The 57,671-nt window shown below is 55.6% G+C and carries 52 protein-coding genes, 1 pseudogene and 1 riboswitch (1 of these 54 cut by a window edge); of the genes and pseudogenes, 32 read left to right on the top strand and 21 right to left on the bottom strand.

The window, feature by feature from the left end:
* Nucleotides 1-72 precede the first annotated feature (72 nt).
* A complete protein-coding gene (locus tag HB779_RS20175; RefSeq protein ID WP_188344000.1) occupies nt 73-753 on the top strand; it encodes a GNAT family N-acetyltransferase in 681 nt (226 codons plus the stop codon).
* 72 nt (nt 754-825) lie between these two features.
* A complete protein-coding gene (locus tag HB779_RS20170; RefSeq protein ID WP_188343999.1) occupies nt 826-1,032 on the top strand; it encodes a hypothetical protein in 207 nt (68 codons plus the stop codon).
* A gap of 186 nt (nt 1,033-1,218) precedes the next feature.
* On the opposite strand, the gene HB779_RS20165 is transcribed toward HB779_RS20170, so the two are convergent.
* The 4 genes and pseudogenes from HB779_RS20165 to HB779_RS20150 all read right to left on the bottom strand — a co-directional run bounded on the left by HB779_RS20165 (nt 1,219) and on the right by HB779_RS20150 (nt 5,181).
* Entirely contained in the window at nt 1,219-2,358 is a 1,140-nt protein-coding gene (locus HB779_RS20165) for a nickel/cobalt transporter (protein ID WP_188343998.1), read from the bottom strand.
* A gap of 4 nt (nt 2,359-2,362) precedes the next feature.
* Nucleotides 2,363-3,022: a DUF1007 family protein gene (locus HB779_RS20160; RefSeq protein WP_188343997.1), complete on the bottom strand. Its 660-nt coding sequence runs from the start codon at nt 3,020-3,022 to the stop codon at nt 2,363-2,365.
* A gap of 68 nt (nt 3,023-3,090) precedes the next feature.
* Nucleotides 3,091-3,989: pseudogene (locus HB779_RS20155) on the bottom strand (LysR family transcriptional regulator).
* A 1-nt stretch (nt 3,990) separates the two neighbouring features.
* Complete coding sequence (locus HB779_RS20150) at nt 3,991-5,181, bottom strand: amidase (RefSeq protein WP_188343996.1); 1,191 nt, start codon at nt 5,179-5,181, stop codon at nt 3,991-3,993.
* A 542-nt stretch (nt 5,182-5,723) separates the two neighbouring features.
* Here HB779_RS20150 and odc2 point away from each other — a divergent pair.
* Both odc2 and HB779_RS20140 read left to right on the top strand, forming a co-directional pair.
* Nucleotides 5,724-6,857: an ornithine/lysine decarboxylase gene (gene odc2 / locus HB779_RS20145; RefSeq protein ID WP_188343995.1), complete on the top strand. Its 1,134-nt coding sequence runs from the start codon at nt 5,724-5,726 to the stop codon at nt 6,855-6,857.
* 86 nt (nt 6,858-6,943) lie between these two features.
* Nucleotides 6,944-7,573, top strand: coding sequence for a GNAT family N-acetyltransferase (locus HB779_RS20140; RefSeq protein ID WP_188343994.1), 630 nt, complete (start codon nt 6,944-6,946; stop codon nt 7,571-7,573).
* A 52-nt stretch (nt 7,574-7,625) separates the two neighbouring features.
* On the opposite strand, the gene HB779_RS20135 is transcribed toward HB779_RS20140, so the two are convergent.
* Nucleotides 7,626-8,234 carry an alpha/beta hydrolase gene (locus tag HB779_RS20135; RefSeq protein WP_188343993.1) on the bottom strand — a complete coding sequence of 203 codons (609 nt, stop codon included), beginning with the start codon at nt 8,232-8,234 and terminating at the stop codon, nt 7,626-7,628.
* A gap of 406 nt (nt 8,235-8,640) precedes the next feature.
* Between HB779_RS20135 and HB779_RS20130 the strand changes: the two genes are divergently transcribed.
* Both HB779_RS20130 and HB779_RS20125 read left to right on the top strand, forming a co-directional pair.
* Nucleotides 8,641-9,204, top strand: coding sequence for an isochorismatase family protein (locus tag HB779_RS20130; RefSeq protein WP_188343992.1), 564 nt, complete (start codon nt 8,641-8,643; stop codon nt 9,202-9,204).
* Nucleotides 9,201-10,196 carry a GlxA family transcriptional regulator gene (locus HB779_RS20125; protein ID WP_188343991.1) on the top strand — a complete coding sequence of 332 codons (996 nt, stop codon included), beginning with the start codon at nt 9,201-9,203 and terminating at the stop codon, nt 10,194-10,196. The genes HB779_RS20130 and HB779_RS20125 overlap by 4 nt, the downstream gene beginning before the upstream one ends.
* A gap of 209 nt (nt 10,197-10,405) precedes the next feature.
* On the opposite strand, the gene gndA is transcribed toward HB779_RS20125, so the two are convergent.
* Nucleotides 10,406-11,824, bottom strand: coding sequence for an NADP-dependent phosphogluconate dehydrogenase (gene gndA / locus HB779_RS20120; RefSeq protein WP_188343990.1), 1,419 nt, complete (start codon nt 11,822-11,824; stop codon nt 10,406-10,408).
* Between the two features lie 106 nt (nt 11,825-11,930).
* Nucleotides 11,931-12,764, bottom strand: coding sequence for a MurR/RpiR family transcriptional regulator (locus tag HB779_RS20115; protein WP_188343989.1), 834 nt, complete (start codon nt 12,762-12,764; stop codon nt 11,931-11,933).
* A 135-nt stretch (nt 12,765-12,899) separates the two neighbouring features.
* Between HB779_RS20115 and HB779_RS20110 the strand changes: the two genes are divergently transcribed.
* The 5 genes from HB779_RS20110 (at nt 12,900) to HB779_RS20090 (ending at nt 19,442) form a co-directional block, all read left to right on the top strand.
* Nucleotides 12,900-13,700: an N-formylglutamate amidohydrolase gene (locus HB779_RS20110; RefSeq protein WP_188343988.1), complete on the top strand. Its 801-nt coding sequence runs from the start codon at nt 12,900-12,902 to the stop codon at nt 13,698-13,700.
* A 56-nt stretch (nt 13,701-13,756) separates the two neighbouring features.
* The gene (locus HB779_RS20105) at nt 13,757-15,337 is read left to right on the top strand and encodes an amino acid permease (protein ID WP_188343987.1); all 1,581 of its coding nucleotides are present in this window, start codon (nt 13,757-13,759) and stop codon (nt 15,335-15,337) included.
* Nucleotides 15,338-15,417: 80 nt separating this feature from the next.
* A complete protein-coding gene (locus tag HB779_RS20100) occupies nt 15,418-16,788 on the top strand; it encodes a glutamine synthetase family protein (protein ID WP_188343986.1) in 1,371 nt (456 codons plus the stop codon).
* An 81-nt stretch (nt 16,789-16,869) separates the two neighbouring features.
* Nucleotides 16,870-18,255, top strand: coding sequence for an aldehyde dehydrogenase family protein (locus HB779_RS20095; protein WP_188343985.1), 1,386 nt, complete (start codon nt 16,870-16,872; stop codon nt 18,253-18,255).
* A 20-nt stretch (nt 18,256-18,275) separates the two neighbouring features.
* Nucleotides 18,276-19,442, top strand: coding sequence for an iron-containing alcohol dehydrogenase (locus tag HB779_RS20090; RefSeq protein ID WP_188343984.1), 1,167 nt, complete (start codon nt 18,276-18,278; stop codon nt 19,440-19,442).
* Between the two features lie 81 nt (nt 19,443-19,523).
* On the opposite strand, the gene HB779_RS20085 is transcribed toward HB779_RS20090, so the two are convergent.
* The 4 genes from HB779_RS20085 to HB779_RS20070 form a co-directional block, all read right to left on the bottom strand.
* The gene (locus HB779_RS20085) at nt 19,524-20,591 is read right to left on the bottom strand and encodes an ABC transporter ATP-binding protein (protein ID WP_188343983.1); all 1,068 of its coding nucleotides are present in this window, start codon (nt 20,589-20,591) and stop codon (nt 19,524-19,526) included.
* A gap of 14 nt (nt 20,592-20,605) precedes the next feature.
* The gene (locus HB779_RS20080; RefSeq protein WP_210302599.1) at nt 20,606-21,397 is read right to left on the bottom strand and encodes an ABC transporter permease; all 792 of its coding nucleotides are present in this window, start codon (nt 21,395-21,397) and stop codon (nt 20,606-20,608) included.
* Nucleotides 21,394-22,209, bottom strand: coding sequence for an ABC transporter permease (locus HB779_RS20075; RefSeq protein ID WP_371823942.1), 816 nt, complete (start codon nt 22,207-22,209; stop codon nt 21,394-21,396). The genes HB779_RS20080 and HB779_RS20075 overlap by 4 nt, the downstream gene beginning before the upstream one ends.
* 243 nt (nt 22,210-22,452) lie before the next feature.
* Complete coding sequence (locus HB779_RS20070) at nt 22,453-23,556, bottom strand: ABC transporter substrate-binding protein (protein ID WP_188343981.1); 1,104 nt, start codon at nt 23,554-23,556, stop codon at nt 22,453-22,455.
* Between the two features lie 590 nt (nt 23,557-24,146).
* Between HB779_RS20070 and HB779_RS20065 the strand changes: the two genes are divergently transcribed.
* The gene (locus HB779_RS20065; protein WP_210302635.1) at nt 24,147-24,839 is read left to right on the top strand and encodes an MOSC domain-containing protein; all 693 of its coding nucleotides are present in this window, start codon (nt 24,147-24,149) and stop codon (nt 24,837-24,839) included.
* Between the two features lie 12 nt (nt 24,840-24,851).
* Here the strand turns inward: HB779_RS20065 and HB779_RS20060 are convergent, their stop codons facing one another.
* Nucleotides 24,852-26,441: a DHA2 family efflux MFS transporter permease subunit gene (locus HB779_RS20060; RefSeq protein ID WP_188343979.1), complete on the bottom strand. Its 1,590-nt coding sequence runs from the start codon at nt 26,439-26,441 to the stop codon at nt 24,852-24,854.
* A gap of 27 nt (nt 26,442-26,468) precedes the next feature.
* Entirely contained in the window at nt 26,469-27,647 is a 1,179-nt protein-coding gene (locus HB779_RS20055) for an HlyD family secretion protein (RefSeq protein WP_188343978.1), read from the bottom strand.
* A gap of 145 nt (nt 27,648-27,792) precedes the next feature.
* On the opposite strand from HB779_RS20055, the gene HB779_RS20050 reads away from it, so the two are divergent.
* On the top strand, nt 27,793-28,464 hold the full coding sequence (locus tag HB779_RS20050; RefSeq protein WP_188343977.1) for a TetR/AcrR family transcriptional regulator: 672 nt from the start codon (nt 27,793-27,795) through the stop codon (nt 28,462-28,464).
* 6 nt (nt 28,465-28,470) lie between these two features.
* On the opposite strand, the gene HB779_RS20045 is transcribed toward HB779_RS20050, so the two are convergent.
* On the bottom strand, nt 28,471-28,875 hold the full coding sequence (locus HB779_RS20045; protein ID WP_188343976.1) for a Fur family transcriptional regulator: 405 nt from the start codon (nt 28,873-28,875) through the stop codon (nt 28,471-28,473).
* Nucleotides 28,876-29,133: 258 nt separating this feature from the next.
* Here HB779_RS20045 and aztA point away from each other — a divergent pair, with 258 nt between their 5' ends.
* The 5 genes from aztA (at nt 29,134) to zigA (ending at nt 34,377) form a co-directional block, all read left to right on the top strand.
* Complete coding sequence (aztA, locus tag HB779_RS20040; protein ID WP_188343975.1) at nt 29,134-29,958, top strand: zinc ABC transporter ATP-binding protein AztA; 825 nt, start codon at nt 29,134-29,136, stop codon at nt 29,956-29,958.
* Nucleotides 29,959-29,966: 8 nt separating this feature from the next.
* Nucleotides 29,967-30,833: a zinc ABC transporter permease AztB gene (aztB, locus tag HB779_RS20035; RefSeq protein ID WP_188343974.1), complete on the top strand. Its 867-nt coding sequence runs from the start codon at nt 29,967-29,969 to the stop codon at nt 30,831-30,833.
* 20 nt (nt 30,834-30,853) lie between these two features.
* Nucleotides 30,854-31,789, top strand: a complete 936-nt coding sequence (gene aztC / locus HB779_RS20030; RefSeq protein WP_188343973.1) for a zinc ABC transporter substrate-binding protein AztC — start codon at nt 30,854-30,856, stop codon at nt 31,787-31,789.
* 107 nt (nt 31,790-31,896) lie between these two features.
* Nucleotides 31,897-33,102 (top strand): zinc metallochaperone AztD, encoded by a 1,206-nt coding sequence (aztD, locus tag HB779_RS20025; protein WP_188343972.1) that lies wholly within the window; start codon nt 31,897-31,899, stop codon nt 33,100-33,102.
* A gap of 54 nt (nt 33,103-33,156) precedes the next feature.
* The gene (gene zigA / locus HB779_RS20020; RefSeq protein WP_244642435.1) at nt 33,157-34,377 is read left to right on the top strand and encodes a zinc metallochaperone GTPase ZigA; all 1,221 of its coding nucleotides are present in this window, start codon (nt 33,157-33,159) and stop codon (nt 34,375-34,377) included.
* A 57-nt stretch (nt 34,378-34,434) separates the two neighbouring features.
* Here the strand turns inward: zigA and HB779_RS20015 are convergent, their stop codons facing one another.
* The 5 genes from HB779_RS20015 to HB779_RS19995 form a co-directional block, all read right to left on the bottom strand.
* Nucleotides 34,435-35,997 (bottom strand): TerC family protein, encoded by a 1,563-nt coding sequence (locus HB779_RS20015; RefSeq protein ID WP_188343971.1) that lies wholly within the window; start codon nt 35,995-35,997, stop codon nt 34,435-34,437.
* Nucleotides 35,998-36,329: 332 nt separating this feature from the next.
* On the bottom strand, nt 36,330-36,881 hold the full coding sequence (locus HB779_RS20010; protein WP_188343970.1) for a DUF924 family protein: 552 nt from the start codon (nt 36,879-36,881) through the stop codon (nt 36,330-36,332).
* 26 nt (nt 36,882-36,907) lie between these two features.
* Nucleotides 36,908-38,752, bottom strand: a complete 1,845-nt coding sequence (locus HB779_RS20005; RefSeq protein ID WP_188343969.1) for a monovalent cation:proton antiporter-2 (CPA2) family protein — start codon at nt 38,750-38,752, stop codon at nt 36,908-36,910.
* A gap of 811 nt (nt 38,753-39,563) precedes the next feature.
* Nucleotides 39,564-40,397 carry an amidohydrolase gene (locus HB779_RS20000; RefSeq protein ID WP_188343968.1) on the bottom strand — a complete coding sequence of 278 codons (834 nt, stop codon included), beginning with the start codon at nt 40,395-40,397 and terminating at the stop codon, nt 39,564-39,566.
* A 13-nt stretch (nt 40,398-40,410) separates the two neighbouring features.
* Complete coding sequence (locus tag HB779_RS19995) at nt 40,411-41,214, bottom strand: IclR family transcriptional regulator (protein ID WP_188343967.1); 804 nt, start codon at nt 41,212-41,214, stop codon at nt 40,411-40,413.
* A 434-nt stretch (nt 41,215-41,648) separates the two neighbouring features.
* On the opposite strand from HB779_RS19995, the gene HB779_RS19990 reads away from it, so the two are divergent.
* The 14 genes from HB779_RS19990 (at nt 41,649) to HB779_RS19925 (ending at nt 56,052) form a co-directional block, all read left to right on the top strand.
* Nucleotides 41,649-42,965, top strand: a complete 1,317-nt coding sequence (locus HB779_RS19990; RefSeq protein WP_188343966.1) for a sugar ABC transporter substrate-binding protein — start codon at nt 41,649-41,651, stop codon at nt 42,963-42,965.
* A 261-nt stretch (nt 42,966-43,226) separates the two neighbouring features.
* Complete coding sequence (locus tag HB779_RS19985) at nt 43,227-44,123, top strand: carbohydrate ABC transporter permease (protein ID WP_188343965.1); 897 nt, start codon at nt 43,227-43,229, stop codon at nt 44,121-44,123.
* 1 nt (nt 44,124) lies between these two features.
* Entirely contained in the window at nt 44,125-44,988 is an 864-nt protein-coding gene (locus HB779_RS19980; protein WP_188343964.1) for a carbohydrate ABC transporter permease, read from the top strand.
* 1 nt (nt 44,989) lies between these two features.
* A complete protein-coding gene (locus tag HB779_RS19975) occupies nt 44,990-46,087 on the top strand; it encodes an ABC transporter ATP-binding protein (RefSeq protein ID WP_188343963.1) in 1,098 nt (365 codons plus the stop codon).
* Nucleotides 46,088-46,089: 2 nt separating this feature from the next.
* Nucleotides 46,090-47,202, top strand: coding sequence for a mandelate racemase/muconate lactonizing enzyme family protein (locus HB779_RS19970; RefSeq protein WP_188343962.1), 1,113 nt, complete (start codon nt 46,090-46,092; stop codon nt 47,200-47,202).
* Between the two features lie 2 nt (nt 47,203-47,204).
* Nucleotides 47,205-47,546, top strand: coding sequence for an L-rhamnose mutarotase (locus tag HB779_RS19965; RefSeq protein ID WP_188343961.1), 342 nt, complete (start codon nt 47,205-47,207; stop codon nt 47,544-47,546).
* Nucleotides 47,547-47,775: 229 nt separating this feature from the next.
* Complete coding sequence (locus HB779_RS19960) at nt 47,776-48,864, top strand: Gfo/Idh/MocA family protein (RefSeq protein ID WP_188343960.1); 1,089 nt, start codon at nt 47,776-47,778, stop codon at nt 48,862-48,864.
* On the top strand, nt 48,865-49,320 hold the full coding sequence (locus HB779_RS19955) for a MaoC/PaaZ C-terminal domain-containing protein (RefSeq protein WP_188343959.1): 456 nt from the start codon (nt 48,865-48,867) through the stop codon (nt 49,318-49,320).
* 28 nt (nt 49,321-49,348) lie between these two features.
* Nucleotides 49,349-50,083, top strand: coding sequence for an SDR family oxidoreductase (locus HB779_RS19950; protein WP_188343958.1), 735 nt, complete (start codon nt 49,349-49,351; stop codon nt 50,081-50,083).
* Between the two features lie 166 nt (nt 50,084-50,249).
* The gene (locus HB779_RS19945) at nt 50,250-51,095 is read left to right on the top strand and encodes a fumarylacetoacetate hydrolase family protein (protein ID WP_188343957.1); all 846 of its coding nucleotides are present in this window, start codon (nt 50,250-50,252) and stop codon (nt 51,093-51,095) included.
* A gap of 37 nt (nt 51,096-51,132) precedes the next feature.
* The gene (locus tag HB779_RS19940; RefSeq protein ID WP_188343956.1) at nt 51,133-52,410 is read left to right on the top strand and encodes an L-fuconate dehydratase; all 1,278 of its coding nucleotides are present in this window, start codon (nt 51,133-51,135) and stop codon (nt 52,408-52,410) included.
* A gap of 116 nt (nt 52,411-52,526) precedes the next feature.
* Nucleotides 52,527-53,237 carry a DUF1868 domain-containing protein gene (locus tag HB779_RS19935; RefSeq protein WP_188343955.1) on the top strand — a complete coding sequence of 237 codons (711 nt, stop codon included), beginning with the start codon at nt 52,527-52,529 and terminating at the stop codon, nt 53,235-53,237.
* Nucleotides 53,238-53,348: 111 nt separating this feature from the next.
* Nucleotides 53,349-53,583, top strand: a riboswitch (cobalamin riboswitch).
* Nucleotides 53,584-53,707: 124 nt separating this feature from the next.
* Entirely contained in the window at nt 53,708-54,952 is a 1,245-nt protein-coding gene (locus HB779_RS19930; RefSeq protein WP_188343954.1) for an aromatic ring-hydroxylating dioxygenase subunit alpha, read from the top strand.
* 8 nt (nt 54,953-54,960) lie between these two features.
* The gene (locus HB779_RS19925; RefSeq protein WP_188343953.1) at nt 54,961-56,052 is read left to right on the top strand and encodes a hybrid-cluster NAD(P)-dependent oxidoreductase; all 1,092 of its coding nucleotides are present in this window, start codon (nt 54,961-54,963) and stop codon (nt 56,050-56,052) included.
* 278 nt (nt 56,053-56,330) lie between these two features.
* Here the strand turns inward: HB779_RS19925 and HB779_RS19920 are convergent, their stop codons facing one another.
* On the bottom strand, nt 56,331-56,915 hold the full coding sequence (locus HB779_RS19920; protein ID WP_244642714.1) for a formyltetrahydrofolate deformylase: 585 nt from the start codon (nt 56,913-56,915) through the stop codon (nt 56,331-56,333).
* Nucleotides 56,809-57,671, bottom strand: partial view of a 3-methyl-2-oxobutanoate hydroxymethyltransferase gene (locus HB779_RS25480; protein ID WP_244642434.1) — the 3' portion only. Its footprint extends 37 nt past the window's final position; 863 of the gene's 900 nt are visible here — the last part of the coding sequence; its start codon lies off the right edge, out of view; the stop codon is at nt 56,809-56,811. The genes HB779_RS19920 and HB779_RS25480 overlap by 107 nt, the downstream gene beginning before the upstream one ends.

The raw sequence follows: 57,671 nt of genomic DNA, 5'->3' as shown, positions 1-57,671 counted from the left end.
ATTTATATCTACTGCTTTGTGCTGCTCTGATTGTATGGAGTCAAATACTCATATGCAAAAAGGTCTGCTTTCATGACTGATCTCAAAAACTGGACGCCGCGCCCTTCGCCCGCCCATGAAAATATCGAGGGCCGCTATGTGACGCTCGAACCGCTTAATGCGGCCAAACATGGTGATGGCCTGTATGAGGCTTCAAGTGTGGCGGATGCGGACGACCGGTTTCGCTACCTGTTCGAAGCGCCTGCAACTGATCGTCCCGCCTTCAATGCCTGGCTGGAAAAGGTCGAGGCCAGCAAGGATCCCCTGTTTTTTGCCGTGACTGACAAGCGATCCGGCAAGGTGGCCGGCCGTCAGACCCTGATGCGGATTGATCCGAATTTTGGTGTCATTGAAATCGGCAATATCTATTGGGGGCCGCTGATTTCGCGCAAGCCAGCGGCTACCGAAGCGCAGTATCTGTTTGCATCATACATATTCGACACGCTGGGATATCGGCGCTACGAATGGAAATGCAATAACGCCAACGCCCCATCCAAGCGGGCGGCTGAGCGCTTTGGTTTCAAGTTCGAGGGTGTCTTCCGGCAGCATATGGTCCAGAAGGGCCAGAACCGTGATACGGCGTGGTTTTCGATCATCGACAGTGAATGGCCTGCCTTGAGAGCGGCCTATCATGCATGGCTTGCTCCGGATAATTTCGATGCGAACGGCCAGCAGATCAAACGGCTGGAGGATTTGCGCGCCGATTTGTCTTGAATGTAAAGCTTGCGTTCAGGCGCGACGGGGCTACAAAGGCTCCGACGAGTGCATGGAAGAAAGACAACGAGCGTGAGTGATCCCAAGACCCGGAATGCTGCCATTGCTGCAGCCTGTATCATGCTCGGTTTCGGCTTTGCAGCGTTTTACATGCCCAATATGATGCTGGCTCTCGGCGCGCATTCACCTGCTTTGGCCGGTATTTTTGCGGCGGTTTTTGTGTTCGGTTTCTTCTTTGTCTTTTGGCTGCGTGGCAGGAGCCAGCGCCGCAAGGATTAGGGAGTTTTTGCTTCCAGATTGTGTGGTGCGTGGTTCATGGTTCGTGGTTCGACAAGCTCACCATGAGGGAGATTGAGGATTGCAGTAGGCCTTATTCTGCGATCTTTCCGATTGGTCTTGCAGCTACACTCTCCCTCATGGTGAGCTTGTCGAACCACGCACCACGCGACTGCAAAAATATTCAGCTTAAAACTGAAGTGCGGCAGTCAGGAGCAGAACGCCAACCAGTACGATAAACAGCGCGCCACCGACTTCAATTGTATTTTGAACCCGGCTGGAAAGCGCGCCGCCACCGGAAATTTTCAGCGCAACATTTTTCGCCATCACTGCCAGCGTTGCCAATGTGGCGACGGTGATGAATGTTCCAAGCGCCATGGCGAAAACCGACAGAACACCGCCAAGCATCAAACCATTCAACAGCGAGAATGTCAGCACGATCAACGCGCCGGAGCACGGGCGCAATCCCACGGCGATAATCGCTGCCCAAGCGGTTTTCCAATTGAACTCACCGGCAATCATCGCCGGATCAGGGGCGTGGGAATGTCCGCATGTGGCGCAGACTTCACCCGCTGCATGGTCGTGATCATGGTGGGCATGGCTGTGCGTATGGGTGGCAGCTGCGGGCAGCGCATGGCTATGCGCGTGCCCATGGTCATGGCTGTCGTGGTCGTGATGATCATGTCCGCAGCCGCCATCGTCGTCATGGCTATGGGCATGGTGATGATCGTGATGATGATCCGTCAATATGGAACCATGCGCGGCCTTTTCCGGCATGAGGTGCACGACGTTTGGACGAAGCAGCAGCGGCAGCTTGCGCCAGAGCAGCGACAGGCCAAATGCGATAATCAGGACGAAGCTGGCGATTTCCATATAGCGCGCCGCATCATTCATGGAGACGGTTGTGCCGCGCAGCACCAGCCATGCCAAACCAACAATGAAAAGCGCGGTGATGGCCTGAAGCATCGATGATGCAAAAGACAGAAGAATGCCGCGCTTCAGCGTCGTTTCATTGGCCAGCATATAGGAAGAGATAACTGCCTTGCCGTGGCCCGGACCAACAGCATGCAGGATGCCGTAAAGGAACGACAGCCCAACCAGAATGGACGCCTGCCACGGGTCTTCACGCATGGCTTTCAGCGCGTGTGTCATGGCGAGGTAAAAATTGCGCTGCTGGATGTTGATCCACAGGATGATTTCCGCGAAGGGACCAGTCGGCTGCATCGCGACTTCGTTCGAGCCGATGCCGAGCGATGAGGTTTGCGCCCATGCATGGCCGCCAACGAGTGCTACAAGAGCAAAGGTGCAAAGGAGGGTGGTTTTCCGCATCATTCTATCCTTTTGCCGGACAATCGATTTCCAGCTTCGTGGCGAATATCTTCGACATATTAGTCCCTGTCGGGTCATTAAAGAAGGAATCCGTCAGCGTCGCCTGATTGGCGGCAATCGCCTCATCAGGATTGGGCCGCACGACTTTCGATTTGCAGTTGACCGGCATGCCGGTCACATGAATATCCGTGTCGTTGACGTAATCGATGGCCGTGTAAAAAGTCGGATCGTAAACGCCAAAGCTGGTGACTTTGCCCAGATGCAGCGGCTGCTTTGGCTTGCTTTCGAAGATGATCAGCAATTGATTGTTCTGGAAATCGGCGATCAGGTGATCAGGGGCAGCCATGACAACTTTCTTGTTATCGAGCGTGACCGTCTGAAAATAATCAAATTCGGAAATCGACTCGTTGATCGTTCTGCCAAGTTCGGCGAGTTCCTTTTCATCGAGCTTCAGATCACCGTTTTTATCGAACTCGACCAGAACCGTGCTCGAAAACAAGTCATCGAAGCGCCAAACGTGGCCCAGCTTTTGAACCGTTCCGTCCGGGTTGATGGTGACGTCGAGCCGTGCTTCGGCAAAGACATGCGGATGCACATACGCCGGAGTGGCGATCATTAATCCTGTGGCGAGTGTCGCGATGAAGATCGCAAATCGGTGGTGCATCATTCCGCCTGTTTAAGTTGACGCAAAGGACATTCTGAACTTGGCTAAATTGGGACGATATAACATTTTCATACGTTGCGGTTGTCCTTGAACCATTTTGCAAGGTAATCAACAAGAACGCGCACCTTTGCGGGCAGATACCGGCGATGCGGATAGACCGCATAAATACCGCCATCGCGCAGCGCGAATTCATCAAGAATACTGATCAGCCTGCCGGTCTCAATATCCTGTTTCACGACAAAGTCAGGCACCGATCCAAAACCCAGACCAGCAAGGACAGCGCGGCGCGTCGTCAGCGGGCTGTTGATCTCGACTTTCCCGGATACCTGCACGGATAGTGTCGGGCCATTTTCATTGTAAAACTGCCAGTTGTTGCGTGACCGGTTGTTGGTGTCGATGATGCAGGGCAGGGCCGTCAATTGTTCGGGACGTGTTGGACGGCCAACCCGTTCGATCAGTTCGGGCGAGCCGCACAGCACGGTGCGAAAGGGCGCAATGCGCTTGGCGATCAGTGAAGAATCTTGAAGGCGCGTGATGCGGATGGCAGGTCAAAGCCCTCTTCAACCAGATCGACAAACCGGTCATCAAGCCGAACATCAAGGATGATATCCGGCTGTTCGATGCAAAAATCGATGAGGCACTGGCCAATATCGGCATCGGCAAAGGAGCGGGGCGCTGAAATTTTGATACGCCCTTTGATATCGCTGCTCGATTCCCGCACGGCTTCCTGCAGGCTTTCAACTTCGCGTAAGATTTCCCCGGCGCGCTGGTAATAGGTGTGACCGGCTTCGGTAAGTGAAAATTGCCGGGTTGTACGGTTGAGCAGAAGTGCCCCAAGTTCGTCTTCGAGTTCCCGGACATATTTTGACAAGAGCGCTTTGGAACGGCCGATTTTGCGTGCGGCCGCCGAAAACCCTTCAGCCTCAACCACGTCGATATAGGCGCGCATCCGGGTGAGTGTGTCCATGTCAGTTCCTTTTTTCTGTGGCTGACAGAATGGTGGCGCTGAGGCGGATGAGGGCGCTATCGCTGCCCATGGGCCCCAACAGGGAAATACCGAATGGTGCTCCGTGGACTTCGCCGAGAGGCAGGGTAATTTGCGGAAAACCGGAAAGACCGGAAAGACATAGCAGCTTCAGCGCCCGTTCCCGGTAGGTTTGCAGCTCTTCAAAGGTGGAACTGACGAGAGGCGCTGCTCCCGGAACGGTGGGCAAAACCAAAACGCCGTCATCCCTTAGCACATCGGCAAGTTCATTGCGGAAAAGGTCCCGGCGTTTGCCCTGTGCCTTATACGTATCGAGATCAATCAGCGCTCCGTACTCAAAGCGGTCCTTAACGCCGGGTCCCAACTGCCGGTCGGCAGCAGATATCCATTCTCCATGCACGCCCCAGGCTTCGAAACCTTGTATCTGACGGAAGCAGAGATAGAGATCATCCATTGAGGCAGTCGATTGGCGGGCAGATTTGGCATGGCCAAGCTGCGCGGCGACCTGTGCGTACATTTTGCGGAATGCCGCATCTTCTGCTTCATCCAGAAGATAATGTTCGAGGAGCGGAATGAAGAGGGGCCGGTTGAGCTTGAATTCCTGCTCATCGGGGCCGAGCAGGACCGCCCCGACCTTCTGATAGAGCGAAATATCCTTGGCAAACCAGCCGAATGTATCGAGCGAGGGGGCGAGCGGCATGGTGCCCTCAAGCGATATGCGGCCATGGGTGGTGCGCAAGCCGATCAAGCCGCAGAAGCTGGCAGGTGCCCGTATCGAGCCGCCAGTATCCGATCCGGTTGCAATATCAGCCAACCCGCCGGCAACGGCGGATGCGGAGCCTGAGGACGATCCGCCCGTCACACGGTCCGGAGCCTTGGGATTGATGGGGAAAGGATAATGGCTGTTCTGACCCATCAATGAGAAAGCCAGCTCGTCCGTCTGGGTCTTGCCGATGAATCGGGCACCCGAATCCAGCAATTTTTGTACGGTTGAGGCGGTAATACTTGCGGCTGATTCGTGATTTTTCCCAGGATTGCCACATTGTGTCGGCAACCCCGCCACATCGAAGATGTCCTTGACGGCAAGTGTGTGGCCGCTCAACGGTCCATCGACAGGAGAAAATGCCTGAAAAGGCAGATCCAGCAGGGCATTCAAGGGTGAAATCGTGCTCATCGTTCATCGATTCTATGTGATTTGCGTTGCTTTGTTCAATAAATAAAAAAATTTCGCAGATGCGAGATTTGTCATTGATTGGACACAAGTTTAGACTTATATCGCGCTTGCCCAAAGTCGCACGTGCCCCATGGGTGTCCGCCGATCTTCATTATGGTGAAGAAACGGTATGGTACCTGGAACTAACCCCTCCAGTCAGTTTGACGGCCTACTGCCGAACTGAGGACATCTTGAAGCAACGACGGTGCGGGCCTTTCTGGTGTCTTTCGGCTGTCCATAAGCCGGAATTACTGAAGAGGCACACCTTCATTGCCGGTAGTGCGGATGGGATCATCCAAACCAAGGCAGACAAAGCGGATCAACGCTGGCTTTAGCGTAGATCCATCGCCGCATGAACTTGTCCGTGTTTCCAGCATCTCCAAAGGCTGGCTTCGCGTGAGATGGATTCATGCACTTTGTCCTGGCGATTATACGGGGGAGAAACCCCTGCGATCGCGACTTGTTAAGATGGCCGGAAGTGCCGTCACGATTGGAGACCCAAGATGGCTACACAGCGCATTCTCGACTTCATTAATACCCGCCGCCCAAATGGTCCTTGCATGGTGCTTGACCTTGAGGTCGTGCGTGAAAATTTCCACAATTTCGAGATGGCGTTGCCGGAGTCGAAGATTTTCTATGCCGTGAAGGCCAACCCTGCGCCTGAGATTTTGCGCTTGCTGGCTTCACTGGGCTCGAACTTCGACACAGCTTCCGTTGCAGAAGTCGAAATGGCTCTCGATGCCGGTGCATCGGCTGACCGTATTTCCTTCGGCAACACGATCAAGAAGGAACGCGATATTGCGCGCGCCTTTGAGCTCGGCATTCGGCTGTTCGCGGTTGACTGCGTTGAAGAAGTGGAAAAGGTTGCACGCGCTGCTCCCGGCGCGCGTGTATTCTGCCGCGTTTTGACTGACGGTGCCGGCGCCGAATGGCCGCTGTCGCGCAAGTTTGGTTGCGTGCCTGCAATGGCTGTTGATGTCCTGCGTGTTGCGCAGCAGCTCGGCCTCGATTCTTACGGCGTATCGTTCCACGTCGGTTCCCAGCAGACCGATCTGGCTGCCTGGGACCGTGCGCTTGGCGATGCAAAGCAGGTTTTCGACGCGCTTGCCAAGGAAGGCATCACGCTGAAGATGGTCAATATGGGCGGTGGTTTTCCGACCCGTTACCTCAAGGATGTGCCAACTGCACAGGCCTATGGTCAGGCTATTTTCCAGGCGCTGAGCAAGCATTTTGGCAATCGTCTGCCAGAGACCATCATTGAGCCAGGCCGCGGCATGGTTGGCAATGCAGGTGTCATCAAGGCTGAAGTTGTTCTGGTGTCGAAGAAGGCCGCCAACGACAATGTGCGTTGGGTCTATCTCGATATCGGTAAATTCGGCGGCTTGGCCGAAACGATGGACGAAGCCATTCGCTATCAGATCACCACATTGCGTGATGGTGATCGCAGCGAACCTTGTGTTCTGGCCGGTCCAACCTGCGATTCTGCCGACGTGATGTATGAAAAGAACCCCTATCCGCTGCCCGTATCGCTGACCATTGGCGATGAGGTTCTGATCGAGGGAACAGGTGCCTACACCACGACTTATTCTGCAGTAGCCTTCAACGGCTTCGAACCACTCCGATCATACGTCATCTAAGCCGGTCTGATGCCCGGTTAAGACGTTCTGCCCGGTAACCACTCCGGGCAGCGATGACACGACACATGACAAGATTGGTCAAGACAATGAGTGCAGCAGAAAATATCGAACAGAATCTGGTTCCTGACGGCCTGTATTTCGCCGGTGCGGGTGCCTATGCCATCGTCAATGAATCGGCGCAGGACGAAAAGGCGCGTGAAGACGTGCTGGACCGCGCCATGGGCGAAGGCCGCCGCCGCAAGTCGTCGGAAAAGCTTCGCCGTGGCCGGTTGCCGTCGGAAGGCCTTGCCTTTGTTGCGCGCGGTGCCGGTGGCGCTTTGCTCGGAACAGTTCGGCTTTGGGACATTCAGGCAGGTCATGATGCATCCGGTAGGGGTGTGCGTGCGCTGTTGCTTGGACCTCTCGCGGTTGATCCTGGTACAAAGGACCTTGGTATTGGCTCGGCATTGATGCGCCATGCCATCAAGGAAGCCGGGCGGCTTGGACACGGCGCCATCATTTTGGTTGGCGATCCCGAATATTACGAACGTTTTGGTTTCAACGGAGCGAAGACTGCCGGACTTTCCATGCCGGGTCCCGTGGAACGCCGCCGGTTTCTGGCGCTTGAGTTGAAGCAGGGATATCTCGACGGTGCCAAAGGCCTGTTGACGCCGAAAGGCCGCCGTTCGTCCCGCGCAATGCGGATTATTCCGGTATCGATGCGGTTCTCCGCCTGAGCTGCGATGGACAAACTGAATGAAAAGCCGGCCTTGGGGCCGGCTTTTTTATTTAACGCGCCAGAAATTCCTGTATTGCCCCAATCTCGCTTTGCTGGATTTCATGGCCGCCCGGATGCCAGGCAATTTTAACGTCCGTTCCCTGCGCGGTCAGATAATCCGCCAAGGCCTGCGTGCGATCCGGTGGACAAATCGGATCACGTTGCCCAGCCGTGATAAGAACACGCTTCCCGGCAAGTTTCGGTTGTGCCGCCGGTGTCCATGGAATGAGCGGATGCATCAGGATAGCGGTGTCGAACAGCTCCGGTTGTTCAAGCATGACTGACGCCAGAATATTGGCACCGTTGGAATAGCCCAGTCCGATGACCTCAGATGGATTGGTGGAATCTTTATGTCCTTTGACAAAATCCCCCATCGTCCGCGTCCGCGTTGCCAGATCAGCCATATCGTAGACGCCTTCGGCGGTCCGCCTGAAAAAGCGCAGAGCACCATGTTCTGAAACATCACCACGTGGCGAAACCACGCTTGCTGTTGGCAGTAAGCGGCGGGCAAAATCAAAGAATTGGTTTTCATCTCCGCCTGTGCCGTGAAACACGAAGAACAGCGGACTGTTCGGCTGGCCGGCTGAATGGATGCGGTGTTGGTAGGAAGTGGCAGACATGGCGGGCCTTTCCGTCCGGTGGTCTTGTCCCGGACCTTACGATTGCATTGTGTTGACTGACATATGGAATGCGAGGCGCCTTCCTGAAAGCCGCATGCCGCTTGATAGATCGTCTCCGTGGTGGAGACAGTGTGGGCGATTTGGTTTGTATAAGCTGGCAGGATTATTGTGCGTGGTTCGACAAGCTCACCATGAGGGAGAGTGGTGCTGCAAAGTCGATTGGAGAGATTGCAGAATCTTGCTCCCTGCAATTAATCCCTCTCCCTCATGGTGAGCTTGTCGAACCACGCACCGAATAGTACTGCAGCTGATGTCCTTTTTTGTCCGCTTCTCGTCCAATCCATGCGTATCGGCCCATATTATCTGATAGTATCTTGAGGGTCTCAACAGGCAGGAGATACCAAAAATGTCCACAGATACAGCTCTTATCGTCATCGATGTGCAGGAATCGTTTCGTCAGCGCGGCTACTGGAACGAAGCAGAAGCGCAGCCATTCATAGCCAACGTTCAGCGATTGGTCGATGGTGCCAAAGCCCAAGGCTTGCCAATCGTCCAGATTTTTCACGTTGATGGCGACGGTCCATTTGCGTTGGAATCGGGGTTTATCAAGCCATTAGCGCCCGTTTCGTTGGACGCTGACATTGTGTTTCAAAAGTCCCGTCACAGCGCCCTCGTCGGCAGCGGCCTTGACGTTTGGCTGACCGAGAACCGAATCCGTAAATTGATTGTGTCGGGTATCCGTACCGAACAATGCTGCGAGACCACGACACGCCATGCGTCAGATCTTGGCTATGAAGTCGATTATGTCTCCGAAGCAACCCTGACCTTTGCCATGACCAATGCAGCGGGCCGCACATTCAGTGCAGATGAAATTAAGGCGCGCACCGAGCTTGTTTTGGCTGGACGCTTTGCCCGCATTGCGACGGTTGACGAGGCGCTGGCCAGTGCGGAACACGCGTTGGCCGCATGACCTCAGGCGAACCACAAAATATCGATGTTCTGGTGGTGGTGCCCGCAAGGGCACTGCTGCTTGACATTGCCGGACCGCTGGAAGTCCTGCGCAAAGCCAATTTCGAGCAGAATATGGTGCATTTCAACGTGCGCTATGTCGGCCCGCTTGCCCATGTAACCACCTCTATCGGGCTGACGATCAGCGGAATAGCGCCATTACCCGAGAGCGTGCCAGCCGATGCCATGATCGTGCTTGCAGGAGATGCGACGGAGTTGCTGGACACCCCGGCAAGCGCTGCGGCTGAAGTATATGGTTATCGCGATACAGAGATTGTTGACTGGCTGAAAACCCATATTGTCGACACGCAGAAACTGGTGTCGATATGTTCCGGCGCTCTGCTCGCCGCGCGCGCGGGCTTGTTTGATGGCCGCGCCTGCACGACCCACTTCGGTTCGGTGGATGAGTTGCGCGAGCTCGTTCCGACTGCGCGCGTATTTGATAACCGGCTCTATGTGGAAGACGGCAACCGCTATTCGAGTGCCGGTATCACGGCAGGCATCGACCTGATGTTGTATCTTGTTGGGCAGATCACCAGTCCGGCTTGCGCCGTGACAGTGGCGCGCTATCTCGTGGTCTACCTGAGACGCAGCGGCACCGATCCGCAATGGTCACCCTGGCTTGACGGCCGCAATCATATCCATCCGGCCATCCACCGGGTACAGGATAAGCTGGCCGCCGATCCGGCGCAGCCTTGGACGCTGCAGGGTTTGGCCGATATCGCGGCAACCAGCCCGAGACATTTGTCACGCTTGTTCAATGAATATACCGGGATGAGCATTCCGGATTATCTCAATCGTTTGCGCGTCGCGTTGGCACAGGAAATACTGAACCACACCCGGCTGGATATGGAAGGGGTGGCGGAACGCGCCGGTTTTGCCTCTGCCCGCCAATTGCGCCGGGCCTGGGGGCGGGTTCACAAAGTGCCGCCAAGCAGCGCGAGGGGATTGTGATACAATGACTGCAGAGATCACGGTGCGTGGTTCGACAAGCTCACCATGAGGGAAATGAGTGGGCTGCAAAGCCGGTTGGAGAGGTTGCAGAATCTTGCTCCCTGCAATCCTCACTCTCCCTCATGGTGAGCTTGTCGAACCACCCGCCCACGAAAAAAACCGCCCCGTTTACGGGGCGGTTTTCAAATCTATCTCGACAATTATCGTGGTCAGCCAATATCGGACCAAGGACCGTGGAAATCGCCTTCCTTATCAATGCGGTTGAAGCCATGCGCGCCGAAGAAGTCCCGCTGAGCCTGAATGAGGTTGGCCGTGCCGCGTGCCTGACGATAGCCGTCGAAATAGCTGAGTGCTGCGGCGAGGGCCGGTGTTGGCAAGCCGGCAAGCGCCGCCTTTGCAACCACATCGCGTAGGGCTGTCGAGGCCTTCTTCATGCGTTCGACAAAGGATGGTGCTAGCAGAAGGTTGTCCTGTCCGCCGTCAGCGAAAGCTGAAGCGATTTCATCAAGAAACTGCGAACGGATGATGCAACCGGCCCGCCAGATTTTTGCTGTCGTGTCGAGTGGAATATCCCAGCCATGTTCCTTGGAAGCACCCGCCATCACGGCGAAGCCCTGTGCATAGGCAGCAATTTTACCTGCCAGAAGACCCTGCTCAAGTGCGTCGATAAATGCCTTGTCCGTATCCGCCAGTTTGGGGGTGCCGAGCGATGCATAGGCCTTGGCAGCTTTGGCGCGTTCACTGGCGAGAGCTGAGATCGAACGGGCCGCAACGGCCGCTTCGATGCCGGTTGCGGGAATGCCCAGCATCTGTGCTTCGATGGCAGCCCAGCGGCCAGTGCCTTTCTGGCCCGCGCTGTCGACGATGATTTCGACAGCTGGCTTGCCGGTCTCTTTGTCAGTCGCGGCAAGCACCTTGGCAGTGATTTCGATGAGGTAGGAATTCAGCGGACCTGTATTCCATTTATCGAAAATCTTGCCGATTTCGACAGGTGACAGGCCAAGCCCATCGCGCAGGACGCCGTAGATTTCGGCGATCATCTGCATGTCGGCATATTCAATACCGTTATGGATTGTCTTGACGAAGTGGCCCGCGCCGTCAGGCCCCAGCAATGCGGAGCACGACTCGCCTTCATATTTTGCAGAAATAGCAGTCAGGACAGGTTCAATGCGCGCATAGGATTCCGGGGTGCCGCCAACCATGATCGACGGGCCGTGACGCGCACCTTCTTCGCCACCAGAAACGCCCATGCCGACAAAGGTCGGATCGTTGGCACCAAGTTCCTTCAGGCGGCGAACCGTATCGTGGAAGTTTGCGTTGCCTGCATCGATGATGATGTCTTCTTTGGCGAGGAACGGCTTCAGCGCTGCGATCTGTTCATCAACGGCGTCACCAGCCTTGACCATCAGGATGATCGGGCGCGGTGCACGGATGTTCTTGGCCAGTTCTTCCAGCGTTTCACACGGAATGATCTGACCTTTAAGGGATCCTGCTTCCTCATAGAAGGCGTGGGTCTTTTCGACTGTTCTGTTGAAAACTGCGACGCGATAACCGTTTTCGGCAATATTGAGGGCCAGATTGGCGCCCATGACGCCAAGGCCGATCAATCCGATGTCAGCTTGCTGCATGATTATGTCCTTGCTTTATTCGATTCGAACGCAGGCCCTTAGGGGTGTGTGATCCCAGCCTGGGACAGCATTTGTATATCAATGTGCTTTCCGGGCAATGACAATCTCAGCCATCACGCAGTTGTTCCATCTCCCGGATGCGCTCGGCACTGCTGCTCTGAAGCTTTTGTGTAACCCCCGCGATCAGCGTTTCCGCCATCAGGAAAAGCGTGGTGGATGAGTCCCAGGGTGAGGGGACTGCAGTGCGTCCGGCAATGACATGCCGGGCAAAGCGGGCGATGGGGGACAACCACTGATCGGTGATCAAGACGATCTCAACACCGCGTGCCTGCGCCTTTTCAGCAAAGCGTATCAGGCTGTCCTGATAGCGGCGGATATCGAAGATGATGAGCACATCCTTCTTGCCCATGTCGATCAGCTGATCGCGCCAGTTGCTTTCCTGTCCTGTCAGGTGGGTTACCCCAGAGCGGATAATCTTCAGATGCGCTGCCATGTAGATGGCGATGGGATCGGTAAAGCGGCCGCCGAGCAGATAAACGTGCGACCGGGTGCGGCTGAGCGCGTCGGTCACGTCGTCCAATTGTTGGGTGGAAAGATGGTGGAAGGTTTCACGGATATTCTCGATTGCCGCTTCCATCAGAGGATAGGCAGCACTGCCCTTGGCAGACTGGATAATGGTCGTGCGATTAAAAGGTGACTGGATCTGTGCCGCCAGTTCCTGTTGCAGCGCCTGCTGAAACTCCGGATAACTTTGAAACCCGAGACGGGAGACGAAACGCAGGATTGTTGGCGAGCTTACACCGGCCTGTGCCGAAAACTCCGCCACGGTCCGCAAACCTATAAGCGGGTAATTGGCGATGAGGGTCTGCGCGGCCTTGCGTTCCGACGTCGACATGCCGTCGATTTTTTCGCTGATCAGTTCAGAAATGCTTGTTCCCATCAAACTTCTTTCGATCAAAGTTAAGAAACGCAATTTTCGGATTTGACAATTTTGTGACTTATGTATCAAATCATACGTGAGTGGAAATAAAAATACAAAATGTAATGTAAAGTACAAATTGCCGAAGAGGGCAAAATGGGATTATCGCAGGCCACGCAAAGTGTCTGGGAGCCAGTCCGGGTAACCAACCCCGATGGCCGCTCGCCGTTCGTCATCCTTTGCGATCACGCCTCGAACCATATTCCTGCACCCTATGGCCGTCTTGGCCTTCAACCGGACGATCTGCAAAAACATATCGCCTGGGATCCCGGCGCGCTGGGGGTGAGCCAGGTGATGAGCACCCTGCTCGATGCGCCTCTGGTTGAGTCCCGTGTGTCGCGGTTGATCATTGATTGCAACAGACCGCTGCAGGCGCCTGATCTGATCCCATCTACCAGCGAGTTGACCGTTGTTCCGGCCAATGTCGATCTCAATGATCAGGAGAAACAGCGGCGTATTGCGATTTCTCATCAACCCTATCATGCCTCAATCGAGGAACTTGCAAAGCATCGCGCCGATAAAGGTCTACCCACGCCGATCTATGTTGCGGTTCATTCTTTTACCCCTGTCTATCGCGGCGTTGCACGTCCCTGGCATATCGGCATCATTCACGATGACTATGATCAGGTTGCTGCACCGTTGATCGCAGGTTTGCAGGCACTCAATCAGTTTTGTGTCGGCATCAACGAACCCTATTCGCCCGCCGACCGGGTTTATTACACGCTGGAGCGCCATGCTTCAGCGCATGGACTTCCAGCCGTGATGATCGAGATCCGCAACGATCTCATCACCAAGCCGAAAGAAGAAAAAGCATGGGCCGGGATACTCTCGGCCATTTTGAAGGAAATCGCTCAAGCGCCGCTTTCCACAACACGGAAAGCTGCAAATACGATCTGATGGGCACAGGTATCTGACGTTAGAAATCTCTTAAAATAACGGGGAACGTGAGTACGATGACACACCAAGATTATACGGACGTTGATAAATCGGAGGACGTGAAAGCCCTCCACGGCATGGGATATGCCCAGGAACTAGAACGGCGCATGAGCCGTTTCTCGAACTTTGCCATTTCGTTTTCGATCATCTGCATTCTATCGGGCGGTATCAATTCGCTGGCGCAGGCAACTTCCGGCGCCGGTGGGGCGGCAATCGGTATCGGTTGGCCGTTGGGCTGTCTCGTTTCGGCGGTTTTCGCCATTGCCATGGCGCAGATCAGCTCTGCCTATCCAACGGCAGGCGGCCTTTATCACTGGGGTTCGATCCTCGGCAATCGCGGCACGGGCTGGCTGACAGCCTGGTTCAATCTTCTCGGCCTGATCACAGTGCTCGGGGCTATCAATGTCGGCACCTACTATTTCTTTGTCGGTGCCTTTGGCAGCTATCTCGGCATGGAAGACACGACAACGGTTCGCATCATCTTCCTGGTGATCCTGACGGGTATTCAGGCTCTGATCAACCATATGGGCATCGGCCTGACGGCCAAGCTGACTGATTTTTCCGGTTATCTGATATTTGTCACCGCTATCGCGCTTTCGGTGGTGTGTCTCGCTGTGGCCGACACATATGACTTCTCGCGGCTCTTCACATTCGCGAATTATTCAGGTCAGCCAACAATGGCTGCTGACGGAACATTGACCGGCGCATCTGTCTGGCCAACCCTGTCGCAAAGCTGGGTCTTCCTGCTTGGACTGTTGCTGCCGATTTATACGATCACAGGCTATGACGCCTCTGCCCACACTTCGGAAGAAACCGTCAAGGCGGCGCATTCAGTGCCGCGCGGTATGATCTCGTCCGTGTTGTGGTCTGCCGTATTCGGCTACATCATGCTTTGTTCATTCGTGCTGATGCTGCCAAGCATGGACGCTGCTGCTGCTCAGGGCTGGAACGTGTTCTTCTGGGCCATGGGTGAACAGGTCAATCCGCTGGTCAAGGATATCCTTTATTTCCTGATCTTCATCTGCCAGTTCCTGTGCGGACTTGCGACCGTGACGTCGGTTTCACGCATGATCTTCGCGTTTGCACGTGACAAGGGTCTTCCTGCATCGAGTGTTCTGTCGAAAGTCAGCCCGAAATACCGCACACCGGTAGCAGCCACATGGACAGGTGCTACGCTTTCGGTGCTGTTCGTCTGGGGTTCTTCGCTCGTCACAATCGGCGATACGCCGGTCTATACGATTGTCGTATCCTGCACGGTCATCTTCCTGTTCTTCTCGTTCGCTATTCCGATCGCTCTCGGCCTGTTTGCCTGGGGCACACCAAAGTGGACGACGATGGGACCATGGAATCTGGGGGAAGGCATGTTCAAGCTTTTCGCCGTGCTGTCGATTATCGCCATGGCGCTGATTTTCATTCTGGGTATCCAGCCGCCAAACGAATGGGCGCTGTACATCACAGTTGGCTTCCTCGTTGTGACGGCCATTGTCTGGTTTGCGTTTGAGCGGCGCCGCTTCCAGGGGCCGCCGATTGGTGCGGAAGTAGCCAAGCGCGCTGCTGAGATTGCGGCCGCTGAAAAGGCAGTGGGTGAACGAAACTAATCTCCAAAAAAGGGCGGCCGGCTGCGGTCGGTCGCCCTTTCCATGACCCGATCAAAATTCTGCTTGAGGATAGACAAGAAATGCCCGGACATTGGAGTTTCGACGAACTAAAGCGCCATGTAACCAATGGTGAAATTGATACGGTGCTGGCCTGCTTCGTCGATATGCAAGGCCGCCTGATTGGCAAACGCTTCCATGCAAGCTTCTTTGTCGAATCTGCCCATGATGAGACACACGGCTGCAACTATCTCTTGGCCAACGACATCGATATGGAGCCAGTCCCCGGCTACAAGGCGGCCAGCTGGAAACAGGGTTATGGCGACTTTGTCATCAAGCCGGACCTTTCCACCATCCGCCACATTCCATGGCTGGAAAAGTGTGCACTGGTTCTGTGCGATATTCTCGATCATCACCACCATGAGGATCTCGCCCATTCGCCGCGCGCTATCCTGAAGCGCCAGCTGGCACGGCTGAAAGAACGCGGCTATCTCGCCTACTTCGCCTCCGAGCTCGAATTCTATCTTTTCGATGAGACCTACGAGAGTGCCCGCGCCAAACATTGGAAGGGTATGAGCACGGCGTCGCCTTACATTCAGGATTACGTGATCCAGATGACCACCAAGGAAGACGCGGTCATGCGCGCCATCCGCAATGGTCTGTTTGATGCGGGTATTCCCGTGGAAAATTCCAAGGGTGAATGGGGTCCGGGACAGGAAGAAATCAATGTGCGCTATGCCGAAGCGCTTGAAATGGCCGACCGTCATGTGGTCATGAAAAACGGCTGCAAGGAAATCGCCACTCAGATGGGCAAGGCGATCACCTTCATGGCGAAGTACGATTACTCGCTGGCCGGAAGCTCCAGCCATGTGCACAATTCGTTGTGGAGCGCAGATGGCAAGACACCGTTGTTCTTCGACAAGAACGCCGAACACACGATGTCGCCGCTGATGCGCCAATGGGTGGCTGGACAGCTGAAATATGCCGACGATTTCACCTTCTTCCTCGCGCCCTATATCAATTCCTACAAGCGCTTTCAGGCGGGCACATTCGCACCAACCAAAAACGTCTGGAGCCTCGATAATCGCACGGCTGGTTTCCGGCTTTGCGGCGAAGGCACCAAGGGCATTCGCATCGAATGCCGCATCGGCGGCGCTGATCTGAACCCCTATCTTGCCTTTGCCGGCCTGATTGCATCCGGTCTTGCGGGCATTGATGAGAAGCTTGAACTCGACAAGCCGTTCCAGGGTGATGCCTATGGTGGTGCGCGCTTACGCGAAATCCCCAAGACCCTGCGCGATGCGACGGAAACACTGGCCAAGTCGAAAATGCTCAAAACCGCCCTCGGTGAAGATGTTGTGGAGCACTATGTCCACACCGCCAAGTGGGAACAGTTTGAGTATGACCGCCGGGTCACCGATTGGGAGTTGCATCGCGGTTTCGAACGGTATTGAAGACAAACAGCAAAATCTGTCCCGTGCTCCGAGCCGCGGGACAGGAACTGACTTTTTAAAACACAGACTAGAGGTTTACCCATGACCGAGACGGTCAAATTGATCACTCCCATTGACGGTTCTGTTTATGCGGAACGTCCCATCGCAACGGACAAGGCCATTGATGCGGCGGTGGAAGCCGCAAAGCAGGCGCAGGTGAGCTGGTCGCAGACAAGCATTGCCGAGCGCGGCCAGCTTTGCCTTGCGGCGCTGGATGCCTTGCTTGCCATGAATGAAGAAATCGTGCCGGAAATTGCCTGGCAGATGGGGCGGCCTGTCCGCTATGGCGGCGAAAAAGGCGGCGTGGAAGAGCGCACGCGCTATATGGTTCGCATTGCAGAACAGGCGCTCGCACCCATCATCGAGAACGACAAGCCGGGCTTTCGCCGCTACATCAAGCATGTGCCGCTTGGCGTCGTCATGGTCATTGCCCCATGGAATTATCCGTATCTGACTGCCGTCAACACGATCATTCCGGCTCTGATGGCTGGCAACAGTGTCATTCTTAAACATGCAGCGCAGACGCTGCTGGTGGGCGAACGCTTTGCGCAGGCTTTCGCAAAAGCCGGGCTGCCGAAGGGCGTTTTCCAGAATATCGTTGTGAATCACGCGCAGACAGAAAAGCTGCTTGGTTCCGGCCGTATTGATCACGTCAATTTCACCGGTTCCGTTGGTGGCGGCCGAGCCATTGAGAAAGCTGCGGCGGGAACATTCATGTCGCTCGGGCTGGAACTCGGCGGCAAGGATCCGGCTTATGTGCTGCCGGATGTCAATCTGGACCATGCGGTTGCCAATCTGGTTGACGGCGCATTCTTCAATTCTGGCCAGTGCTGCTGCGGCATCGAGCGCATCTATGTACACGCTGACGTCTATGACCGCTTTGTCGATGGCTTTGTCGATCTGACGAAGCAGTATGTTGTCGGCAACCCTCTGGATGCGGCAACAACAATGGGTCCAATGGCGCAGACACGCTTTGCTGAGTTGATCCGCGAGCAGAAGGCCGAGGCATTGCGCAAGGGTGCGACGGCCCATGTCAATATGAGTGTTGCCAATGACAAGGCAGGGTCGCCCTATCTCGCACCCGAAGTGCTCACGGGTGTCGATCACCAGATGAGTGTCATGCGCGAAGAAAGCTTCGGCCCGATTGTTGGCATCATGAAGGTGCGCAATGACGAGGAAGCACTGTCCCTAATGAATGACAGCCAGTATGGCCTGACAGCTTCGCTGTGGACCACCGACACTGACAGGGCGGCAGGCATCGGCGACCGGATTGAAACCGGTACTGTGTTCATGAACCGCTGCGATTATATCGATCCGGCGCTGGTCTGGACCGGAGTCAAGGAAACCGGCAAGGGCGCTGCGATGTCTGCCATTGGCTACGGTAACCTGACCCGGCCAAAATCCTTCCATCTGCGCGAAGCGATCTGATTTTCTGAAAGAGACACACCATGAGCAAACTGATTTCCAAATGGAATTACCCGACCACCGTTCGCTTCGGCGCGGGCCGTATCAAGGAATTGCCGGAGGTGCTGGAAGCGACCGGCATCAAGAAGCCGCTTTTCGTCACCGACCCAGGCCTTGCCAAGCTGCCAGTTGTCGCAAGCACGCTGAAGATTCTTGACGATGCCAAAGTTCCCTATGGCGTTTTCTCCGAGGTAAAGCCAAATCCGGTCGAATCCAATTTGACCGCCGGTATTGCCGTGTTCAAAAAGGGCAAGCATGACGGCGTTATTGCCTTTGGTGGCGGTTCGGCGCTCGACCTTGGCAAGCTTATCGCGTTTCAGGCAGGACAGACCCGTCCGGTCTGGGATTTCGAAGATGTTGATGACTGGTGGACGCGTGCCAACAGCGATGTGATCGCGCCGATTATTGCAGTGCCGACGACTGCTGGCACCGGTTCGGAAGTCGGCCGTGCGGGTGTGATCACCAATGAAGAAACCCACACCAAGAAGGTTATTTTCCATCCGAAGCTGTTGCCAGCGATTGTCATCGCTGATCCTGAGCTTTCGGTTGGTATGCCGGCTTTCATTACAGCTGGTACCGGCATGGATGCGCTCGCGCACTGCCTCGAAGCCTATTGCGCCCCGGGTTATCACCCGATGGCGGATGGCATTGCGGTTGAAGGTATTCGTCTGGTTTTTGAAAACCTACCCAAAGCCTATGCCAATGGCAAGGACCTGACAGCTCGCGCGCATATGATGAGTGCGGCGGCGATGGGTGCAACCGCTTTCCAGAAGGGCCTCGGCGCGATCCATTCCTTGTCGCATCCCATTGGCGCGCTGTATGACACGCATCACGGCATGACCAATGCGGTCTTCATGCCCTATGTGCTGGCGTTCAATCGTGATGCGGTGGAAGAGCGCATTGCGCGGCTGGCCAATTATATCGGCATCAAGGGTGGTTTCGACGGCTTTGCCAAGTCGATCATCAAGCTGCGCAAGGAACTGAAAGTTCCGCATGCGCTGCCGGGTTTGATCAAAGACCTCAATATGACGAAGAAGCAGAAAGAGCTGATCGCCGATATGGCAATCGTCGACCCGACTGCTGGCGGTAATCCGGTTAAACTTACTAAAAAAGCAGCACTCAAGCTGCTTGATGAAGCGATTGAGGGATAGCTGCAGCGCTTAACTCAGTCGTCAAATTAAAACGGGGTGCTGGCAACAGCACCCCGTTTGTTTTCGAAGCGATGCCGGAGTTTAATGCTCCAGAACCAGCAAATCCTTTGCCGCGAGGCTGACCTTGACATCTTCGCCTGGGATTGGCGGCGGAGCGCTTGGATCGTTGAATGTATCAAACGAGACCATGTTATCGCCGAGCGAGGCACGAATGCGGATGACCGATCCAAGAAAGTGCACGCTGTTGATCTTGCCGTCGAGTGTTGTCTCGCGGCTGCCCGTGGCTTCACCGAGGCTGACGGCCTCAGGGCGAACCGCAAGCGAAATCTTGTCGCCATTCTTATGGCCGTTGAGGCGTTTCAGGCCAATCGAGACATCCTTGCCATCGACCGTTATCGTGCCGGTACTTGCATCACGCACGACCGCATCCAAAGTATTCAGCGTTCCGACAAACGAGGCGACAAAGCGCGATGCTGGTTTGTTGTAAATTTCAAACGGCGCACCGACTTGTTCGGCTTTGCCTTCATACATGACGACGATGCGATCCGAGATCGACAAAGCTTCTTCCTGATCGTGAGTAACGAAAATCGTGGTGATGCCAAGTTTGCGCTGGATCGCCCGAATTTCTTCACGCAACGACACGCGGATTTTCGCATCCAGCGCCGAGAGCGGTTCATCCAGCAAAAGCACCTGTGGCTTGGTGGCCAAGGCACGTGCAAGGGCAACGCGCTGCTGCTGGCCGCCGGAAAGCTGATAGGGGAAGCGCTCGGCCAGATGGTCCAGTTTGATCAGCGACAGCATCTCGTGCACCGTCGCATTGATCTCTGCCTGTGGCTTCTTCGCGACCTTCAGACCGAAGGCAACATTCTGCGCCACGGTCATGTTGGGAAAGAGGGCATAAGCCTGAAACACCATGCCGATATTGCGCTGGTTCGGCTTGAGATTGACGACGTCCTTGCCGCCAATGCTGATCATGCCTGACGTCGGTATTTCAAAACCGGCAACCATGCGCAGGACGGTCGTCTTGCCGCAGCCGCTGGGTCCGAGGAAGGAGATGAACTCGCCTTTCTCGATGTTCAGATTGAAATCGTGAACAACGGTTGTCGCTCCAAAACTCTTTTTCAAATGGCTGATGGTAAGAAATGACATTGGCAGGTTCCCGATTATCGCTTGGTTGCAGCGAGGGATTTGTTGAAGCGGGTGACGATCTGGATCAGCCCCATACAGACCCAGGTTATGGCAAAGGCTATGACAGAAAGCGCGGCGGGTTCGTAAGCCCGGTTGGCTCCGAGTAGCTGAAGGAACGGCCCAAAAGCCGGTCGGTTGAGCAGGGCGGCCATGGTGAATTCGCCAATGACGATGGCAAAAGTCAGAAACGCACCCGACAGAACCGCAACAAGCACATTGGGAAGAATGATGCGGGACATGATGGTGATCCGGCTGGCACCAAGGCTTTCCGCAGCTTCCGTCATGGTGCGGATATCAATAGCGCCAAGTCCGGTATCGACAGCACGGTACATGTAAGGCAGCGCCAACGTCGTATAACCGAAGCACAACAGGATATTCGTTCCGATGGCTGAGCCGGTCAGCGGTAGCATCGAAGATGTATTGTAAAGCTTGATATAGCCAAACACGATGACGATTGCCGGAATGACCAGCGGCAGCAGCGTGATGAATTCGATGAAAGGCCGCCAGCCTGGCAGGCGCAGACGGACCCAATAGGCGGTTGGAACGATCAGCAGCACACCAACAAGAATGGTGGCGATTGCCATCACGACGGAATAAGCAAAAGTCGCCTGAAAGCCCGGATCGTTCAGCACAACCCAATAGGCGTCAAACGAATAGACACCGCGCCGCATGCGTAGCGAGAATTCAAACAATCCCAACAAAGGCAGCGCGAAATAGAGAATGCCGAACGCAAGCGCAATCCACGACCAGAAACGATTTATCTTCATTTGAGCCACCGTTCACTGCTGGCACGCATCCAGATGTAAATGCCGTTGGAGATGCCGGTGATGACAATCATACCAAAGGCCAAGGCATAACCGAGCTGCGGATCCTGCAGTACGTCGCCGCGAATTTGGGCGTAGAGAACGATGGGTACGATGCTCAGTGACGATCCCGTGAGTGCATAGGCCGTGGCGATAGCGCCGAAGGAATTGGCAAAGAGCAGGAGAATGGTTCCGAGCAGGGCAGGCCAGAGAATTGGAAAAGCAACCATGCGCCAGTATTGCGGCCCGGTGGCGCCGAGAATGGTGGCTGCCTCCTTCCATTCGCGCTTCAACCCGTCAAGAGCTGGCGTGATGATGAGAACCATCAAGGGAATCTGGAAATAGAGGTAGGTTATGGTCAGCCCCCAGAAACTCAGAAGATTGAAGCCGTGGGCGTAGAGATTGAAGCCGAAGACATTGACCAGCAGGTATGTAACGAGCCCCGTACGTCCGAGCGTAAACAGAAAGGCGTAGGCCAGCGGAACGCCTGCGAAGTTCGATGCCACCCCGGAAAAGGTCATCATCGGCGCACGTATCCAGCTCGGCAGTCCACCCAAGGTGATTGCTGCAGCGATACAAAAGCCAATGAACGCGCCAAGAAGCGCGGATGTCAGGGAGATTTTGATCGAGATCCAGTATGCATCCATAATGGACGGCTGGAACAGGTTGGCGAGGTTATTGAGAGTTAGATTACCCTGCGCATCCTGAAATGCACCGGCGACCAGATAGATCGTTGGTAGAACCAGGAACATAACCGCGAAGATGAAGAACGGCATGACGCCGAGCCAGTCGAGCGACAGACGTTTGCGCTCCTGAGTGGCAACAGGTGGGATATGTGGTGTGCTTGCTTCTGAAATCGCGCTCATGGGATTTTGGAAACCGCTTTCTTGGATGCAATTATAGTCGCTGACACGCATTTTGCGAAGCGTACAAACCAACAGTCAATTCAGGCCGAAATGGCTCAGGTCCTGAAAAAGGAATCCCCGCGGATGTTTCCACGGGGATTCAGATCTCAGAGATTATTTGACGTTGGCGCCAACAACCTTGTCCCAGCCCTTGGTGACGACTTCCTTGGCGGCAGCCTGTTCATCGAGGGTCGGGAAGAAAGCCTTTTCGTAGGCTGCTGCTGGCGGCAGCTTGTCGAGAACTTCCTTCGGTACCTTGTTGTTCTTTACCAAATCCTTGAAGCGTGTCGGATGGCAATAGCCCTTGAGGTAGCCGATCTGGCCTTCATCGGAATAGAGATATTCCATCCAGAGCTTGGCTGCATTGGGATGCGGTGCGTAGGCGCTGATGGCCTGAACATAGACACCGGCGAGAACGCCTGTTGTCGGAACAACAACTTCAACCGGCGGGTTGCCCTTGAGCGTATCGCGACCCGTAAGAGCGTTGTAATCCCAGTTGATGATGATCGGGGTTGCGCCCTGTGCCAGTGTGCCCGACTTGCCGATAACCGGCACGAAATTGCCAGCCTTGTTGAGATCGGCAAAATACTTCAGACCAGCCTCGCCAGCAGCTGCGCCCGGCTTTGCACCAGTCGATGCGCCAGCGGCCAAAACGGCGAGCTGCGCTTGGTTCGAAGCGCGTGGATCACCAGCGAGCGCAACTGTGTTGGCATATTCCGGCTTGAGCAGATCAGCCCAATCCTTTGGTACGTTCTTGACGATGTCGGTGTTCACTTCGAATGACATGACGCCATAATAGTCGCCGTACCAGTGACCGTCGGCGTCCTTCAATTCTGCCGGGATCGAATCCCATGTGGAAACCTTGTAAGGCAGTGTCAGGCCGCCTTTCTTGGCCTCCGGGCCGAACGAAAGACCAACGTCGATAACGTCAGGTGCCTGTGGGCCCTTGTTGTCCTTGTTTGCCTTGATCGCTTCGACTTCGTCTTTCGATCCGGCATCTGGATTGAGCTCGTTGACTGTCAAACCATACTTTGCCTTGAAGCCTGCAATGATATCGCCATAACCACACCAGTCGTGCGGCAATGCGATTGTTGTCAGCGCGCCTTCCTTCTTAGCAGCTGCAACCAGTTCTGCCGGTGCATCCGCGAACGAAAGCGTTGTGCTTGCGAACAGCAAAGCTGTCGATAGAGAGAGCAAGCGTTTTGAAGAAACAACCATTTTAACACCCCTGTTTAAGCGACAAACGTCATTGGCTCTTTTTTCGACGTTCCTGCCTCCCGATATAGGGCTCTCATGTCAGTTAGATGACAGGCCCGCGAACGTCTTTTCATGAGCAGTAGCGGCAAGTGAAACATTTTTTCGGTGGCTTAGCAATTCGCCCAATACGGAAAATTGGCGCCAGCCGGAAACAGGGCTAAATTACTCCAATAGCGACAAAAATGTTGGAGGGTGCGTCAGTTAGTCGAATAATTAATGTCGCGTTTGATTTCTTACGACATTGCCATCCACAGGAGCGTGTTGAACAATCGAAAATTACGTTAGGGGACTAATGTTTTCGCCTGGGATTCTTGCAGGATTTCATGAGGAAGCAGACGGCGACTATGCAAATTTCGAGCCCGAAAAACAGAGAAGACAATATTCATTCAGGCGGGTTTTGCCTGGTCACTTCGCAGTGAATGCATCAAAATTCCGATGTAAATTCTCAGGCTCATGGCGGCTGCACCTTGGACGTGACAACACGCGGGGTTGAAGATCCACCCAAATATCGTCAACCTCCGGCGATATTCAGGATACCGAAAATGACATCTATGACGGACTTTAAAATCGATCTGCTTATTGGCGCGCTGGCGCCATTGGGAGATAAAGAGGTACTCAGCGGAATAGCCAAGGCGGCTGTCAAGGGACGCCTTTGGTTAAGCGCGACCGGATTTGAGGGAGATGCTCAGGGCGATATGAAACGTCACGGCGGTGTCGATAAGGCTGTTCATCATTACCCCTTTGATCATTATGAAAACTGGATCGGGGAAATTGGTGACTTGCCGGTTCTTGAGCAAGTCGGGGCGTTTGGCGAAAATCTGTCGACGATGGGGCTCAATGAAACGAATGTGGCCCTCGGCGATGTGTTTCGTGTGGGTGCAGCGCTTGTTGAGGTGTCGCAGGGGAGGCAGCCCTGTTGGAAGCTGAACAGTCGCTTCGGCGTTTCGGATATGTCCTTGCGTGTCCAGACAACAGGAAGAACCGGCTGGTATTACCGGGTACTCGAAACAGGCTATGTTTCAGCGGGAGATACGATCACCTGTGTTGACCGGTCAACGCCCGACTGGACCATCCGCCGCTTGTGGCACACGCTCTACATCGACACCATGAATCTTGACGCGCTTGCGGAAATGGCAACATTGGAACGGCTTCCGGACGGTTGGCGACGCTATGCGCAGCGGCGTCTGGAAACGCGTAAGGTGGAAGACTGGTCCAGTCGCCTGCGTGGTGATCAGCAGAGCTAGAGCAAACTTGCTCTAATGCCCGCCGCCACCGCCGCCTGATGCAGCGGGCGCTGGTTTGCGCATCATGATCGCGAAGAAAGCAAGTGAGGCAAACAGCATCGTCAGGATATAGAAAACATCCATGAATGACATCAGCGAAGCCTGTCGATGCACCATTCCTGAAATCCTGACGAGTGCGGCTGTTGACCCGTCGATGCCGTGGGACTCGAAGTTTCTGCTCATGCTGGCCATCAGGTCTTCAGCTTCCGGGTTCCCCCAGCGCACATTCTCCGAAAGTTGGGCATAGTGCATCACTCCGCGATCCGTCAGAATCGTGTTGATGACAGCAAGGCCAACCGCACCCCCAAGGTTACGCGTCAGATTAAACAGACCGGACGCATTCTTCAGGCGCGAGAGAGGAAGTGTGCCTAGCGCAAGATTGTTGATCGGTACCATGCAGAGCATCAGCGAGCAGCCGCGCAGGATTTGCGGCAGCAGCAATTCGTAGAAATCCCAGTCGGCGGTGAGACCTGTCATGGTCCACGTGCCAGCGGCGAAACCAACAAAGCCGATCATCATCATCAGGCGCGGGTCCATGCGATTGGACAGGAAACCTGCCACGGGCGCGGTCATGAACATGGCAAGACCGCTGACGAACAGAGCTTCGCCGATCATCAACGCATCATAGCCGCGGATGCGTCCGAGATAGAGGGGATAAAGGTAGGTCAAGCCGTAGAGACCAACGCCCATGATGAATGAGAACACAGAGCCAAAGGCAAAGTTCAGGTTCTTGAATGCCCGTAAATCAACGATCGGTTCTTCGGCGGTAAAGGCTCGATAGAAAAACAGCAGCGCGCCGATCACAAGAACAATAGCGAAGAAGAAGATTGAGCTGTCTTGCAGCCAGTCGTTGCGCGGGCCTTCTTCCAGAACATATTCGAGTGAACCAAGGAACGTAGCCATGCCGGCAAGGCCCCACCAGTCGAACTTGCTGAACAGCGACTTGTCGCCTTTGTCGAAATCGATGAGGTTCCAGGCGGCAAAGGCCACGATGATGCCGGGAATAACATTGACGAGAAACAGCCAGTGCCAGGAAAAGGCGTGGCTGAGAAAGCCGCCGACAGTTGGCCCGATTGTCGGCGCAAGTGTCGCAACAAGTCCGATGATCGGTGAAACGATGGATCGCTTGGACGGTGGGAAAATGGTGAAAGCAGCTGCGAAGACGCTGGGGATCATGCCGCCGCCGATAAAGCCTTGAATCGCGCGGTAGACGATCATCTGGTCGATATTTGTCGCGGTGGCGCAGAGTATACTGGCGGCGGTGAAGCCGGCAGCGGAAATCGTAAACAGAACCCGCGTCGACAAAAGCCTCCCAAGGAAGCCTGAAAGCGGGATCATGATAACTTCGGCGATCAGATAAGACGTCTGAACCCAGGAAATTTCGTCCGAACTCGCGCTCAATCCGGCCTGAATCTCGGCGAGCGATGCCGAGACGATCTGAATGTCGAGAATCGCCATGAACATGCCGAAGACCATCGCCACGAAGGCGATGGCTTTCTTCGGGTCAATTTGATCTGACGCAACCGGTGCTACCGGTTTTCCGCTTGTGGTGGCACTCGACATGATCTTCGGCCTGATGCTCGTTGCGTGTTACTTGGCTGGAGCCGTGCGCGTGTCGACGTCAACGATCACGCTCAGACCTGCCTGAAGTCTGCCGGATGCCAGTACATCGGCGGGCAGGGCAATACGAACCGGAACGCGCTGGACAACCTTGGTGAAGTTGCCTGTAGCGTTCTCAGCTGGAAGCAAGGAGAACACCGCACCAGATGCTGGAGCGATTGAAGCAACAGTGCCTTCAAACGTATCGCCTGAAAGTGCATCAACCCGTACGCGGACTTTTTCACCCGGTACAATGTTGCGCAACTGCGTTTCCTTGTAGTTCGCATCAATGTAGAGCGCATCGACCGGCACAAGAGCAGCCAAACGCTGGCCGGGGCTCACAAGGTCACCCTTCTTGGCCGAAAGGTTGCCGACAACACCATCGAGAGGTGCACGAATAACAGTGAAGGAAAGATCGCGAGCGGCCTTATCCTTTGCAAGCTGCAGCGAGGCGACGGTGCTTTCAGCCTCTTTATACTGAGCTTCCAGCACCCCGACATTGGCGACCGCAGCAGCAATTTGCGCATCAGCCGAAACGAGGTTGGCTTTGGCCTGATCGAGAGCTGCCGTTGCATCATCAAGCTGTGACTGGGAGGCAAAGCGTGTGGCATGCAACTGGCTGGCACGTGCAGATGCTGCAATTGCGTTGGTCAAAACAGCTTGCGTGGCAACCTTTCCGGCTTCCACCTGCTGAAGTGAGGCTTTGGCGGCTTCGGTCTGTGCCTGAATGCGTTCAAGTGTCATCCGCTGTGTGGCGATTTGGGCCTCAGCCTGCTTCTCGGCAATCGTATAGTCGCCGTCGTCAAGCGTCACCAGTGCATCACCGGCCTTGACGCGCTGATTGGCAACCACATTGATGGTGTCGATGTAACCCGTGACCTTGGGGGCAATCGCTGTGATGTCGCCCTGTATATAGGCGTCATCGGTCGAGACCATAAAGCGGCCTGTTGTCCACCACTCGTGTCCATACCATGCACCGGCACCCACGGCCGCGACGATAATGACCGGCAGGATAAAACGCCTCACGGAACGCTTTGGCGGAGCCGGCGTTGATGTCACAACTTCGTGCTGTGGCGCTTCAGCTGTTGCCGGTGCCTCAACCTTGGACGCAGGCGAAGGTGTCGGAAACTGGCGAATTTCGGCTTCATTTGTAGATTTCGGCGCGGACATGTAGGAACTCTTTCTACAGGTGTTCAATCTGAATTTGATTGAACCAATCGGTTCGATCGTTGACATACCTCAAATGAGAGCGCATATCAAGTGGATCGAACCGGTTGGTTCGAAAAAGAATCGAAAACGAGGAAATTTGACTAATATGTCGTCTACCAAGGCATCCGTTGTTGACCCAGGCATGACATCATTCGAGCGGCCCGGCCGCTTGGCCGCCGGACAGGATCCGGTGAAACGTCAGCAGATTCTGGATGGCGCCAACCGTGTTTTTTCACAGATGGGTTTTGATGCCGCCAGCATGAATGACATTACCCGTGAAGCGGGCGTGTCCAAGGGCACGATCTATGTCTACTTCAATAACAAGGAAGAGCTGTTCATCGATCTGTGCCAGCAATACAAGACGGCGCTGTTTGACGGAATCTACCAGGCATTGGAGAGCAATAGCGACCTGCGGGAAGCTCTGATCCAGTTTGGTATTGCGCTTTCCACCCTCATTACGTCGAATGCGGGTATTCAAGCGCAGCGGGTTATTATTGGTGTAGCCGAGCGCATGCCTTCCATGAGTTGCAGCTTCTACGAGAAGGGCCCGAAGAAAGGCCTTGCTATCATGCGTGCCCTCCTGGACAGGCACGTCGCCGCAGGCTTTCTTGCCATAGAAGATACGGAGATAGCCGCTTATCAGCTTTCAGACCTTTTTCATTCAGGTCTGTTGCGCCGGCGCCTGTTCGGTCAGATGGAGAATGAGCCCGAGCCCGAGCAAATTCGCAAGACCGTGACGGCGGGTGTTGATCTTTTTCTCAAGGCCTACAAGGCCTGACGCTTGTCAGGCTGTTCCGCAATTGGCGCAGACGCCGCGAATCTCGATCGTGGTCTTGGTTTGCTTGAAACCGTTGTCTGTCGTCCATTGCCGGACACGCTGCGTGATAATATCGTCTGAAAATTCCGAGACCTGACCGCATTTTTCACAGATCGCGAAAGCGATCATGCCGTGGCTATGACCGTGGTGGTGCGGATGGGCGCACGCGACAAATGCATTGATACTTTCGAGACGATGGACCATGCCATAGTCGAGCAGCTTTTCCAGTGCGCGATAAACCTGCAGCGGTGCGCGGAAGCCATCGCCGCGCAATTGGTCAAGAATAGTGTAGGCGCTGAGCGGCCCATCCGCGCGCGACAACGTATTGAAAACCAGTGACTGGTTTTTTGTCAGCTCTTGGGCGGTCGTCATTGCCGTCGGTCTCCTGAAAGTACTCATTAAAGCTGCTATCTCTTGAATCAGCCGCAAACAAGTCTCTCGTTGCAAATTTCTACTTCCTTAGAGATAGGGAACCACTTCATTTACTGCCAGTGGATAAATTAATTGTCCTATTCTCAAATTCGCCATTCTTGACTAATGTAATAACATCACATATCGAGACGTCAAGAAGAGGGCGTGCGATGGGCGTAAATATTCAATGTCCTCCCATTCCACGCACACGGATATACAATGACTGATCAATGCCTTACCTTTCGCGATCTTACCCTCGGGTACCGCAGTCATCCTGCGGTTCATCACCTGAGCGGTACAGTCGAGCGCGGTTCATTGACTGCGGTTGTGGGCTCAAACGGTTCAGGCAAGTCAACGCTCATGAAGGGCATTGTCGGTGTTTTGAAACCAATGTCCGGCTCCTGTGTGGTCGAGAAGGGTGTTCGCGTCGCCTATCTGCCGCAGCAATCGGAGCTTGACCGGTCTTTCCCGGCGCGGGTTATCGATCTGGTTTCGCTGGGCCTCTGGCCAAAGCGCGGGCTGCTTGGCCGTTTTACCGCTGATGATCGCGAGCAGGTTTCGAAGGCTCTGATGGGCGTCGGGCTGGGCGGTTTTGAAAAGCGTCCGATCGACAGCCTTTCTGGCGGGCAGTTGCAGCGTGCACTGTTTGCACGGGTGCTTGTGCAGGATGCGGATCTGATCCTGCTGGACGAACCGTTCAACGCCATCGACGCCAAAACTGTTGGCGATCTCATTGCACTGATCAAGCGCTGGCACGGGGAGAAGCGGACGATCATGGTTGTCGTCCACGATCTTGATCTGGTTCGCGAGCATTTTCCCGAGACCTTGCTGCTCGCGCGCAAACCGATTGCGTGGGGTGCATCCAAGGAAACGTTGCGCCCGGAAAATCTCCTGCATGCGCGCCAATTCCATGAGGCTTGGACTGAAGGTGCCCCATGGTGTGAGGCGGATGAAACGGGTACGCCGGAAACAGCGCATTCGCACGATCATAAACACCATGCCCATAATGACGATCACGCCCACGACCGGCGAAATGGGGCTTGATCCGGACAATGTATGATTTTCTGATCGCTCCGTTTGTTGACTACAGTTTCATGCAGCGTGCGCTGCTTGGTTCGCTGGCATTGTCGCTCAGTTCCTGCCCGGTGGGCGTTTTCCTTATGCTGCGGCGCATGAGCCTGACAGGCGATGCCATGTCCCATGCGATTTTGCCAGGCGCGGCGGCCGGTTTCCTACTCTATGGTCTGCAAATCGTGCCGATGACCATCGGCGGATTGATTGCCGGCGTTATCGTCGCGCTGGGTGCTGGTGCTGTTTCCCGCTTCACCATCCAGAAGGAAGATGCCTCCATGGCGGCCTTCTATCTGATCTCGTTGGCGCTCGGCGTCATGATCGTTTCGTTGCGTGGATCAAATGTTGATCTGATGCATGTGTTGTTCGGGACAGTTCTGGCGCTGAACAATGATGCGTTGATCCTGATCAGCCTGATCTGCGGGGTCAGCATTGTGACCCTCGCCATTTTCTGGCGCGGCCTCGTGGCTGAGTGCCTTGATCCGCTGTTTCTGCGCTCGGTCAGCCGCATCGGAACGCCGGTTCATTTTATCTTTTTGGCGCTGGTGGTGCTCAATCTCGTGGGTGGATTTCAGGCATTGGGGACGCTGCTCTCGGTCGGCCTGATGATGCTCCCGGCCGCAGGTGCGCGGTTCTGGACCACGCGGGTTGGTCCCATGTGCGCTGTGGCCATTCTGATCGGTATGGTGTCCTGCGTCGCCGGGCTCCTGATCTCGTACCATTTCGCTTTGCCATCAGGCCCGGCAATCATTCTTTCCGCCGGTGCGATGTATATAGCATCCATCCTCGTCGGTTCTCGCGGTGTCCTGAACAGCCGCATGCGTTCCCATCGTCACAGAACAGCATAATTCAATAAAGGAGACTACCCATGCGCAAGGCGCTCAAACTTGCTACGGCTTTGAATGTTATACTGTTACTTGGGGCGGGATATTCGTCGGCATTTGCTGCGGAATTGAAGGTCGTATCCAGCTTTTCGATTATCGAAGACTTTGCCAAGAATGTTGGCGGCGACAAGATTTCCCTGATCAATCTTGTTGGCCCGAACGGCGACAGCCATGTCTATGAGCCTAAGCCTTCTGATGCCGCAGCGCTCGCGGGTGCCGATGTCGTTCTGGTCAATGGTCTCGGGTTCGAAGGCTTTCTGCCGCGCCTTGTTGAGGCCAGTGGCACCAAGGCGACAATCGTCGAACTGACCAAGGGTGTTGAACCGCTCAAGGCGCAGGATGAAGAAGAAGGCCATGCCGAGGCAGGCGGTGAACACCATGATCACGGTGCCTTTGATCCGCACGCCTTCCAGTCGATCCACAATGCCAAAATCTATGTCCAGAATATTGTCGATGCCTTCTGCAACGCCGACAAGACCAACTGCGACACTTACAAGAAGAATGGTGCCGACTACACCAAGAAGCTTGATCTCACCGAGGTTGAAGTGAAGGCCGGTATTGCGGCGATCCCGGAATCCAAGCGTCTGATTATCACATCACATGACGCCTTTGGTTATTTCGAAAATGCCTATGGCTTGAAGTTCCTGGCTCCGGAAGGTCTCTCAACTGACTCTGAACCTTCAGCTGCCGATGTCGTTGCTCTGATCAAACAGGTCAAAGAAGACAAGGCTTCCGCCATCTTCGTTGAGAATATCACCAATCCCCGCCTGATCGAACAGATTGCCAGCGAGACCAAGCTGAATGTCGGCGGCACCTTGTTTTCCGATGCACTGTCAGAACCGGCGGAAGGTGCCGGCACATACGTTGACATGATGCATCACAATATCAGCGCCTTCAAAAAGGCCATCCTGGGCAGCTGATGGATGAAGGTGGAGAAAGCGGGGGATGACTCCGCTTTTTTCATTTGCAAGAATGTAATGTTATTACATTATGTTTCCCGACAGACCTACGCATAAAAGGAATAAACATGTCACGACATCTGAAAATGGTTCTGCCTCTCGCACTGGTATTTGGCGCAACTGCGCTTCCGTCATTTGCTGCCGAGCAGACCACCTGGAGGTTGTTTGTCGCCGATCAGGCCGAGCCAACAATTCGCGCGCTTGATCCGCAGACCGGCAAGGTTCTCGATACATTCAAGTTGAAAGCGCCGGCGGGCTTGTCAGTCTCGGACAGCGGCAAGACGATCTTCGCTGTGGAGCGTGACGGAGCAGAAGTCGCAATTCTCTCCACCGGCATTGCCATTGAAGATCACGGTTCGCATGGCGACCTCAGAGTTGAGGCACCCAGGCTGCTGGATTTCAAACTCGAAGGGCAGCGCCCGTCGCATTTCGTTGATCATAATGGCAACATTGCTCAGTTTTTTGACGGCGATGGCGTGGTCAAGATCGTCAGGGAAAGCGAAGTGCTGGATGGAAAAGCCGGCGTGCGCACCGTCAAGCTGGCGTCTCCCCACCACGGTGTCGCGATCTCCTACGGTGATGATGTTCTCGTCACCGAGCCGCATCCGGAAAAGCCGACTGATGAGCTGCCAATCGGCATCAAGGTTCTGGATAAAAACAACGCAGCAATAGGATCATTGCACGAATGCCCGGATCTGCATGGTGAAGCGTCGTCAGGCAATGTTCTGGCCATCGCTTGCAAGACCGGGCTTCTGCTGGTCAAAGCCGGTGCCGATGGGCCAGAAATTGAACATCTGGCCTATTCAAAATCTTTGCCGGATGGAAAAAGCACGAGCCTGCTTGGCGGCAAGGGTCTGCAATATTTTCTCGGCAATTATGGACCGCAGGCGGTCGTGCTGGTTGAATCCGGCAATGCCGATCCATTCCGTCTGGTCGAACTTCCGGCGCGTCGGGTGCACTTCGCCGTTGATTCCGCACGGCCACAATTTGCCTATATTTTTACCGAAGACGGCCAGTTGCATCAGCTCAATATTGTAACGGGCAAGATCAGCAAATCAATCAAACTGACCGAACCATACAGCATGGACGGTCACTGGAATCTGCCACGCCCGCGCATTGCCGTTGCTGGCGATGAGATCGTCGTCAGCGATCCGCTGAAGAGCAAGCTGCATGTCATAAATGCGGCAAAATTCGAAAAAGACCGCGAAATCGCGGTCGAAGGCAAACCTTACAATGTCGTGGCCGTTGGCGGCTCCGGCGAAATTCACGAATAACAATTCAAGCCTGCTTCCCGGCGGGGAGCAGGCCCAAGTTTGAGGGCAATAGCCATGCAAAACACAGCCATACCCAACCGCCTGCCAGTCACCGTCCTTTCCGGATTTCTTGGAGCCGGGAAAACCACGCTGCTCAATCATATTCTCAACAATCGCGAAGGCCGCCGGGTTGCTGTCATCGTCAATGATATGAGCGAGGTCAATATTGATGCTGCGCTTGTGCGCGATGGTGGTGCCAATCTTTCGCGCACCGATGAACAACTGGTCGAGATGACCAATGGCTGCATATGCTGCACGCTGCGCGATGATCTTTTGCAGGAAGTGCAGGCACTGGCAAAGCAGGGCCGGTTTGATTATCTGCTGATTGAATCAACCGGTATTTCCGAACCTTTGCCGGTTGCGTCGACCTTCGATTTCCGCGATGAAAATGGCCAGAGTCTGTCAGATGTGGCCAAGCTCGATACCATGGTGACGGTGGTTGATGCGGCCAATCTGCTCAAGGACTATGCGTCAGCCGATTTTCTGAGTGATCGTGGCGAGTCATTGGGTGATGCAGACAACCGGACTCTGGTCGATCTTCTGGTCGATCAGATCGAGTTTGCCGATGTCATTATTCTCAACAAGATTTCCGATGCATCACTGTATGACCGGGATCTGGCGCGCAAGATTATCCGCGCGCTCAATCCGGATGCGAAATTGATCGAAACGGACTTTGCCGATGTGCCGTTGAACGACGTCCTCAATACCGGTCTGTTCGATTTCGACAGGGCGCAGGAACATCCGCTCTGGTTCAAGGAATTGAATGGCTTTGCCGATCACGTGCCGGAGACGGAGGAATACGGCGTTCGCTCCTTTGTCTACAAAGAGCGGCGGCCGTTTGATCCCCAGAAGTTCCAAGCCTTTCTCGACAAGAATTGGCCGGGCGTGGTTCGGTCAAAAGGATTTTTCTGGCTGGCAACGCGCCCGGACTGTGTTGGAGAAGTCAGTCAGGCCGGAGCGCTGGTGCGGGCGGAAAAGCGCGGACTTTGGTGGTCATCAATACCGCGCAGTCAATGGCCTGAACATCCGGAGTGGCTGAAATCGATGAAGCCTTATCTTGATCCGGTCTGGGGTGACCGGCGGCAGGAGATCGTTTTCATTGGCGTGGACCCGATGAATGAAGTGCAGTTGCGGGCGCAACTTGATGCGTGTCTGGTTGATGCCGAAAGCTTTACGCCGGGAAAATGGGAAGATCTGTTTGACCCGTTCCCAAGCTGGGTTCGGCAGGCTGCCTGAACAAAATTCCCGCCGCGTTGTAAAACAGGGCGGGAACTTGATTGGCAGGCGGCGGCCTCAGATATAGGCCGCCGTTTCCGTCGGAGAAATCCGCACTTTGCCGATATTACGGCCATCCATTTCAACGATTTCGTATTCATAGTCTTCGACTTTCAGCCTCTCGCCCTGTGCGGGGATATGGCCGAGATTCCACAGGATATAGCCAGCCAGCGTCGTGTAGCGGTCGCCATCATCGACGAGGTCGCGCTCAATCAAACCACTGAGCCTGCGGATATCGATAAACGCATCCACAACAATGCTGCCATCTTCCGAACGCTCGAGGACCGGGCTCTCCTCACCTTCGTCAGGGAAATCGCCGGCAATAGCTTCCAGAATATCGGTCGGCGTTACCACACCTTCGAACGATCCATGCTCATCGAGAACGATAGCCATCTGTACGGTCGTTCCGCGCAGCTGTTCCATCACGCGCAGAACATTGGCGTTCTCGTGCAGGATCAGGGGCTGCCGCGTGACCTTTTCCCAATCGATCTTGCCTCCATCAAGAATGGCAAACAGCAGATCCTTTGTCAGAGCCACACCGACAAACTCATCAACGCGGCCACGGGCCAGAACCACACGGCTATGATTGAGCGTGCGGATTTCCGCCAGCAACTCTTCATTGGTTTCGTTGAGGTCAAGCCATTCAACCTCGTTGCGCGGTGACATGATGGAACGCACCGGACGCTCAACCAGATCAAGCACGCCGCGGATCATTTCCTTTTCCTCGCGGTGGAATACATCCCCCGCAGCGGTCTGTTCGGCGATTACGTCGATGGCCTCCGGGTGATGTGCATTGCTGCTGCGGCCGCCGCCCAGCAAACGCAGCACCGCCCCCGCCGTCCGATCACGCAAATCCATGGTGGTAACGTGCTTGTCGCGGTTATGCCGCCCAACCTGATTGGCAGCCTCGATCAGTACCGAGAAGCCGATGGCCGCATAGAGATAGCCCTTCGGAATATGGAAGCCAAAGCCTTCGACGATCAGGCTGAAACCGATCATCATGAGGAAGCCCAGGCAGAGAATAACCACTGTCGGGTGGCGGCTGACGAAGGCCATCAGCGGCTTGGAGGCCAGCATCATGACGCCAACAGCGATGACGACGGCGATCATCATCACCTCAAGATATTTCACCATACCGACGGCGGTGATGACACTGTCCAGCGAGAACACCGCATCAAGCACAACAATCTGGGCAATAACCTGCCAGAACACGGCATGAACCGCGTTGGATTCCTTGGCGGACATGTGGCCTTCAAGCCGTTCATGCAGTTCCATAGTACCTTTGAACAGGAGGAACAGACCACCGATGATCAAAATGACATCGCGTCCGGAAAAGCCAAAACCGGCCACGCTGAAAAGCGGGGTGGTAAGGGTGACAATCCAGGAGATGGAGGCGAGCAAAGCCAGACGCATGATCAGTGCCAGCGACAGGCCGACGACGCGCGCGCGGTTGCGCTGACTCGGCGGCAATTTGTCGGCGAGGATGGCGATGAAGACGAGGTTGTCGATCCCGAGAACGATCTCGAGCACAATCAGTGTGGCGAGACCAATCCAGGCATTGGGGTCGGCAATCCATTCCATTGGGAAGTCAGTTCCTTTTCAGTGAGTAAAATCAGTGCATGACACGGCGAGCAGCTGCAGCCGTCAAACACAGCGCAAAGCCGCCCGCAATGCAGGCAAAATCAGAGATGGGGGAGGTATACGCAGAGGATTGCTGACGCCGCGTTTGCGGGGTCAGCATGCTTCGCAAGTCCGGACTTGGAGGCTCTTCAGATTGTTCGTCCGGCATCGATGCGCGGTCAGTCCCTGTTTGACTGGCTGTCATGGGTGAAAACTACAGGTGCCAGATGTGCCTATAATGACAGTCTGCCCGCCCCCGTTCAAGAGCACCGGCAAAGATTCAATGCTTCTGCTCAACCGGAAAAGCCGCCAGCCTCCAGAAATTCCAGTTCTTCCGGTGTGGATTTTCGCCCGAGAATAACATTGCGATGCGGAAAGCGGCCGAAGCGGCGGATAATATCGTAGTGCTCCTCAGCCCATTTGATTTGGCTTGGCACCGACGCCGTATAGAGCTTCACGCAGCGTAATTGTTGATCGATATCCTCCGAGTGCATGAATGGCAGGTAAAGAAAACCGCGCAGCGATGGCTCAAGTGTCAGGTCATGACCTTTCTCCAGCGCCTGATCCGCATAGAAGTGGGCCAACGAATCCGTTGCATACATATGGCCGGTGCCGCGAAACGAATTGCGCGGGAACTGATCAAGCAGGATCATCAGCGCCAGCGTACCTTCCGCTGTTTCGACCCAATGGTCATATTCGCGCCGTGCGGCAGCAAAATGCCGGTCAAGGAAACGCTGCCGGAACGTCTCGTCAAACGCCGCGTCCTTCGTGAACCAGGCGTCCGGACCTGCATCACGCCAGAAGGTCACGATGTCGGCAATACCAGCCTGATCCGTTTCGGACATTGTGTCGTCTCCCATATTTGTTCCGGTCAATTTGCCGTGTCCGCAGTTTGCGCACCCGGCAGGATGCGGGCAGTTTCCTCATTGAGCGCGCGGCCGGACTGGCGTGGTTTGATCAGCGGGCCGGGAACCGGCATGTTGCCCTTCATCAGATCATTGCCCGCACGGATATCGCTTGCCATCTGCAATTCAAAACGCGTCGCATCGCGCCGCCGGACGTCTTCCAGGATTTCCGCAGCTTCTTCAGGATCAACTCCCAATCCCACCAGCGTATTTTCGCCAAAGGCCAGCGCTGATTCAAAGGTTTCGCGCATCTGATACTCTACGCCGATGCGGACGAGGGCGAGCGCGTTGCCACGGTCGAAGGCGCGGGCATAAATCTGGATAAGCGGGAATTCATTCTTGATTTGCTCGGCTATGGTGAGAATGGTTTCAGCCTTGTCGACGCAAATCAGCACGGCTTGAGCATGGCCCAGACCTGCCGCATGCAGGATATCGAGCCGTGTGCCGTCGCCATAATAGACCTTGAAGCCGAATTGCGATGCGGCCTGAATCATCTCGATATCATTGTCGATGATGGAAACATCGACACCGCGCAGCAGCAGCGGTTGGCTGGCGATCTGGCCAAAGCGGCCGAAGCCGATGACAAGGACGCTGCCGGAAAGGCCTTCGGCAACATCCACGCCATCCAGCGATTGCTTTTCACGTGGTACGATGAAGCGCAAACCGATGATTGCAATTGGCGTCAGTACCATCGAGATAATAATGATGGCCGTGAGCATCGCATTGGCCCGGCCATCGAGGATGCCGACGGCTGTCGCTGTTGAGTAAAGTACGAAAGCAAACTCACCGCCTTGTGCCATGACGACAGCCCGCTCGAGTGCCTCGCCATGGCTTGAGCGCAGCAATCGCGCGACGATATAGATAGCGATGGCTTTGACCACCATAAAAGCCACGACATAGAACACCACAGTCTGCCAATTTTCCGTGACCACGCGCAGGTCGAGCGACATGCCCACAGCGAGGAAGAACAGGCCAAGCAGAATACCACGGAAGGGCTCAACGTCAGCTTCAAGCTGATGCCGGAATGTCGATTCGGACAGAAGCACGCCGGCAAGAAATGCACCCATGGCCATGGAGAGGCCACTGACCTGCATGACCAGCGCTGCGCCGAGCACCACCAGCAGCGCTGCTGCTGTCATGACCTCGCGCGCCCGCGATTGGGCGAGAAAGCCAAACAGCGGATTGAGCAGATAACGCCCGGCTATAACGATACCGACAATGGCGCCGACGCCGATGCCGATATCCATCCAGCGCAGGCCCGTGGGCGGGGCATCGGTGGCGGCGATCGGAGCGAGAAAGGCAACCAGTGCCAGCAGCGGCACGATAGCCAGATCCTCAAGCAACAGGATGGAAACCATGCGCTGACCTTTGGGACTGGCAATCTCGCCGCGCTCTTCCAGCAATTGCATGACGATGGCAGTGGAGGTCAGGACAAAGCCTGCACCGGCAACAAAGGATATGGCAACGGGGAAGCCTGTTGCGATGCCGACACCGGTCAGCAGCAGGGCACAGACACCAACCTGCAGGGCGCCCAGACCAAAGATTTCCTTCCGCAGCCCCCAAAGACGGGAGGGCTGCATTTCAAGTCCGATGATGAACAGGAACATGACGACGCCGAGTTCGGCGACGTGTAAAATAGTTTGCGGATCGGAAAAGAATTTAAGGCCATACGGACCAATGACCAGACCGGCAGCAAGATAGCCAAGCACGGAGCCAAGACCCAGCCGCTTGAAGACCGGTACGGCAACGACACCCGCGCCCAAAAGCACCACAGCACTGAGTAGATCGGGTCCGTGGATTTCCGCTGCCATATGATGTCCTGTTTGTTTGATCCTCAATAGCAGAGGTAAAGTGCATGGGCTTGGCAGGCAAGCTTTTTACCTCTGCACAATTCGCGTGAATGCAATTGCAAGTGGTGTTGTTCTGATGCGGGATACATTTCCGCCTTGCCACGCCCGCTTTTGCGTCTGGCTGTTGAGATGTGGGAAAGACGGGCGGTCCTTGGAACGCGGTCTTGGGGTAGAATGGGGGTTTGCGATCTTTCGGACCACCCGCCCGGCGATTTCTGTCTGCGTCCATTCCACCGGGGGCCCTGTCCGATTATCAGGCATTTGCGCCTGATGGAGGCCATGACAGCCTCATATCGCGCGCTGTTTCCCCGCTTGGCGTTGCAGCCACGCACCGGCCCTAGTACCGGCGCAGGATTACTGGACGCATCCCCCCGGAGCATCAGGTCCGTCAACCCGAAGCGCGGAGGCGCCGGTCCTTTCCCGACTTTCGAACGACTCCGGAAGCATTCCCGCCGGAAAGGACATGCGGATAATACAATGGGTTTTGGCAGCGTGGATAAGTTTGTGATGATTGTTTTTAGAACCAATAGCTTGGCTGTTTTCTATTCACCCCCCTCTGTCCTGTCGGACATCTCCCCCACAAGGGGGGAGATCAGCTCTCATGACCATCTTGCCTAATTCTGACATACTGAAAACTGAGCGATATAATCGATGTCGATGTGATCTCCCCCTTGTGGGGGAGATGTCCGACAGGACAGAGGGGGGTAAACTACGACAATAGTAGGTGCAGCTCACCAGACCACGCTTACGCATCTTAAAGATGGAACGCCGCTTACAGGCCCCATATCCGTTTCGCATTGCCTGAAAACAGTTTGGTTTTTTCCGTCTCGCTGCAGCCGGACAGCAAGGCATGTGTTGTGGCGACCCATGTGGCAAGGCCGCCGCCCAAGCTGCAGACAGGCCAGTCACTGCCCCAGACAATCCGGTCCCATCCGAAACTGTCGATCGCATGCTGCACATAGGGTTTCAGCGTATCGGTACTCCATTCCCCATCGGCATAGGCAACAACGCCCGATATTTTAGCTGTGATATTGGGCCGCTTGGCAATGTCGCTGATCTTGCCGCGCCACGCACCGAAATCATTGCTCTTGATATCCGGGACACCGCAATGATCGAGGATGAAGGCAACATCAGGCGCGAGGTCGACGAGAGCGATAGCCCTGTCCATCTGGCGGGGCAGCACACAGAGATCAAAAGTGAGGCCCGTGCCGCCAATGCGCTTGATGTTGTCCCGGAAAAGTTGGCCCTCGGATAGATCATCCGGCATAGTGTGCAGGATGCGGCGAAAGCCTTTGACGAAAGGATTGGCCTGCTGGCGTTCGAGATGGGCAGCAAAGCCAGCCTCTTCGGGACGGCATGCGGCGATTGCCCCGGCAATCAGATTACCCTCATGCTGCGACAGCGCAGCGACATAGCCGATTTCCGTTTCAATCTCCGACGGAGTGACATCCACTTCCATATGCAGCGCCTGAACGATCCCGGCGCGGTGGGCCTGCAAGGCATATTCCTGATAAAGGAAGTCCCGGTTGAGGGCTTCGACATCAGCCAGCCAGGGATAGTGCAGGGCGGACTGGTCGATGAGATGCAGATGGGTATCAATCAACATGGCACTGCCTCGCTCAACCTTGCCGCGGAACGCTGGAATGGATGACGTCGGCACCGGCAAGCTCGGACAGCTTTTTGGCGGTGGCGACGAGCATTTCCCGCGCCTGATCAACATCGGGAGCATCGGCAATGTTGAGTAGCTTGATATAGGGGCACGTCAACGCGGCAATTGACCGGCCGTCGGGGCCAAGTATTGGCGCCGAGATGTTGAACACACCCGCCGTTTGCGCACTGGGCATGATTTCATAACCGCGCTCGCGGATATGGTCGAGCCGCTCTTTGAAATCCTGCGGCTGGGCGATGTCATCCGCGTGATTCTCGTATTCGGCGATCATCATGGCGCGCTCATCCTCCGAACGGAATGCCAGAAGCACGTGGCCGGAGCCGGTGTTGAACAGACTGATATGCGAACCGACTCGGATCGAGATACCCCAATAATCCGGTGCTTCCTGCTGGGCGATGACGACGGCTGCACCGCGATCAAAAACGCTGAGCTGATTGGCCTGTTTGGACAGCACGGCAAGATCACGCATCAATGGCGTGGCGTAGGAGGCAAGCCGCCGCACCGGCGCATGCAACTGGGCGAGGCCAAAAAGCTTCAGGGTCAGCGAATAGCGATCGCCTTCAAGACGTGTCACATATCCGCGCCGTACGAGACGGTCGAGCATGCGATAAAATTCATTGGGGCTGCGGCCCAGATGTTTGGCTATTTCCGCCTGAGTGAGACCGCCGTCGATCCCTGAAAGCAATTCGAGAATATCCAGCCCCTTGTCGAGGGCGGGCGCGCGGTAGCGATCGCTGTCGTCTTCTTCGGTCATGTCGATCCCCTCTTTTATCTAGGTCGTAAACTCATAAATCTGGCTGAAATGGTATGAGGCCATTTGTTCGGAGACAAGGAGCAAAGGCGATGGGAATGTTTATCCATTCTCGAGCCTTTGCGACGCTGTAGCCGGGCAAATGGACCATATCCTAGGCGCCGAAACGGCTGCAAGCTGCAGTGTCGAGCCGCTCAGCCGGGGGAAAGGCCCCGCCCTTCGCGCCTCTCCTCGCATCTTCTTGCCGTTTCAGGCGCCATTTCGAACAGATTTATGAGTGTACGACCTAATGCATATACGAAGATTATCTTCATTGGAAAGCGTTTCGCGCTTGACGGTCAAGTGTGATAATGTTTGTATATGAATGAGACGCCCATATATGGGTGCAATAATTTGTGCCGGGAGGCGGCACTCTGGGAAAATCGGGAGGAATTTGCATGAAAAATCTGCTTGCCAGCGTTTCCGCTGGCGTTATCGCTCTTATGAGCGCGAGCCTTGCCATCGGTGCTGAACTGCCGGGCAAATTTGAAGGCGTAACCATTGATGCCAAGCTGATTGGCGGCCAGCAATATGAGCCGCTATATGAACGCATTGGCGAATGGGAAAAGCTGACCGGTGCCAAGGTCAATATCCTGTCGAAAAAGAATCATTTCGAACTCGACAAAGAGATCAAGTCTGACATTGCATCGGGCAGCCTGAAGTGGTGTGTCGGTTCGAACCACTCGTCATTCGCACCACAGTATCCAAGTATCTATACCGACCTGACAGCGCTGATTCCGGCGGAAGAAATTGCCGCCTTCGTTCCTGCCAATATCAAGGCATCAACGCTGGACGGCAAGCTGGTCATGCTGCCACGCGCGCAGTTCGATGTTTCGGCGCTGTATTATCAGAAGAGCATTTATGCCGATGAAGCCAACAAGAAGGCGTTCAAGGCCAAGTATAATTATGATCTGACACCGCCCGACACATGGCAGCAGGTCACCGATCAGGCAGAGTTTTTCACCAAGGCGCCTGACTTTTACGGCACGCAGTTTGCCGGCAAGGAAGAGGCAATCAACGGCCGTTTTTACGAAATGCTGGTGGCTGAGGGCGGCGAATATATCGACAAGGACGGCAAGCCCGCGTTCAATTCTGCTGCTGGCATCAAGGCACTCGACTGGTTCGTCAATCTCTACAAGGCGAAGGCTGTTCCGGCCGGAACGACCAACTATCTCTGGGATGATCTTGGGCAGGGCTTTGCGTCCGGTTCCATCGCCATCAATCTGGATTGGCCGGGCTGGGCCAGCTTTTTCAACGATCCGAAATCCTCGAAGGTTGCGGGTAATGTCGGTGTGAAGGTTCAGCCGGCGGGATCGTCAGGCAAGCGCACCGGCTGGTCCGGCAGCCATGGCTTCTCGGTCACGGAAAACTGCGCCAACAAGGCAGCAGCTGCTTCGCTCGTCTGGTGGCTGACCAATGAAGACAGCCAGAAGCTGGAAGCGAAAGCCGGTCCATTGCCGACGCGTACGGCTGTCTGGGCCTGGGATATCGAACAGGCCAAGGGTGATCCGTACAAGACCGAGGTTCTGGCGGCTTTCCAGGAAGCGGCGAAGAATGCATTCCCGGTTCCACCACTGGCTGAATGGATCGAGATTTCCAACGCTGTTTATCCGGAACTTCAAGCCGCAATCCTTGGCGACAAGACCTCCAAGGAAGCGCTCGATACGGCTGCCCAGAAGGCAACCGATATCCTGAAGGATGCAGGAAAGCTTTGATTGGTTTGAGGGGATGTTCACCCCCCTCTGCCCTGTCGGACTCCGGGGCGAGCCACGGGTCTCGCCCGTCCTTCGGACCCCCCGCAAGGGGGGAGATCACATCGACATTAAAACTTTCGCTTATTTTGCAATCTCTCAGAACTAATCGAATCGGTAATGAGGGCTAATCTCCCCCCCTTGTGGGGGAGATGTCCGACAGCCCAGAGGGGGGGTGACACATGACACCGCCCGAGAACAGAGATTAAAAGGCCGATATTCCAGATGAAGTTTCCAAAATTATCAGCGCCGACACTCCTGCTGCTGCCTGCTATCATCGTCCTTGCGGCGGTGATCGTGCTGCCGCTGCTGTTCTCGCTTTACTCGAGTTTCACGCCATTCCGCCTGACCAAGCCGGAATCGTTGTGGATTTTCATCGGCTTTCGCAATTATGTCAGCGCACTGACCAGTCTGGAATTCTGGACAGCATTCGGGCGAACCGTTCTGCTTTTGACCATCGCACTCAATGCCGAAATGTTCCTCGGACTGGGGCTGGCGATGCTGGTCAACAAGGCAACCCGGGGCCAGCGCTTGCTGCGCACGCTGATGATGTTCCCGATGATGTTTTCGCCGGTTCTTGTCGGTTTTCAGTTCAAATTCCTGTTCAACGACAATATCGGTTTCGTCAACAATGCGCTGCAGTCACTTGGGCTTACATCGTCCGCGATACCCTGGCTGATCGATGGAAATCTGGCATTGTTTTCGATCATCGTCGCTGAAGTGTGGTCATCCACCTCCGTCTTTGCCATTTTGATCCTTGCCGGGCTGCTGGCCATGCCGCAGGAACCGGTCGAAGCGGCGCGCGTTGATGGATGCACGCCATGGCAGACATTCCGCTACGTTACGTGGCCCTATCTAATGCCGTTTGCCATGATTGCGATGACCATTCGCTCGCTCGACGTGGCGCGTGCCTATGACATCGTCAAGATCATGACCGATGGCGGGCCGGCCAAGCGGACGGAACTCTTGTGGACGCTGGTTGGCCGTACCGCCTACAGTGATGCGCGAATGGGGCTGGCCAATGCCATGGCCTATATCTCGATCCTGCTTTCCATCGTGTTCACTGTGTATTTCTTCAGAAAGCTCGCCGCTGCGCGCCAGCAAATCGGAGCGGAGTGGTAAGATGGACAACAACACACATCGTCTTAAGCGCCGTGGTCTGAAAGTCCTGCACCTCGTTGGATTGTTTCTCGCCATGCTGGTGATCTGCCTGCCGGGCCTTTGGATCGTTTTGAATTCACTGCGACCGACAGTCGAGATCATGGCAAAGCCTCCGGTATGGATTCCGCAGGATATTTCGCTTGATGCCTATCGCAACATGTTTGGCGGCGCCGGGCAGGGCGGCATTCCGGTCTGGGAATATTTCCGCAATTCGCTGATCATCTCGATCACGTCGACCGTCATCGCGCTCATCATTGGTATGGCCGGCGGCTACGCCTTTGCCCGCTACAAATTCAAGGGCAAGTCGGCGATCTTTCTCGGCTTCATGCTGACCCGCGCCGTACCCGGAATCGCGCTGTCTCTGCCGCTGTTCATGATTTTCGCCCGTGTCGGCATCATCGATACGCATTTCTCGCTGATCCTGATCTATGTGGCGTTGAACGTGCCATTCACAATCTGGCTCATCGACGGCTTCTTCAGACAGGTGCCGAAGGATCTTGCGGAGGCGGCACAGATCGACGGCTGCACCCGCTGGCAGGCATTCTGGCAGGTGGAGTTTCCGCTGGCTGGTCCGGGCATCGCCTCGGCAGGTATTTTTGCCTTCCTCACATCGTGGAACGAATATGCGCTGGCATCGCAGATCACCCGCTCGGTGAATTCAAAAACACTGCCTGTCGGACTTCTCGATTACACGTCGGAATTCACCATTGACTGGCGCGGCATGTGCGCGCTTGCCGTGGTCATGATCGTTCCGGCACTCACACTCACCTTCATTATTCAGAAGCATCTTGTGTCCGGACTGACATTCGGCGCGGTGAAAGGTTAAAATGGCTCCCGTAACCCTTAAAAAGCTGATCAAGCGCTACGGCACTGTGGATGTCGTGCATGGCATCGATCTTGAGGTCAAGGACCGCGAATTCATCGCTCTGGTCGGACCGTCCGGCTGCGGCAAGTCAACGACGCTGCGCATGATTGCCGGGCTGGAAGAAATCAGCGACGGCATCATCGAAATTGGCGGCAAGCCGGTCAACGACCTGCCGCCGCGAGCGCGCAATATTTCGATGGTGTTTCAGTCCTACGCGCTGTATCCGCATATGACCGTGCGCGAAAACATGGGATTCTCGCTGAAGATCGCCAAGCTGGCGCAGAGCGAGATTGATCAGCGCGTCAATGAAGCTGCTGCCATTCTCGATCTGGAAAAACTGATGGACCGGCGTCCCTCGCAACTGTCAGGCGGCCAGCGTCAGCGCGTGGCAATGGGCCGGGCGATTGTGCGCAAGCCGGAAGTGTTCCTGTTCGACGAGCCCCTTTCCAACCTTGATGCCAAGCTGCGCACGCAGGTGCGCACGGAGATCAAACGCCTGCATGCCAAGGTGCAGGCAACAATGATCTACGTGACGCACGATCAGGTGGAAGCGATGACGCTTTCCGACCGTATCGTCATCATGCGCGATGGCTATATCGAGCAGGTCGGGACACCGGAAGAAGTGTTCAAGCGTCCGGCTACGCGCTTTGTCGCCGGCTTTATCGGCTCGCCGCCGATGAACCTGAATGAAGCCACGGTCGATGATGGCAAGCTTGTTCTCAAAGGTGGGCAGAGCCTGCCGCTGCCGATTGAATTTCGCAGCAAGGTCGCTGCGGGTGACAAGGTGATTTTCGGCCTTCGCCCTGATGATATCTATCCGACCGGTCATGGGCTGAGTTCGGGTGAAGCGACCGATGTGCATGAACTGTCGCTGCCGGTATCGATCACTGAACCATTGGGCAACGAAACGCTGGTGTTCATCACATTGGGCGAAAAGGAATGGGTGTCGCGCATGCTCAATCCGCGTCCGCTGGCAACGGGCGAATCCATCAAGCTGAGCTTCGACCTGTCGCAGGCACATCTCTTCTCGGCTGAAACCGGCAAAACCCTGCGGAGCTGACCATGGCCAAAATCGAACGCGTTGAGCTGCGCATGGTTGATCTGCCGCCGAAAGTGCTGCGGACAGACGCCATTCAAAGTTTTGTCAGTCAGGAAACGCCGATTGTCACCATCACCGACAGCGATGGCGCTGTTGGGACTGGCTACAGCTATACGATCGGCACCGGCGGCTCCTCGGTGATGCGGCTGCTTTCCGATCATCTGGTGCCGCGCCTGCTTGGCAAGGACGCAGACCAAATTGAAGCAATCTGGCGCGAGCTTGAGTTCGCGACCCATGCAACGACCATCGGAGCAATCACGGCGATTGCGCTGGCCGCGATCGATATTGCTCTTTGGGATTTGCGGGCGAAGAAGCAGAACCTGCCGTTGTGGAAGCTTGCGGGTGGTGCCAAGGATCGCTGTCCGCTTTATACAACCGAGGGTGGTTGGCTGCACATTGAAAAGCAGGCGCTGGTTGATGATGCCTTGCAGGCGAAGGCCAAGGGTTTCAAGGGCGCCAAGGTCAAGATCGGCCGTCCGCACGGCTCGGAAGATCTTGACCGCCTGTCGGCGGTGCGCGATGCGGTTGGAGCGGGTTTCGAAATCATGACCGATGCCAATCAGGGCTTTACGCTGGATGAAGCCATCCGGCGTTCGCAAGTGTTGCGCGATATCGATCTGGCATGGCTGGAAGAGCCGCTGCCTGCGGATGATATTGACGGCCATGTGCGCCTGTCATCCGCGACGCAAACACCTGTTGCGGTGGGCGAGTCGCTCTATTCAATCCGGCATTTCCGCGAATATATGCAGAAGCGGGCCTGCTCGATTGTACAGGTCGACGTTGGCCGCATCGGCGGCATCACCCCGTGGCTCAAAGTGGCGCATACGGCCGAGAGCTTCGATATGCCGGTTTGCCCGCACTTCCTGATGGAACTGCATGTCAGCCTGACCTGCGCCGTGCAGAATGGCAAATATGTCGAGTACATTCCGCAGCTTGATGACCTGACCGGCACGCAAATGCGCATCGAAAATGGCTACGCCATTGCTCCGTCAGAGCCGGGTATCGGCATTGACTGGGATTGGGATGCGGTGAAGGCTCGCAGTATCGACGAATTCACCACGGAAATCCGGAGCTGATTATGACCTCATCTGGACAGCGCATGGGAATGATGATCGGCCTGAATGGCGATAAGGTAGCCGAATACAAGCGCCTGCACGCGGCTGTCTGGCCCGAGATTCTCGCACTCATTTCAAGTTGCAATATCCGAAATTACACAATCTTCGTGCGCGAACCGGAGAATATCCTGTTCGGTACGTGGGAATATCACGGCACCGACTTCGACGCGGATATGGCGAAAATGGCTGCCGATCCGAAGAATCAGGAATGGTGGGCTTTGTGCATACCCTGTCAGGTGCCGCTCGAAACGCGTGCGCCCGGTGAATGGTGGGCAATGATGGACGAAGTCTTCCATTTGGACTGAGGAATGAAGAATGAATAGTGGCGCTTTCACCCCCCTCTGTCCTGTCGGACATCTCCCCCACAAGGGGGGAGATCACATTGGCAGAAACGCCTTTGCACAATGGGAAATGCTGCAATTTTCGCAGACACGGCAGTGTAGGCTGATCTCCCCCCTTGCGGGGGGTCCGAAGGACGGGCGAGACCCGTGGCTCGCCCCGGAGCCCGACAGGGCAAAGGGGGGTATCTGAAGCGTGCAAACACTTACAAATCCCTTCAACCCAATCACCTTGCAGCAAAGTTGGCCTTTACCCGTCAAGCTGCGACCGATTGTAACCTTCGGCGCTGGCAGCATTGTCGGTGATGCGCATTATCCGGCCTATAAGAAGGGCGGCTTTCCCATTGCCGGGCTGTTCGATCCGGATCAGGCCAAGGCAGGCAAGATTGCGGGTGAATGGAATGTCAAAGCCTATGCCTCCATTGCCGAGGCGGCTGCCGTAGAAAACGCGATCTTCGATCTCGCAACACCGCCTGCAAGGCACGCGGATGTGTTGCGGGCATTGCCGGAAGGATCCTTCGCCCTGATCCAGAAGCCGATGGGCAGCGATCTTGACGAAGCTTCGGAGATTCTGCGCATTTGCCGGGACAGGAATATCACTGCAGCTGTGAATTTCCAGCTGCGGTTCGCGCCGATGATGCTGGCGCTGAAAGATGCCATCGCCAAGGGCTGGCTGGGAGAGGTCATTGATTTCGATGCCTGGCTGGCGCTGGATACACCATGGTCGCTGTGGCCGTTTCTGGCCGATCTGCCACGGGTCGAGATTGCCATGCACTCGATCCATTATATCGATCTGATCCGGCAAATTCTCGGCAACCCACTGGGTGTGCACGCCAAGACACTGGGTCATCCCAATCACAAAGTGGCGCAGACACGCACAAGTGCCATTCTTGATTATGGCGATCACGTGCGGTGTTCGCTGTCGATCAACCACGATCACAAATTTGGCCGCAAGTTTCAGGCCTGCGAATTCCGTATCAGCGGTACAGAGGGCGCGGCCTATGTGAAGCTGGGCGTCAATCTGGACTATCCGCGCGGCGAACCGGACGAGTTGATGATTTTTCCAAAAGGTGGCTCGAACTGGATCAACGTTCCGCTGCAAGGCGCCTGGTTCCCGGATGCCTTTGTCGGGCGGATGGCCAATCTGCAGCGTTTTGCCAGCGGCGAGGACAAGGAGCTTGTCAGCTCGGTTGAAGACAGCTGGCATACGATGGCACTGGTCGAAGCGGCGTATCAATCGAGTGCTTCCCCCGCGACACCACTCGCCCGAAAGCCGGAGGTCTGAATGTCAGAACAAGCGATCTATTTTGAAGACTACGAACCCGGCCATGTCCGCACCACGACGGGGCGCACGATCACCGAAACGGATTTCGTGGTACACGCAGGTCATACGGGCGATTTCTTCCCGCACCACATGGATGCGGAGTTTGCCAAAACGACCCCATTCGGCCAGCGGGTTGCGCACGGCACCATGGTCTTTTCCATTGGCGTCGGCTTGACTGCAAGCCTGATCAATCCGGTGGCTTTTTCCTATGGCTATGACCGGCTGAGGTTTGTGCGGCCGGTGTTTATCGGCGATACGATCCGCACGCGCGTGACCATCGGCGCCAAAGAGGATGATCCAAAGCGGCCAGACAGCGGCCGGGTTGTCGAGCGCTGCGAAGTGATCAACCAGCACGACGAGGTTGTGCTCGCCGCCGACCATATTCTAATAGCTGAACGCAGGATCAAACGCGCGTGAGGCGCATAGGCTGAAGGGAAATTTTGATATGACAGGGAAGCTTGAAGGCAAGCGCGTTTTGGTTACAGCCGCAGGGCAGGGCATCGGGCGTGCATCGGTGCTGGCTTTTGCGCGTGAAGGCGCCGTGGTTCATGCAACTGATATCAACCAAGAGTTGCTCGATGCTCTGCCGAAAGAGGCTGGTATCCAGCCGCGCAAACTGGATGTCCTGAAAACCGAGGAAGTCACGGCGGTTATCGGTGAGATCGGCCCTGTTGACGTGCTGTTCAATTGCGCCGGATTTGTGCATGGCGGCTCCATCCTCGAGATGCCCGATGCCGATCTGGATTTTGCACTGGATTTGAATGTCCGCGCCATGATCCGCACAATTCGTGCCGTGCTGCCGGGGATGATCGAACGCAAAGGTGGCGCGATCATCAACATGTCGTCTGTTGCCAGCAGCGTGAAGGGTGTGCCGAATCGTTTTGCCTATGGTGTGACCAAGGCGGCCGTGCTCGGTCTGACCAAGGCTGTGGCCGCAGACTACATCACGCAGGGCATTCGCTGCAACGCCATCTGCCCGGGCACGGTTGAAAGCCCGTCGCTGGAACAGCGCATGCGCGCCGGTGGTGACTACGAGGCCGCTCGTGCTGCCTTTATCGCCCGGCAGCCGATGGGCCGTCTCGGCCTGCCCGAAGAAATTGCCGACTTTGCCGTTTATCTCGCCGGTGCGACCTACACGACTGGGCAGGCCTATAACATTGATGGCGGCTGGACCGTCTAGGAGACTTCGCCAATTCACCCTGATGGGTATCTGATGCGTCTTTCTGCGCTTCCGGTGCTCATGGACGAAAATGTCCACTGCGCTCCGGTTCTCGAAAACCGCACCAGCTCCCTCATCAGGATAAATTGTCAGAAGTCTCCTCTCAAGAAATTGGAAGGAATGAACGATGAAATTTCTACGTTACGGCGAAGCAGGACAGGAAAAGCCCGGTGTGCTCGATGCGCAGGGCCGGATCCGCGACCTCTCTGGCAAAGTCGGCGATCTTTCTGGTGCTGCACTTGATCCTGCAGCGCTGGGCAAACTGTCTGCTCAAGATGTCGAAGGCCTGCCGGTTGTCGATGGCAATCCGCGTCTTGGCGCCTGCATTGCCGGTACGGGCAAGTTCATCTGTATCGGTCTCAACTATGCGGATCACGCAGCGGAATCCGGCATGGCCGTGCCGCCGGAACCCGTCATTTTCATGAAAGCCACTTCGGCGATTGTCGGACCAAATGACGATCTTGTTATTCCGCGCGGTTCTGAGAAGACCGATTGGGAAGTCGAACTCGGCGTCGTTATCGGGCGGACAGCGAAATATGTAAGCGAAGCCGAAGCACTGGATTACGTTGCCGGCTACTGCACGGTGCATGATGTCAGCGAGCGTGCATTCCAGACCGAGCGCGCCGGGCAATGGACCAAGGGCAAGTCCTGCGACACATTCGGACCAACCGGTCCGTGGCTGGTTACCAAAGATGAAGTGGCCGATCCGCAAAACCTTGGCATGTGGCTGAAGGTCAATGGCGAGACCATGCAGAACGGTTCCACCAAGACGATGGTCTACGGCGTTGCCTTCCTCGTCTCCTATCTGAGCCAATTCATGTCGCTGCATCCCGGTGACGTGATCTCGACCGGCACACCACCCGGCGTTGGCATGGGCATGAAGCCGCCGCGTTATCTCAAAGCGGGTGATGTGATTGAGCTCGGCATTGAAGGCCTTGGCATCCAGAAACAGGTGGCGCGCGCCGACGTTTAAAGGTGCTCTGATTCCAACATTATTGAAGAGGCACATTGTGACCCGCATTACCGATCTTCGCGTCTTCGACGTCCGTTTTCCCACCTCGCAGAGTCTGGATGGATCGGACGCCATGAATCCGGACCCGGACTATTCCGCCGCCTACGTTATCCTTGATACGGATGCGAAGGACCTGTCCGGTCATGGGCTGACCTTCACAATCGGTCGCGGCAATGAAATCTGCTGCCTCGCAATCGAAGCCATGAAGCATCTCGTTATTGGTCTGGAACTGGACTGGGTGAAGGAAAATCCGGGCCGGTTCTGGCATTTCATCACCGGTGACAGCCAGTTGCGCTGGATCGGGCCCGACAAGGGGGCGATGCATCTGGCCACAGGCGCTGTGGTCAATGCGGTCTGGGACTTGCTTGCGAAGGAGGCCGGAAAGCCGGTCTGGCAGCTGGTGGGCGAGATGACGCCGGAAGAGATCGTCAACATTGTCGACTTCCGCTATCTCACCGATGTACTGACGCGGGAGGAAGCGCTCGATATTCTGCGCAAGGCTGAAAGCGGCAAGCAGCAGCGGATCGCAACACTGAAAGCCGAGGGCTATCCCTGTTACACCACGTCAGCGGGCTGGCTCGGTTACTCCGACGAAAAGCTGCGCCGCCTCTGTCAGGAAGCGGTGGATGCCGGTTTCAATCACATCAAGATGAAGGTTGGCCGGGATCTTGAAGACGATATTCGCCGCCTGACCATTGCGCGTGAGGTGATCGGCCCCGACCGCATTCTGATGATCGATGCCAATCAGGTATGGGAGGTGAATGAGGCCATTGACTGGGTCAACAAGCTTGCCTTCGTCAAGCCGTTCTTCATTGAAGAGCCCACCAGCCCGGACGATGTGGCCGGTCACCGCAAGATTCGTGCAGCGATCAAGCCGGTGAAGGTTGCAACCGGCGAGATGTGCCAGAACCGGATCATGTTCAAGCAGTTCATCGCCGAGGGTGCCATCGACGTGGTGCAGATCGATTCCTGCCGCATGGGCGGGCTCAACGAAGTGCTGGCCGTGTTGCTGATCGCAGCGAAGTATGACCTGCCGGTTTGGCCGCATGCGGGCGGCGTGGGACTCTGCGAATATGTGCAGCACCTGTCGATGATCGACTACGTGGCTGTGTCGGGTACCAAAGAGGGCCGGGTGATCGAATATGTCGACCACCTGCACGAGCATTTCATCGATCCCTGCAACATTCAGGACGCAGCCTATATGCCGCCGTCGCTACCGGGCTTCTCCATCGAGATGAAGGCAGCGTCGATCGAGGAATATCTCTACCGGCCATAGAAACGGGTAGAGTTTCATCTGCCTGACAAATATGTGCTCTATGGCGACAGAACTATTCCCGTGCCGGTGTGAACCATCGGCATGGGATATTTTGGTTTTCACGCTTCGGAGTTTCCATGCTCGACCTGATCAAGCCGTCTCTTGCCCGTTTTGCCGTCAGTCAGCATCCGGAGCCGCCGCAGCACCTTGGCAGACGTTATGACACATCGGGTAATTTCCTGATCGAGCCCGGCAATACCGTGGTCAGTCATTTGGTCAAAGGTTCAGAATCGGAAAAGGCTGTGATCGCTGTGCGCGAGCGCATGCTGGCAATGCCGGATGCCAGTCGGCTGGCATTCACGCCGGTTTCCAGCCTGCACATGACATTGTTTCAGGGTATCATCGAATACCGCCGCCGTGCGTCTTTCTGGCCGGATGATGTGCCGCTCGACACCAGCATCGATGACATGACCCGGCTTTATGTGGATCGTCTGCAGGATTTCGAAGGTTGCGGGCCGTTCAATGTAAAGGTGGTCGACGTGACGCCTGCGGGACTCACCGTGGCTGGCGCAAGCGAGTATGACGAGCGGATACTGCGCGCCTGGCGTGACGCATTGGCTGTTCCGTTCGGATATCGCCATCCTGATCACGACACCTATGTTTTCCATATCACACTCGCCTACGTGATCGAGCGATTCCCGGATGACAGGCTGGCGGCATGGCAGGAGCTGCTGGATGATTGTCTAGCATTTATCCAGCGTGAAGCGCCGGTGATTGCGCTCAATCCGCCAGCTTTCTGCAGCTTTGCCGATATGAAGCATTTCGAGGAGCTGGTTGTTCTCGATTGAACCAAGGGTAATTCAATCGCCAATCTGCGACATAGTGTACACGGACGATCGGTGTCGTCTTACGTAAATGGGATGTCGTTTCCGCACCTATTCTTTTTTCATGCCGAATGCTTTTATCGGAGCACTTGAGGTGCCGCTTTTCTAGGGAAGGCGGAGAATTGGGAAGCCGGTATAGAGCGGTGAAATCCGGTGGATTTCTTCATTCTTGAACCCGGCGCTGCCCCCGCAACGGTATTGGAGTGAAACACGGCATAAAAGCCACTGGGTCACAACCCCGGGAAGGCGTCGTGACCGCCGACACGGCAACTCCAGAGCCCGGAAACCAGCCTCGGGACTGAAAACCGACTGATCGCGGTGGGCGATCAAGGAGCATGATTTTATGCGGATATTGGCCGGTGGCTGACCGCGTAGGCGTTCTTCCTCCGTCACCACCAGTCAGTTCTTTCGCAACATTGAGGCGAGGACACGACATGGATATTCGCAATGAACTGCTCCGGAACCTGAAGAACCGGAAACCCGGCTACGGCCTCGAACAGGCTTTCTATTCAGATCCGGATTATTACCGGCTGGATATGGAGAATATCTTTTACCGCGACTGGCTGTTTATCGGCCATGATTGCGAAGTCGCCAAGCCTGGTAATTTCTTTACCGTGCAGGTTGGCGATTATCCTGTGGTGATCGTGCGTGACCGCCAGAACCAGATCCGTGCGTTCCACAATTCCTGCCGCCATCGCGGCTCGCGCGTCTGCTCGGCAGAACGTGGCACGTCCGCCAAGCTCGTTTGCCCCTATCACCAATGGACCTATGAACTGGATGGCCGCCTGTTGTTTGCGCGCCAGATGGGCGATGATTTCGACCCCAGCCAGCACAGTCTGAAGCCAGTCCAGTGCGAAAGCGTCGGCGGCTATGTCTTCATCTGCCTCGCTCAGAATCCGGTGGATTTCAGTGCCACCCGCGCGCTGATCGAGCCATATCTTGCGCCGCATCGCCTGGCTGAAACGAAGGTTGCCTACCAGAGTACCATCGTCGAAAAAGGCAACTGGAAGCTGGTCTGGGAAAACAATCGCGAGTGCTATCACTGCGTCGCCAACCACCCGGAACTGTGCAAGACCTTCCCCGAAGCGCCAAGCGTGACTGGTGTGCAGGGCGCTGGCGATGATCCGGAAATCGTCGAACATTGGCAGCGTTGCGAAGCTGCCGGCCTCCCAAGCACTTTCCGCATGTCCGACGACGGCCAGTACCGTGCCACCCGCGTGCCGCTGTTGCGTGAAGCAGAAAGCTATACGATGACCGGACGCCGCGCCGTCGGCAAACAGCTCAGCGAAACCGTCAACGAAAAGCAGATCGGCTCGCTGCTGCTGTTCCACTATCCAACGACGTGGAACCATATCCTTGGCGACCACGCGATTTCCTTCCGCGTGCTGCCGCTTGGTCCGGATGAAACGCAGGTCACGACCAAGTGGCTGGTGCACAAGGATGCCGTCGAAGGTGTCGATTACAATCTTGAGGAACTGACACACGTCTGGACCGAAACCAACGATCAGGACCGCCGTATTGTGGAAGAAAACGCTTTCGGCATCCGCTCGCCTGCCTATGAGCCCGGCCCTTATTCGGTCGAGCATGAAGGTGGTGTGCTGCAGTTCCTCGAATGGTACTGCAAGTTCATGGAAGAGCGGCTTTCCGGCGGCGATACGCGGCTCAGCAAGGTAGCATAAGGTACACAATGAATATGGGCGTTCCTCAGTCTTACCCGCACCTCGACCAGATGCAGCCATGGAATGACCGGCTGCACCTGCTGGAGTGTCTGTCGATCATTGAGGAAGCCCCGAATGTGAAGACGTTTACCTTCCGCTCGGACAATCAGAACTGGTTTCGCTATGAGCCGGGACAGTTCATGACCTTCGAGCTGCCAACACAGCCCGAAGCCGTGCTGCGCACCTACACGCTGTCATCGAGCCCGTCACGGCCATTTACCATTGCCGTGACGGTCAAGGCGCAGGACGGCAGCATCGGCACGCGCTGGATGCTGGATCATCTGATGCCCGGCGTGCGCCTCAAGGCTTTCGGGCCGATGGGCGATTTCTCCATGCGCAAGCATCCGGGTGACAAGTATCTGTTCATTTCGGCGGGTTCCGGTATCACGCCGATGATGTCGATGACCCGCTGGATGCACGATTGTGCGCCGCAGAGTGATATCAGCTTTGTCACCTGCGCCCGCCGCCCCAGCGATATTATCTTCCGCAAGGAGCTTGAATATCTGACGAGCTGCATGCCCAATCTGAAACTGTCGTTCCTGATCAAGGAGCACGAAATCGGTCAGGTCTGGACCGGTATTCGCGGCCGCCTGGAAGCGCCGAAACTGCCATTGCTCTCACCTGATTTCAAGGACCGGACGATTTTCTGCTGCGGCCCGGAAGGCTTTATGCGTGATGTGCGCACGATGCTCGAAGCCAACGGCTTCGATATGAAGCAGTATCATCAGGAAAGCTTTGGCCCGGCTGCCGAACCTGTTTTGCCTGCGCTGGACGAGATTTCGACCGAGGTCCTGGAAGCGGCGGCAACCATCACCTTCTCCATGTCGGGTATGGATGTGCCGTGCATGCCCGGTGATACGATCCTCAAAGCCGCGCGCGGCGCCGGTATCCGCATTGCGGCGGCCTGTGAATCCGGTCTTTGCGGCACCTGCAAGGTGATGAAAATCTCCGGCAAGTCGGAGATGGACCACAATGGCGGTATTCTCGACGAAGAAATCGACGAGGGTTATGTGCTGGCCTGTTGCACCAAACCGCTTGGGAATGTCGAGATCGAGGCGTAAGCGCCACTTTTTTCACTCTGATAACATAAGCAATATTCGGCGGTGAAGGCTTTACCCCCAACCGCTGAAACTCCCACATGCGCCAGTATCACTTTGTTTGGTGGCGATCCATTGGCATGAACATTGTGCGTGGTTCGACAAGCTCACCATGAGGGAGATGGGTGGGTTGCAGGGAGCCATATTCTGCAACATTCTGCAACTTTGCAATTGGCTTTGCAGCCCATCCATCTCCCTCATGGTGAGCTTGTCGAACCACGCACCCCAAAATTTGCAGCGGTCTAAAACACCACCGTCTTATGGCCATTGAGCATGACGCGGGATTCAAGGTGTTTCTTGACCGCCCGTGCCAGAACCCGGCTTTCAATATCGCGGCCGGTGGCGACAAAGTCTTCCGCGCTCATCGCATGGCTGACCCGTTCGGTCTCCTGCTCGATGATCGGACCTTCATCGAGATCGGGCGTCACATAATGGGCGGTGGCGCCGATCAGCTTCACGCCGCGCTCGAATGCCTGATGGTAGGGTTTTGCACCCTTGAAGCTTGGCAGGAACGAGTGATGGATGTTGATCACTTTGCCGAACAGCCGCTTGGAAATAGTGTCCGACAAAACCTGCATGTAGCGGGCAAGGATGACGAGATCAGCGCCGGTATCCTTGACGATCTTCAGAAGTGCTTCTTCCTGCTCCTTCTTGTTGTCTTTCGACACAGGCAGGACATGATAGGCAATGCCTTCATGCTCGGCAAAGCGGCGGCTGTCCTCATGGTTGGAGACGATGGCGGCGACTTCCGCATCGAGCCAGCCAACCTTGATCTGATAAATCAGGTGCAACAGCGCATGGTCGAACTTGGAGACCATGATGACGATTTTCGGCTTCTTGGCCTGATCGATCAGGGTTGTTTTCATGCGGAATTCCGACCACATGTTCGGCTCCCGGATAGGTTTTTGCATGCACGTCTGCGACAAACTCGGAGAAGGCTGCGACCCTTTCCTGTTGCAAACGGCCGTACTCGGCGGAAAAGTTTCGATAGACCTTGGCGTGACGCGGATAATGCCCTCGATTTGAGCCGAGAATATCCTCGGCAAACAGATATTGCGCATCGCAGCCCGCTCCTGCCCCCATCGAAATCATGAACATGGACGTGCGCTGGGAAATGGCGGTTGCGACGTCTACCGGCACCACTTCAATCTCGGCCGCGAAGGCACCGGCTTCTTCCAGTGCTTTCGTCTGACGCCATATTTCCAGTGCGCTTTGCGCTGTCTTGCCGACGGCTTTGAAGCCGCCGGTCCAAGTGGCCTTGGACGGAATGAGGCCGACATGGCCGCAAACCGGAATACCCTCATCGCGCATGCGCCGGATGGTGGCGAGGCTGGCGGCGCAATAGACGGCGTCACCGCCCGCACGCAAAGCTGTGAAGGCGGCACGCATATAGTCTTCTGCCGTGATGAAATCGCCGTATTCGAGTCCGGGAACGGTGAAGCAGGATGGTGCAGCGTCGCGAAAGGCCGGTGTGAGCAGGGCAGGTGGCACAGACAGGATATCGACCCGTGCGCGTTCGGCGGCTTCGGCTTCCTCCAAGGTGACAACGCGCAGCATGGTCAGCTGGCGACGGCCTTTCATTG

The organism is Phyllobacterium sp. 628 (assembly GCF_014189505.1).
In the GTDB taxonomy this organism is placed as follows: Bacteria; Pseudomonadota; Alphaproteobacteria; order Rhizobiales; family Rhizobiaceae; genus Phyllobacterium.
Note: the sequence above shows the minus strand (reverse complement) of the source record. Positions and strands in the feature narration are given on the sequence as shown.

Bases quoted from the DNA above. Each gene is read 5' to 3' on its own strand.
- HB779_RS19930 (WP_188343954.1), top strand. From the start codon at position 53,708: ATGGATATTCGCAATGAACTGCTCCGGAACCTGAAGAACCGGAAACCC.
- aztB (WP_188343974.1), top strand. From the start codon at position 29,967: ATGTATGATTTTCTGATCGCTCCGTTTGTTGACTACAGTTTCATGCAG.
- HB779_RS19990 (WP_188343966.1), top strand. From the start codon at position 41,649: ATGAAAAATCTGCTTGCCAGCGTTTCCGCTGGCGTTATCGCTCTTATG.
- HB779_RS20050 (WP_188343977.1), top strand. From the start codon at position 27,793: ATGTCGTCTACCAAGGCATCCGTTGTTGACCCAGGCATGACATCATTC.
- HB779_RS20045 (WP_188343976.1), bottom strand. From the start codon at position 28,875: ATGACGACCGCCCAAGAGCTGACAAAAAACCAGTCACTGGTTTTCAAT.
- HB779_RS19925 (WP_188343953.1), top strand. From the start codon at position 54,961: ATGAATATGGGCGTTCCTCAGTCTTACCCGCACCTCGACCAGATGCAG.
- HB779_RS19975 (WP_188343963.1), top strand. From the start codon at position 44,990: ATGGCTCCCGTAACCCTTAAAAAGCTGATCAAGCGCTACGGCACTGTG.
- zigA (WP_244642435.1), top strand. From the start codon at position 33,157: ATGCAAAACACAGCCATACCCAACCGCCTGCCAGTCACCGTCCTTTCC.
- HB779_RS20055 (WP_188343978.1), bottom strand. From the start codon at position 27,647: ATGTCCGCGCCGAAATCTACAAATGAAGCCGAAATTCGCCAGTTTCCG.
- HB779_RS20100 (WP_188343986.1), top strand. From the start codon at position 15,418: ATGCCCGGACATTGGAGTTTCGACGAACTAAAGCGCCATGTAACCAAT.
- HB779_RS20090 (WP_188343984.1), top strand. From the start codon at position 18,276: ATGAGCAAACTGATTTCCAAATGGAATTACCCGACCACCGTTCGCTTC.
- HB779_RS20150 (WP_188343996.1), bottom strand. From the start codon at position 5,181: ATGAGCACGATTTCACCCTTGAATGCCCTGCTGGATCTGCCTTTTCAG.
- HB779_RS20005 (WP_188343969.1), bottom strand. From the start codon at position 38,752: ATGGCAGCGGAAATCCACGGACCCGATCTACTCAGTGCTGTGGTGCTT.
- HB779_RS20125 (WP_188343991.1), top strand. From the start codon at position 9,201: ATGACCTCAGGCGAACCACAAAATATCGATGTTCTGGTGGTGGTGCCC.
- HB779_RS20110 (WP_188343988.1), top strand. From the start codon at position 12,900: ATGGGATTATCGCAGGCCACGCAAAGTGTCTGGGAGCCAGTCCGGGTA.
- HB779_RS20060 (WP_188343979.1), bottom strand. From the start codon at position 26,441: ATGTCGAGTGCCACCACAAGCGGAAAACCGGTAGCACCGGTTGCGTCA.
- HB779_RS19995 (WP_188343967.1), bottom strand. From the start codon at position 41,214: ATGACCGAAGAAGACGACAGCGATCGCTACCGCGCGCCCGCCCTCGAC.
- aztC (WP_188343973.1), top strand. From the start codon at position 30,854: ATGCGCAAGGCGCTCAAACTTGCTACGGCTTTGAATGTTATACTGTTA.
- HB779_RS20160 (WP_188343997.1), bottom strand. From the start codon at position 3,022: ATGCACCACCGATTTGCGATCTTCATCGCGACACTCGCCACAGGATTA.
- HB779_RS19955 (WP_188343959.1), top strand. From the start codon at position 48,865: ATGTCAGAACAAGCGATCTATTTTGAAGACTACGAACCCGGCCATGTC.
- HB779_RS19935 (WP_188343955.1), top strand. From the start codon at position 52,527: ATGCTCGACCTGATCAAGCCGTCTCTTGCCCGTTTTGCCGTCAGTCAG.
- HB779_RS20095 (WP_188343985.1), top strand. From the start codon at position 16,870: ATGACCGAGACGGTCAAATTGATCACTCCCATTGACGGTTCTGTTTAT.
- HB779_RS19950 (WP_188343958.1), top strand. From the start codon at position 49,349: ATGACAGGGAAGCTTGAAGGCAAGCGCGTTTTGGTTACAGCCGCAGGG.
- HB779_RS20065 (WP_210302635.1), top strand. From the start codon at position 24,147: ATGACGGACTTTAAAATCGATCTGCTTATTGGCGCGCTGGCGCCATTG.
- aztA (WP_188343975.1), top strand. From the start codon at position 29,134: ATGACTGATCAATGCCTTACCTTTCGCGATCTTACCCTCGGGTACCGC.
- HB779_RS20085 (WP_188343983.1), bottom strand. From the start codon at position 20,591: ATGTCATTTCTTACCATCAGCCATTTGAAAAAGAGTTTTGGAGCGACA.
- HB779_RS19945 (WP_188343957.1), top strand. From the start codon at position 50,250: ATGAAATTTCTACGTTACGGCGAAGCAGGACAGGAAAAGCCCGGTGTG.
- gndA (WP_188343990.1), bottom strand. From the start codon at position 11,824: ATGCAGCAAGCTGACATCGGATTGATCGGCCTTGGCGTCATGGGCGCC.
- HB779_RS20130 (WP_188343992.1), top strand. From the start codon at position 8,641: ATGTCCACAGATACAGCTCTTATCGTCATCGATGTGCAGGAATCGTTT.
- HB779_RS19985 (WP_188343965.1), top strand. From the start codon at position 43,227: ATGAAGTTTCCAAAATTATCAGCGCCGACACTCCTGCTGCTGCCTGCT.
- HB779_RS20010 (WP_188343970.1), bottom strand. From the start codon at position 36,881: ATGTCCGAAACGGATCAGGCTGGTATTGCCGACATCGTGACCTTCTGG.
- HB779_RS19965 (WP_188343961.1), top strand. From the start codon at position 47,205: ATGACCTCATCTGGACAGCGCATGGGAATGATGATCGGCCTGAATGGC.
- HB779_RS20140 (WP_188343994.1), top strand. From the start codon at position 6,944: ATGAGTGCAGCAGAAAATATCGAACAGAATCTGGTTCCTGACGGCCTG.
- HB779_RS19980 (WP_188343964.1), top strand. From the start codon at position 44,125: ATGGACAACAACACACATCGTCTTAAGCGCCGTGGTCTGAAAGTCCTG.
- HB779_RS20070 (WP_188343981.1), bottom strand. From the start codon at position 23,556: ATGGTTGTTTCTTCAAAACGCTTGCTCTCTCTATCGACAGCTTTGCTG.
- HB779_RS20080 (WP_210302599.1), bottom strand. From the start codon at position 21,397: ATGAAGATAAATCGTTTCTGGTCGTGGATTGCGCTTGCGTTCGGCATT.
- HB779_RS19970 (WP_188343962.1), top strand. From the start codon at position 46,090: ATGGCCAAAATCGAACGCGTTGAGCTGCGCATGGTTGATCTGCCGCCG.
- HB779_RS20115 (WP_188343989.1), bottom strand. From the start codon at position 12,764: ATGGGAACAAGCATTTCTGAACTGATCAGCGAAAAAATCGACGGCATG.
- HB779_RS20175 (WP_188344000.1), top strand. From the start codon at position 73: ATGACTGATCTCAAAAACTGGACGCCGCGCCCTTCGCCCGCCCATGAA.
- HB779_RS20075 (WP_371823942.1), bottom strand. From the start codon at position 22,209: ATGCCGTTCTTCATCTTCGCGGTTATGTTCCTGGTTCTACCAACGATC.
- HB779_RS20105 (WP_188343987.1), top strand. From the start codon at position 13,757: ATGACACACCAAGATTATACGGACGTTGATAAATCGGAGGACGTGAAA.
- HB779_RS20000 (WP_188343968.1), bottom strand. From the start codon at position 40,397: ATGTTGATTGATACCCATCTGCATCTCATCGACCAGTCCGCCCTGCAC.
- aztD (WP_188343972.1), top strand. From the start codon at position 31,897: ATGTCACGACATCTGAAAATGGTTCTGCCTCTCGCACTGGTATTTGGC.
- odc2 (WP_188343995.1), top strand. From the start codon at position 5,724: ATGGCTACACAGCGCATTCTCGACTTCATTAATACCCGCCGCCCAAAT.
- HB779_RS20015 (WP_188343971.1), bottom strand. From the start codon at position 35,997: ATGGAATGGATTGCCGACCCCAATGCCTGGATTGGTCTCGCCACACTG.
- HB779_RS20165 (WP_188343998.1), bottom strand. From the start codon at position 2,358: ATGCGGAAAACCACCCTCCTTTGCACCTTTGCTCTTGTAGCACTCGTT.
- HB779_RS20135 (WP_188343993.1), bottom strand. From the start codon at position 8,234: ATGTCTGCCACTTCCTACCAACACCGCATCCATTCAGCCGGCCAGCCG.